Annotated in this window: 41 protein-coding genes and 7 tRNA genes (1 of these 48 running past the window's edge); 14 read left to right on the forward strand and 34 right to left on the reverse strand. The window is 70.5% G+C overall.

The window, feature by feature from the left end:
• The 11 genes from VNE60_07025 to efp form a co-directional block, all read right to left on the reverse strand.
• A partial coding sequence (locus VNE60_07025) for an HlyD family efflux transporter periplasmic adaptor subunit (GenBank protein ID HVB31264.1) occupies positions 1–772 on the reverse strand: 772 nt, incomplete at its 3' end.
• A 3-nt stretch (positions 773–775) separates the two neighbouring features.
• Positions 776–3,139, reverse strand: coding sequence for an ABC transporter permease (locus tag VNE60_07030; GenBank protein ID HVB31265.1), 2,364 nt, complete (start codon positions 3,137–3,139; stop codon positions 776–778).
• A 3-nt stretch (positions 3,140–3,142) separates the two neighbouring features.
• Positions 3,143–3,850, reverse strand: coding sequence for an ABC transporter ATP-binding protein (locus VNE60_07035; protein HVB31266.1), 708 nt, complete (start codon positions 3,848–3,850; stop codon positions 3,143–3,145).
• 422 nt (positions 3,851–4,272) lie between these two features.
• Positions 4,273–4,344 (reverse strand) — tRNA-Thr (locus VNE60_07040).
• 27 nt (positions 4,345–4,371) lie between these two features.
• Positions 4,372–4,453: transfer RNA gene (locus VNE60_07045), tRNA-Leu, on the reverse strand.
• A 9-nt stretch (positions 4,454–4,462) separates the two neighbouring features.
• Positions 4,463–4,537, reverse strand: a tRNA-Asp gene (locus VNE60_07050).
• Between the two features lie 95 nt (positions 4,538–4,632).
• Positions 4,633–4,704: transfer RNA gene (locus tag VNE60_07055), tRNA-Glu, on the reverse strand.
• Positions 4,705–4,716: 12 nt separating this feature from the next.
• Positions 4,717–4,789, reverse strand: a tRNA-Glu gene (locus tag VNE60_07060).
• A gap of 66 nt (positions 4,790–4,855) precedes the next feature.
• Positions 4,856–4,928, reverse strand: a tRNA-Trp gene (locus tag VNE60_07065).
• Between the two features lie 94 nt (positions 4,929–5,022).
• Positions 5,023–5,096, reverse strand: a tRNA-His gene (locus VNE60_07070).
• A 112-nt stretch (positions 5,097–5,208) separates the two neighbouring features.
• The gene (gene efp, locus VNE60_07075) at positions 5,209–5,772 is read right to left on the reverse strand and encodes an elongation factor P (protein HVB31267.1); all 564 of its coding nucleotides are present in this window, start codon (positions 5,770–5,772) and stop codon (positions 5,209–5,211) included.
• A 191-nt stretch (positions 5,773–5,963) separates the two neighbouring features.
• On the opposite strand from efp, the gene VNE60_07080 reads away from it, so the two are divergent.
• Entirely contained in the window at positions 5,964–8,159 is a 2,196-nt protein-coding gene (locus tag VNE60_07080; protein HVB31268.1) for a carboxypeptidase regulatory-like domain-containing protein, read from the forward strand.
• A gap of 32 nt (positions 8,160–8,191) precedes the next feature.
• Here VNE60_07080 and VNE60_07085 read toward each other — a convergent pair whose 3' ends face one another.
• Positions 8,192–8,902 (reverse strand): arylesterase, encoded by a 711-nt coding sequence (locus VNE60_07085; GenBank protein ID HVB31269.1) that lies wholly within the window; start codon positions 8,900–8,902, stop codon positions 8,192–8,194.
• Between VNE60_07085 and VNE60_07090 the strand changes: the two genes are divergently transcribed.
• Together VNE60_07090 and VNE60_07095 are read left to right on the forward strand one after the other, a co-directional pair.
• Positions 8,901–9,590 (forward strand): ABC transporter ATP-binding protein, encoded by a 690-nt coding sequence (locus VNE60_07090; GenBank protein HVB31270.1) that lies wholly within the window; start codon positions 8,901–8,903, stop codon positions 9,588–9,590. The two genes, VNE60_07085 and VNE60_07090, sit on opposite strands and share 2 nt — an antisense overlap.
• Complete coding sequence (locus VNE60_07095; protein ID HVB31271.1) at positions 9,587–12,202, forward strand: FtsX-like permease family protein; 2,616 nt, start codon at positions 9,587–9,589, stop codon at positions 12,200–12,202. The genes VNE60_07090 and VNE60_07095 overlap by 4 nt, the downstream gene beginning before the upstream one ends.
• On the opposite strand, the gene VNE60_07100 is transcribed toward VNE60_07095, so the two are convergent.
• The 6 genes from VNE60_07100 to VNE60_07125 form a co-directional block, all read right to left on the reverse strand.
• Positions 12,199–12,570 (reverse strand): response regulator, encoded by a 372-nt coding sequence (locus VNE60_07100; GenBank protein HVB31272.1) that lies wholly within the window; start codon positions 12,568–12,570, stop codon positions 12,199–12,201. The two genes, VNE60_07095 and VNE60_07100, sit on opposite strands and share 4 nt — an antisense overlap.
• On the reverse strand, positions 12,570–12,932 hold the full coding sequence (locus tag VNE60_07105; GenBank protein ID HVB31273.1) for an Hpt domain-containing protein: 363 nt from the start codon (positions 12,930–12,932) through the stop codon (positions 12,570–12,572). Before VNE60_07105 ends, VNE60_07100 begins: the two co-directional genes overlap by 1 nt.
• A gap of 39 nt (positions 12,933–12,971) precedes the next feature.
• Positions 12,972–15,035: an ATPase, T2SS/T4P/T4SS family gene (locus tag VNE60_07110; protein ID HVB31274.1), complete on the reverse strand. Its 2,064-nt coding sequence runs from the start codon at positions 15,033–15,035 to the stop codon at positions 12,972–12,974.
• A gap of 161 nt (positions 15,036–15,196) precedes the next feature.
• Entirely contained in the window at positions 15,197–16,435 is a 1,239-nt protein-coding gene (locus VNE60_07115) for a hypothetical protein (GenBank protein HVB31275.1), read from the reverse strand.
• The gene (locus tag VNE60_07120) at positions 16,428–18,650 is read right to left on the reverse strand and encodes a response regulator (GenBank protein HVB31276.1); all 2,223 of its coding nucleotides are present in this window, start codon (positions 18,648–18,650) and stop codon (positions 16,428–16,430) included. The genes VNE60_07115 and VNE60_07120 overlap by 8 nt, the downstream gene beginning before the upstream one ends.
• 138 nt (positions 18,651–18,788) lie before the next feature.
• Complete coding sequence (locus VNE60_07125) at positions 18,789–20,621, reverse strand: protein kinase (GenBank protein ID HVB31277.1); 1,833 nt, start codon at positions 20,619–20,621, stop codon at positions 18,789–18,791.
• 230 nt (positions 20,622–20,851) lie between these two features.
• Between VNE60_07125 and VNE60_07130 the strand changes: the two genes are divergently transcribed.
• Together VNE60_07130 and VNE60_07135 are read left to right on the forward strand one after the other, a co-directional pair.
• Positions 20,852–21,748, forward strand: a complete 897-nt coding sequence (locus VNE60_07130; protein HVB31278.1) for a hypothetical protein — start codon at positions 20,852–20,854, stop codon at positions 21,746–21,748.
• Positions 21,745–23,667 (forward strand): hypothetical protein, encoded by a 1,923-nt coding sequence (locus VNE60_07135; protein HVB31279.1) that lies wholly within the window; start codon positions 21,745–21,747, stop codon positions 23,665–23,667. The genes VNE60_07130 and VNE60_07135 overlap by 4 nt, the downstream gene beginning before the upstream one ends.
• 6 nt (positions 23,668–23,673) lie before the next feature.
• Here the strand turns inward: VNE60_07135 and VNE60_07140 are convergent, their stop codons facing one another.
• Complete coding sequence (locus VNE60_07140) at positions 23,674–25,980, reverse strand: PAS domain S-box protein (GenBank protein ID HVB31280.1); 2,307 nt, start codon at positions 25,978–25,980, stop codon at positions 23,674–23,676.
• Between the two features lie 390 nt (positions 25,981–26,370).
• Here VNE60_07140 and VNE60_07145 point away from each other — a divergent pair, with 390 nt between their 5' ends.
• Entirely contained in the window at positions 26,371–26,862 is a 492-nt protein-coding gene (locus VNE60_07145; GenBank protein ID HVB31281.1) for a MarR family winged helix-turn-helix transcriptional regulator, read from the forward strand.
• 15 nt (positions 26,863–26,877) lie between these two features.
• Here the strand turns inward: VNE60_07145 and VNE60_07150 are convergent, their stop codons facing one another.
• Positions 26,878–28,245 (reverse strand): ATP-binding protein, encoded by a 1,368-nt coding sequence (locus VNE60_07150; GenBank protein HVB31282.1) that lies wholly within the window; start codon positions 28,243–28,245, stop codon positions 26,878–26,880.
• A 34-nt stretch (positions 28,246–28,279) separates the two neighbouring features.
• A complete protein-coding gene (locus VNE60_07155; protein HVB31283.1) occupies positions 28,280–29,014 on the reverse strand; it encodes a response regulator transcription factor in 735 nt (244 codons plus the stop codon).
• A gap of 242 nt (positions 29,015–29,256) precedes the next feature.
• Between VNE60_07155 and VNE60_07160 the strand changes: the two genes are divergently transcribed.
• The gene (locus VNE60_07160; GenBank protein HVB31284.1) at positions 29,257–32,349 is read left to right on the forward strand and encodes a hypothetical protein; all 3,093 of its coding nucleotides are present in this window, start codon (positions 29,257–29,259) and stop codon (positions 32,347–32,349) included.
• A gap of 49 nt (positions 32,350–32,398) precedes the next feature.
• Here the strand turns inward: VNE60_07160 and VNE60_07165 are convergent, their stop codons facing one another.
• Positions 32,399–32,782, reverse strand: a complete 384-nt coding sequence (locus VNE60_07165) for a hypothetical protein (GenBank protein ID HVB31285.1) — start codon at positions 32,780–32,782, stop codon at positions 32,399–32,401.
• A gap of 29 nt (positions 32,783–32,811) precedes the next feature.
• Positions 32,812–36,000: a protein kinase gene (locus VNE60_07170; protein HVB31286.1), complete on the reverse strand. Its 3,189-nt coding sequence runs from the start codon at positions 35,998–36,000 to the stop codon at positions 32,812–32,814.
• Between the two features lie 251 nt (positions 36,001–36,251).
• Between VNE60_07170 and VNE60_07175 the strand changes: the two genes are divergently transcribed.
• Positions 36,252–36,665 (forward strand): DUF302 domain-containing protein, encoded by a 414-nt coding sequence (locus VNE60_07175; protein HVB31287.1) that lies wholly within the window; start codon positions 36,252–36,254, stop codon positions 36,663–36,665.
• A 71-nt stretch (positions 36,666–36,736) separates the two neighbouring features.
• Here VNE60_07175 and VNE60_07180 read toward each other — a convergent pair whose 3' ends face one another.
• Both VNE60_07180 and VNE60_07185 read right to left on the reverse strand, forming a co-directional pair.
• Positions 36,737–36,976 carry a DUF2892 domain-containing protein gene (locus VNE60_07180; protein ID HVB31288.1) on the reverse strand — a complete coding sequence of 80 codons (240 nt, stop codon included), beginning with the start codon at positions 36,974–36,976 and terminating at the stop codon, positions 36,737–36,739.
• Between the two features lie 42 nt (positions 36,977–37,018).
• The gene (locus VNE60_07185; protein HVB31289.1) at positions 37,019–38,161 is read right to left on the reverse strand and encodes a hypothetical protein; all 1,143 of its coding nucleotides are present in this window, start codon (positions 38,159–38,161) and stop codon (positions 37,019–37,021) included.
• Positions 38,162–38,368: 207 nt separating this feature from the next.
• Between VNE60_07185 and VNE60_07190 the strand changes: the two genes are divergently transcribed.
• From VNE60_07190 to VNE60_07200, 3 genes are all read left to right on the forward strand, one after another.
• Positions 38,369–40,465 (forward strand): S9 family peptidase, encoded by a 2,097-nt coding sequence (locus tag VNE60_07190; protein HVB31290.1) that lies wholly within the window; start codon positions 38,369–38,371, stop codon positions 40,463–40,465.
• 157 nt (positions 40,466–40,622) lie between these two features.
• Positions 40,623–42,536, forward strand: a complete 1,914-nt coding sequence (gene ftsH, locus VNE60_07195) for an ATP-dependent zinc metalloprotease FtsH (GenBank protein HVB31291.1) — start codon at positions 40,623–40,625, stop codon at positions 42,534–42,536.
• Positions 42,533–43,408, forward strand: coding sequence for a helix-hairpin-helix domain-containing protein (locus VNE60_07200; protein HVB31292.1), 876 nt, complete (start codon positions 42,533–42,535; stop codon positions 43,406–43,408). Before ftsH ends, VNE60_07200 begins: the two co-directional genes overlap by 4 nt.
• Positions 43,409–43,429: 21 nt before the next feature.
• Here the strand turns inward: VNE60_07200 and VNE60_07205 are convergent, their stop codons facing one another.
• A complete protein-coding gene (locus tag VNE60_07205) occupies positions 43,430–43,984 on the reverse strand; it encodes a TlpA disulfide reductase family protein (protein ID HVB31293.1) in 555 nt (184 codons plus the stop codon).
• Positions 43,985–44,157: 173 nt separating this feature from the next.
• On the opposite strand from VNE60_07205, the gene VNE60_07210 reads away from it, so the two are divergent.
• The 3 genes from VNE60_07210 (at position 44,158) to msrA (ending at position 46,827) form a co-directional block, all read left to right on the forward strand.
• Positions 44,158–44,565, forward strand: coding sequence for a hypothetical protein (locus tag VNE60_07210; protein ID HVB31294.1), 408 nt, complete (start codon positions 44,158–44,160; stop codon positions 44,563–44,565).
• Positions 44,566–44,613: 48 nt separating this feature from the next.
• Positions 44,614–46,050, forward strand: a complete 1,437-nt coding sequence (locus VNE60_07215; GenBank protein ID HVB31295.1) for a peptidase dimerization domain-containing protein — start codon at positions 44,614–44,616, stop codon at positions 46,048–46,050.
• Positions 46,051–46,137: 87 nt separating this feature from the next.
• Entirely contained in the window at positions 46,138–46,827 is a 690-nt protein-coding gene (gene msrA / locus VNE60_07220; GenBank protein HVB31296.1) for a peptide-methionine (S)-S-oxide reductase MsrA, read from the forward strand.
• Positions 46,828–46,912: 85 nt separating this feature from the next.
• Here the strand turns inward: msrA and VNE60_07225 are convergent, their stop codons facing one another.
• The 8 genes from VNE60_07225 to VNE60_07260 all read right to left on the reverse strand — a co-directional run.
• Positions 46,913–48,292, reverse strand: coding sequence for an MFS transporter (locus tag VNE60_07225; protein ID HVB31297.1), 1,380 nt, complete (start codon positions 48,290–48,292; stop codon positions 46,913–46,915).
• Positions 48,289–49,482, reverse strand: coding sequence for an NAD-dependent epimerase/dehydratase family protein (locus tag VNE60_07230; protein HVB31298.1), 1,194 nt, complete (start codon positions 49,480–49,482; stop codon positions 48,289–48,291). Before VNE60_07230 ends, VNE60_07225 begins: the two co-directional genes overlap by 4 nt.
• A gap of 129 nt (positions 49,483–49,611) precedes the next feature.
• Complete coding sequence (locus VNE60_07235; GenBank protein ID HVB31299.1) at positions 49,612–50,538, reverse strand: DUF4340 domain-containing protein; 927 nt, start codon at positions 50,536–50,538, stop codon at positions 49,612–49,614.
• Positions 50,535–52,775, reverse strand: coding sequence for a Gldg family protein (locus tag VNE60_07240; protein ID HVB31300.1), 2,241 nt, complete (start codon positions 52,773–52,775; stop codon positions 50,535–50,537). Before VNE60_07240 ends, VNE60_07235 begins: the two co-directional genes overlap by 4 nt.
• Positions 52,772–53,746: an ATP-binding cassette domain-containing protein gene (locus tag VNE60_07245; protein ID HVB31301.1), complete on the reverse strand. Its 975-nt coding sequence runs from the start codon at positions 53,744–53,746 to the stop codon at positions 52,772–52,774. Before VNE60_07245 ends, VNE60_07240 begins: the two co-directional genes overlap by 4 nt.
• 122 nt (positions 53,747–53,868) lie before the next feature.
• Complete coding sequence (locus VNE60_07250) at positions 53,869–55,131, reverse strand: hypothetical protein (GenBank protein ID HVB31302.1); 1,263 nt, start codon at positions 55,129–55,131, stop codon at positions 53,869–53,871.
• Positions 55,132–55,237: 106 nt separating this feature from the next.
• Positions 55,238–55,717, reverse strand: coding sequence for a hypothetical protein (locus VNE60_07255; protein ID HVB31303.1), 480 nt, complete (start codon positions 55,715–55,717; stop codon positions 55,238–55,240).
• Positions 55,717–57,671, reverse strand: the 3' portion of a protein-coding gene (locus tag VNE60_07260) for an Ig-like domain-containing protein (GenBank protein HVB31304.1). 619 nt of this gene lie beyond the right edge of the window; only the last 1,955 of its 2,574 coding nucleotides appear in the window; the start codon falls outside the window, past its right edge; the stop codon is at positions 55,717–55,719. The genes VNE60_07255 and VNE60_07260 overlap by 1 nt, the downstream gene beginning before the upstream one ends.

Below are 57,671 nucleotides of genomic sequence, written 5' to 3' on the forward strand. Positions count from 1 at the left end.
CGAACATCGGCGCCCCCACCCGCACGCCCTGCGCATCGGACGAGAGCACGTCCACCACCACTTCCAGATTGCGCGGATCGCCCACATCCATCAATGCGGTGCCCGCCGGCACCAGCCGGTCGTGCTCCTCGAACACGCGCAGCACCCGCCCCGCCACCGGCGAACGCACCACCACCCGCGAGCCCTCCGGCGCCGACGCCGAGCTCGCGCCCTCGACGCCCGCCCGCGCGCTCGCGCGCTGCGCTTGTGCCGCGGTCACCTGGTCGCGCGCCATCTCCAGCCCTCGCGCCCGCGTGTCGCGCAACCGCTCCGCGCTCTCGAGATCGCGGTCCGCCACGGCGCCCGTCCGGTGCAGCTCCTGCGCCCGCGCGAGCGCCCGCTGCGCCTCGTCCATCGCGAGCTGCGCCACCGCCAGCCCCGACCGCGCCTGCGATATGCCGGCGTCGGCCGCCCGCAACGCCGCCTCGGCCTGGTCGCGCGACCGCGGATCGAGCGGCGCCGCCACCATCGTGAGCAGCGGGTCGCCCCGCGCCACCGAGTCACCCGCCTCGAGCCGCATGGCCAGCAGCCGGCCCGACACGGGCGCCGACACGGTCACGTGGCGCAACACGCGCGTCTCGCCGTCCTCGTCGAGCGTCACGCGCAGCAGCCCGCGCGTGACTACCGCCAGATCGGCCGTCACCGCCGCCGGCCGCGCGAGCCACAGGCCCACGAGCGCCACCGCGGCCACCGCCACCGCGCCGATCACGATCCTCCGCGTCTTCCTGGTCATGACTCACTCACCCGTCTTGAGACATTCCACGATATCGAGCGCGCGAATGCGCTGCCGCATGGCCAACCCCGACGCGCCGAACGCGCCCACGATCACCGCCGCCGCAAACCCGTACGACGCCCAACTGACCACGAGCGGGATCCGGAACAGCTCCGTGTTCCCCACGGACGATACGAACGCGCACAGGCCATAGCCCACCCCCACGCCCACCGCCATCCCGGCCACGGTGAGCAGGATCTGCTCCCCGAACACCATCATCGTCACCTCGCGCTTGGAGAAGCCGAGCACGCGCAGGCTGGCCAGCTCGCGCGACCGCTCCGACAGCGACACGCGGGCCCCGTTGTAGACGACCCCGAACGCGATGATCACGGCAAAGATCACCGCGATGCTGAGCATCAGCTGGAACGAATCGGCCACCGTGCGCTCGAATCCCGCCAGCGCGGCCGACCGGATGCCGATGCCCACCAGCGCCGGCTGGTCCTTGAGGGTGAGATACAACTCGCCCTCGCGGCGCGGATCCACCGCGAGCAGCGCCCCCGAGATCGCCCGCCGCTCGCCGGTGAGCCGGGCCGCGAACTCCAGATCCGCGTAGGCGGTGGTGCCGAGCATCTCGTTGGCCACCGCGGACACCGCCACGCGCGCGGTGCGGCGCGTGCCCTCGCGCAGCTCCACGGTCAGCGAATCGCCGGGCGCCACGTGCAGCACCTCGGCCAGCTTGGTGGTGAGCAGCACGCCGGACGCCGGCACGCGGTGCACGCGCAGATCCTGATCCACGATCTGCCGCAACTCCGCGCCCGCCGGCAACGCGATCAGCGCCGTGCGCCGCTCCACCGTGCCATGGCGCAGCGCCACGGGCACTATCCGGAGCGGCTCCACGGCCAGCACGCCCGGCAGCCTCCGCAGGGCATCGATGGCCGTGCGCGGCGCCGCCTCGCGGAAGGTGACGCTGATGTCCTCGCGCTGCACGTACTGGAACTGCACGTTCTTGATCCGGTCGATGGCGCTGAACGAGAACCGCGAGACCACGAGCATCGCGAACGCGAGCGCGATGCCGGTGACGGCCGCCACCGCCCGCAGCGGCCGGCGCGCCGTGTTGCGCACGACGATCCGCGCCGACGGCGCGAGCCACCGCTGCACGCCCAGCTTCTCGAGCAGCCCGGCCTCGAACCACGCCGGCGCGGGCGGCCGCATCCCTTCGGCGGGCGGGAGTCGCACCGCCGCGCGCACGGCGATCGCCGCCCCCGCCACGGCGGCGCCGGCCGCGATCAGGCACGCCGCGAGCGCCACCTCCCAGTCGGGGCGGACCGTGGCCACCGGGAAGCGATAGTACCGCGCGTAGATCCCCGCCGTGGCCTCCGCCAGCCGGAACCCGAGCGGCACGCCCACCACGGCGCCGGCCGCCACGGGCGTGAGCGCGAGCAACAGGTAGTGCGTGCCGATCTCGCGGTTGGTGTACCCGAACGCCTTGAGCAGCGCGATCTGCCCGCGCTGCGTGGCCACGAGCCGCGACAGCACCACGTTGAGCAGAAACGCCGTGACGCCGAGCAGGATGGCCGGCATGATCACCGCGCCCACGTTGTTCTGCTCGATCTCGTCGGTGAGGAACTTGTGCGACACATGCTCCGACCGTCCGTAGGCGCCCAGCGCGCCGTAGGGCTCCAGCACCCGGTCCAAGGCGTCGATCACGTCCGGCTCCGAAGCGTCGGGCGCGAGCTGCAGCGCCATGGCGTTGAACCCGGTCTCGAGGCCCGTGGCCGAGGCGAGCAACGCCCGCGGCGTCCAGATCACCCCGAACAGCCGGTTGTCGGGAAAGAGTTCCCCGCCCTGCATCTCGTAGATGTACTCCGGCGAGATCGCCACGCCCACCACGTGCACGCGCTCCCACCGGCCGTTGAGCACGGCCCCCAGCGAATCGCCGGGCACGAGCTTGTTGGCCTGCGCGAACGCCTCGCTGATCAGCACCTCGCGCGGCGCGCCCGGCGCCGGCATGCGCCCCACGCGCACGTGTGGCACGTTGAGCAGCGGCTCGCCCGACGCCGGAATCGACACGAACCGCCCCACGGCCGGCTCGGCCAGCCCCGGCACGTCGAGCACCGCCTCGAACACGATCCTCGGCTCCACCACGCGAACGCCGGGGATCGCTGCGATGCGCCGCGCCACCGACGCCGGCGCGCGCTTGACCAGCACGAACACATCGGCAAAGTGATAATCGCGATAGTAGTTGGCCTGCGAATCGGACAGGAACCCACGCATGCTGCGCAGCGTCACGAACAGCGCGATCCCCGATACCGCGACCATCGCCACGGCGAGCAGCGGACCGGCCAGCCCCATCACGTCGCGCGCCAGCTTCCGGTTGAGCATCCGCATGGCTCACCACTCCAGCTCGGCGGGGTCGCGCCGCGTCGGGTTCGCCTCGATGGACGCGATGCGCCCGCTGCGCATGCGCAGCACGCGGTCGGCCATCTGGGCGATGGTCGCATTGTGCGTGATGATCACGAGCGTGGTGCCCAGCTCGCGGTTGGCGCGCGCCAGCGCCTGGAGCACGACGATGCCCGTCTCGGCGTCGAGCGCGCCGGTGGGCTCGTCGCACAGCAGCACGTCGGGCCGCTTGGCGATGGCCCGCGCGATCGCCACCCGCTGCTGCTCGCCCCCCGACATCTGCGACGGGAAGTGGTCCAGCCGCTCGGCCAGCCCCACCAGATGGAGCGCCTCGACCGCCGGCATGGGACGCTCCGCGATCTCGGTGACCAGCTCCACGTTCTCGCGCGCCGTGAGACTGGGCAGGAGAGTATAGAACTGGAATACGAACCCCACGTGCTCGCGGCGGTATCGCGTGAGCGCGGCATCGCCGGCGCCCACCAGCTGGTGGTCGCGGAAGTTCACCTCGCCGCCGGAGGGCGCGTCCAGCCCGCCGAGGATGTTGAGCAGCGTGGACTTGCCGCTGCCCGAAGGACCGAGGATCACCACGACCTCGCCTTCCACCAGGTCGAGGTCAACGCCCTGCAGCGCATGGACGTCGACGTCGCCCATGTGATAGGTCTTGGTGAGACCGCGCGCGTGGAAGAGAACGGCGTTCACATGCTCACCGTAGGGCAGCCACTCGCCGCAGTCTGTCGGGCAATGATCGCCGCGGTGTCGGGGGGAATGGGTCCTGTAGGCCGGAGACTCCATGGGCACCGACACAACCCGGCGCCCGCTGTCCATAGACGGAGGACCCGAACGTCGATAGCTATACGGTATGAATAAGGTCCCTACCCAGTCAGTCCGGCCTGCCCCGATCGCGCGTGCATCCGATGCATCCGCCGCGCCGGGGTACGCCAAGCCGCGCCTGATCGTCTACGGAACCCTGATCGCGATCACGGCCAAGGTTGGCTCCAAGGGTAAGTGGGACCGGTCCGGGAGTCGCCGCACCGGCTTCTGACGGGCCTGCCGATCGGAGGGCCACGCACGCAAAACGCCCCGCTCTCGCATGAGAACGGGGCGTTGGAATATCTAACAAGAGCCAGCGCTCGGGATTGAACCGAGGACCGCCCGATTACGAATCGGGTGCTCTACCACTGAGCTACGCTGGCGAAGCGACCGCCATGCGATCGCCCGAATGCCCTGGCGCGGACTCGAACCGCGACGCCTTTCGGCACCACCCCCTCAAGATGGCGTGTCTACCAATTTCACCACCAGGGCAAACAGCTACGGGGCCGACGGGGCTCGAACCCGCGACCTCTCGAGTGACAGTCGAGTGCTCTAACCAAACTGAGCTACGGCCCCTGAACTACGCGTACCGATCACTCCCAGCCCAGAGCCGTGAGCTGACAGCTAACCGTCCTACTGTCCCACCCTCCTACCGTCCTACCGTGATTCGATAGCCCGTAGGGGAGTCGAACCCCTCTCTGCACCGTGAAAGGGTGCCGTCCTAACCGATAGACGAACGGGCCTCTCGTCCCAAGTAGCGGTAACGGGATTCGAACCCGTGTTTGAGCCTTGAGAGGGCTCCGTCCTAGTCCCCTAGACGATACCGCCAACGGCACCGCCGTCGGCGGCAGCCGGTGGCGGTCATCTCATCCCTTCGTCATCTCAATCATCGAACAGGCCGGGAGGGACTTGAACCCCCAACCGCTGGTTTTGGAGACCAGTGCTCTACCAGTTGAGCTACCGACCTACACTCGAACTCCAGGTCAACAGTCCGCAGCGCGCAGCCCGCAGTTCCGAACGACCCACTGCCAACCGCCCACTGCCAACCGTCTCTTGTTGAGGGTGACTGACGGGAATTGAACCCGCAACCCCCGGAGCCACAGTCCGGTGCTCTAACCAATTGAGCTACAGCCACCATGGTGGACGCTCGCGCGTCCCATCGCGCTACGGCAGACGTTCATTTTAACCGCCGCACGACACCGTATCAACTGCAGCCTGCACACTCGTCCGCTTCACCGCGCTCCCGACTACTTCGCGCGCTCCTGATATTCGCCCGTCGCCGGGTTCACCTTCACCTTGTCGCCGGTGCCCACGAACTCCGGCACGTTGATCGTCACGCCGTTCTCGAGCTTGGCCGGCTTGGCGGACGACGTCTTGGTGGCCGTCTTCATGACCGGCGACGTCTCCACCACCTCGAGGACGAGCGAGTTCGGCAGCTTGATGCCCACCGGCCGGCCATCGTAGTACTCGGCCACGATCTTCATGCCCGGCTGCATCCACGGCGCCGCATCGCCCAACGCCTCGTCGTCCATCTCGAGCTGGTCGTAGTTCTCGGTGTTCATGAAGTGGTAGCGGTCGCCGCCCTGGTACATGAACTCCAGTTCGTGCGTCTCCATCGAAGCCGGCTCGATCGAGTCGGCGGCGCGAAACCTATGCTCGAAGCCCGCGCCGGTGCGCAGGTTCTTGAGCTTGGCCTGGACCATGGCGCGGAGGTTGCCCGGCGTGTGGTGCCGGAACTCCACCACGCGGTAGGGCTCGCCTTCGAATACGATGACCATGCCGCGGCGAATCTGGGTCGCGGGGATCGCCATGAGCAACGTCCTTGAAATCGGGTGATAAAGTAAGACAGCCTATCAATTTACGCCCCCCGTACACCCCGGGTCAACTGATGGCCCCGCCCAACCCCCGCCGGCGGTGTTAATCCAGGCTTAATCCGCCGTTAATCGACATTCGCGCCACGGGTGCGATCATCCATGACCAGTCCCCGGAGCGTGAGGCCGCGATGCCCCTGAATAGATGGCGGGTCGCCCCCCTGCTGCCCCTGCTGCCCCTGCTCCTCCTCGCGGCCCCGCCCCTCGCCGCCCAGCAGCTGCGGGGCGTGGTGCGCGACAGCATCAGCGGCGTGGGCGTGGCCGGCGCCGTGGTCTCGGTGATCGACTCCACGGGATCCACCGCCGGCCGGACCATTGCCGGCGAGGACGGCCGCTTCCGCCTCGCCGCCTCGCCCGCCGCCGCCTCCCTCCGCGTGCTCCGCATCGGGTTCTCGCCGCGCGACGTGCCACTCCCGGCCGACCGCCAGCAGCCGGTCACCATCGCCATGGCGCGCCTCCCCGCGCTCCTCGCCAGCGTGCACGTGTCCGATCGGGCGGTGTGCGGCGGCTCCACCGACCGCGGATCGGCGCTCTCGCTCTGGGAACAGGCCCGCGCCGGCCTGCTCGCCGCCGTCGTGGCGCGCGAGACCAAGCCCGGCCGGATGAACGTGCTGCTCTTCACCACGGACCAGGCGCCCGACTCCCGGCTCGTGCGCCGGCAGACCCTCCACCTCCAGTCGGGCACCACGGGCCGCCCCTTCGTGGCGGCGGCCAGGGCCACGGATTTCGCCGCCCACGGCTACATGCAGGAGGATGAGTCGGGACGCACCTTCCACGCCCCAGACGCCGACATCCTGCTGGACGAGAGCTTCGCGGCCACCCACTGCTTCACGGTGGCCGAGGACGCCGATCACCCGGGACAGGTGGGCCTCGCCTTCCGGCCGGCGCGCGATCGCGACGGAATCGTGGACGTGCGGGGCACCCTCTGGATCCGGCGCGACGTGCCGGCGCTCGAAACGCTGGAGTTCCGGTTCACCGGCCTCGAGCCGGCGTTCGAGAACGCGCGCGCCGGCGGCAGCCTCACCTTCCGCACCATGCCCAACGGACTGGTCTACATCGAACGGTGGACCATGCGGCTGCCCGAGGTGGAAGCCACGAACTCGTTCGGTCCCGACATGCCGTCCGCCCTCTCGCGCATCGGTGCTCCCATGGGCCGCGACCGGCGCGAGCTGAAGGTGGCGGGGATCCGGTACGTTGGCGGCGAAGTGACGGCCGCGGCTTGGCCCGACGGCTCGCACGCCGAGTCGGCGCTGGGCGCCGTGACCGGCCGCGTGCTGGCGCCGGGCACGGGACAGCCGCTGGACCAGGTGCAGGTGCTGCTCGCCGGCACGGCGGATACGGTGCGCACCGACTCCACGGGCCGCTTTGCCCTGCTGGGCGTGCTTCCGGGCCGGTACACGCTCCAGGCGGTGGACGCCACGCTCGAGCCGTACGTGGATGCGCAGACCGTATCGCGCACGGTGGACGTGGCGCGCGACACGGTGCGCGGCGTGACGCTGCACCTGTCGTCGCGCGCCGCCTATTTCGCGCGCCTGTGCCCGGACGACTCGCTGCTCGCCACCACCGCCGTGCTACTGGGCCGCGTGACGGACGCGCAGGGCGCGCCGATCTCGCGCCTCGAAGTGCACGGCACCTGGCTCCAGAATTTTCAGGTGCGCCCCGAGGGCGGCCCCGTCTCGGTGACCCACGCCGTCCGCTCGCTGGCGCCCGATCGCGACGGCCGCTTCCAGCTCTGCGTGCCGCGCGACCGTCTGCTCACGTTCGGCGCGTGGCGCGGGTCGATGCGGCTGGCCCCGGATACGTCGCTCACGATCGCCGACGCCGACGCGCAGGCGTTCGACTGGCGGGTGCGCGCGCCTCCGCCCGACACCACGGCGACCTTGGACGGCATCGTGACGGCCGACTCCTCGGCCGCGCCACCGGCCGGCGCCGACGTGACGCTGCTGCCGCTCGGGCAACGCGTGGCGCGGAACTACCGCCTGGGCACGCTGCTCCGCGCCAGGATTCCCGGCGCGCTGCTCGTGCCGTATGCGGGCAGCCTGTTCCTGGCCTCCGAGCGCGGGTCGTCGGCCACGCTGCGTCCGCTCCCGCACGCCCTCCCCAATCAGAGCAACAGCCCCACCGGCTGCTGGGCATCGATCTATCTGGACGGCGTGCGCATCTACGATGTGGGCCAGGGCAAACCGGCGCCCGACTTCAACGCGCTCAACGTGGACCAGTACGCGGGCGTGGAATTCTACGCCGGCGCCGCGACCACGCCGCTGCAGTTCAGTTCGTCGAGCGGGTTCGACTGCGGCGCGCTGGTGCTCTGGACGCGCGAGCGGTAGCTCCCGTCCTGCCGTCCTACCCTCCTACCGTCCTACCGTCCTACCGTCCTCAGCACCGGCTCCAGCCCCTTCCATACGTTCCGCGCCACCATCTTCTCGCCCACGTCGTTGGGGTGCATGCCGTCGGCCTGATTGAGCGACGGATGGCCGGCCACGCCGTCGAGCAGGAATGGCAGCAGCGTGACGCCGTTGCGAGCGGCGAGCAGCGGATACGTCTCGTGAAACGCGCGCGTGTATCGCTGGCCCATGTTGGGCGGGGCTTCCATCTGCACCAGCAGGATGCGCACATCGGGGCGCGCCGCGCGCACGGAGTCGATGATCGCCTGGATGTTCCGGCGCGTCTCGCTGGCCGGCGTTCCGCGCAACCCGTCATTGGCGCCGGTCTCGAGCACCATGACCCGGAACGGCTCGCGCAGCAGCCACTCCATGCGCTGCAACGCGCCGGCCGACGTCTCGCCGCTCACGCCGGCGTTCACCACGTGAAAGGGGAGCCCCGCGGCGTCGATCTTGCGCTGGATGAGGGCCGGATAGGCGCTGTCGGGGTCGAGCCCCAGCCCGGCCGTGAGGCTGGTGCCCACGAACAGGACGGTCTGCGGCTGCGCCCGGGGCACGGCCGCCGGGGCGGCGGCCCGCGCCGCCCCCGTGGTGCCCGTGCTATCCTTCGATTGCGCGGGGCGCGTTCGCTCGGCCGTCCCGCACGCCGAGAGCATCACCAGACCCCACGCCAACACTCGCCATCGCATGCTCGTTGCCCGCCAGCTCACCAAGGAATACCGCATCGGCGAGCGTTCGCTCGCCGTACTGCGCGACGTGTCGTTCTCCATTCCGCAGGGCGCCTTCGTGGCCATCGTCGGCCCGTCGGGCAGCGGCAAGACGACGCTGCTCGGCCTGCTCGCCGGCCTCGACACGCCCACCCGCGGCACCGTCCTGCTGGACGACGCCGACCTCGGCGCCATGGACGAGGACCGGCGTGCCCGCCTGCGCGGTGAGAAAGTTGGCTTCGTGTTCCAGAGCTTTCAATTGATCCCGACGCTCACCGCCATCGAGAATGTACAGGTACCCCTCGAATTGCGGGGAGATTCCGGGGCGGCCGAGCGGGCCGGCGAACTGCTCACCCGCGTGGGGCTGGGCGACCGGCTGCACCATTTTCCCACCGAGCTGTCCGGGGGCGAGCAGCAGCGGGTGGCGATCGCGCGCGCGTTCTCCAACCAGCCGCGGATCCTGTTCGCCGACGAACCCACCGGCAACCTGGACAGCGACACCGGCCAGCGCATCGTGGAGCTGCTGGAGCAGTTGAACCGCGAGTCCGGGGCGACCATCGTGCTGGTGACGCACGATGCGGCGTTGGCGGCGCGGGCCAGCCGGATCATTCGCCTGAGCGACGGCGTGGTGGTGCAGGATACGGCGCCGGTGGGCGCGGGCGTCGAGTGAGCGCGTCGTTCACGCGGCTGGCGGCGGTGGCGTGGCGCGAGAGCCGCACGGCGCGCCGCCGGCTGTTGTTGTACATGTCGTCGATCACGCTGGGCGTGGCGGCGCTGGTGGCCATCGACTCGTTCGCCGACAACGTCACGCGGTCGGTGCACGAGCAATCGCGGGCCCTGCTGGGCGGCGACCTGTCGCTCACCAGCGGCGCCAAATTCACGGCGCCGGTGGAAGCGCTGTTCGACTCGCTGGCCCGCCACGGCACGGGGATCGCGCGCCAGACGAGCTTTGCCTCGATGGCGTTGGTGCCGCGCACGGGCGGCACGCGGCTGGCGCAGGTGCGCGCCGTGACCCCCGACTATCCGTTCTACGGTCAGATCCAGACCGACCCCGAGGCGGCCTGGTCGGAGCTGCAGGCCGGCCCCCACGCGATCGTGGATCCGTCGCTGCTGGTGGCGCTCAATGCCAAGGTGGGCGACACGCTGTCGCTGGGGACCAGCAGGTTCCTGATCACCGGCACGCTGACCAGCGTGCCCGGCGAGATCGCCGTCACGGCGGCGATCGGCCCGCGGATCTACATCCCGGCCCGGTTCCTGGCCGCCACGGGGCTGTTGGTGTTCGGCAGCCGCGCGGATTACGAAGCGCTGGTCAAGCTGCCGCTGAACATGACCACCGAGCAGTTCCAGGGACGCACGGCGCTGGTGCTGTCGCGCAACAAGGTGCGCGTGCACACCGTGGCGCAGAACGAGTACAACCTCACGTACGACATCCAGCAGCTGCGCAACTTCCTGAGCGTGGTGGGGTTGGTGGCGCTGCTGCTGGGCGGGATCGGCGTGGCGAGCGGCGTGAACGCGTTCGTGATGCGCAAGATCGACACGGTGGCGATTCTGCGCTGCCTGGGCGCGACGAGCGCGCAGGTGCTGGTGATCTACGTGCTGCAGGCGGCGGCGATGGGGCTGGTGGGGGCCGCGGCGGGCACGGCGCTCGGCGTGGGCCTGCAGTTCGCCATGCCCAACGTGGTGAAGGATTTCCTGCCCGTGGACGTGACGATGCGCCTGGCTCCGCAGGCGTTGCTGCTCGGGCTCGGGATCGGCGTGTGGGTGGCGCTGGTGTTTGCGCTGCGTCCGCTGCTGGCGCTCCGCGGCGTGTCGCCGCTGCAGGCGCTGCGGCGCGATTCCGATCAGACGGTCATGCGCCAGTCGCGCCGCGACAGCGCCACGTACGTGGTATCGTTCGCGATCGCGGCCAGCGTGTTCGCCCTGGCGCTGATGCGCGCCGACCGGCTGCGCGACGGCATCGGGTTCAGCGTGGCGATCCTGCTCGCCGTGGGCGTGTTGTGGGTGGTGGCGGCGCTGCTCGCGGCGGTGACGCGGCGCGTGGTGCGGCCGTCGTGGCCGTTCGTGCTCCGGCACGGCATGGCCAGCCTGTACCGCCCGGGCAATCAGACGCGGTCGGTGATTCTGTCGTTGGGCTTCGGCGTGTTCCTGGTGAGCACGCTGTATCAGGCGCAGAAGAATCTCCTGGGCCAGCTCGACCTGCGGCTCGACCAGGTGCGGGCCAACGTCGTGTTCTTCGACGTCCAGGGCGACGAAGCGGCGGGCGTGGATTCGATCATCCGCGCCGGCCACCACGAGGTGGTGCAGCGGATGCCGATCGTCCAGATGCGCATCGCGGCGATCAACGGCCGCACGCCCGATCAACTGCTGGCCGGAAACAACCTGGCGGCGCCGCCGGCGGCAGGACGCGGCGCGGGGCGCGGGGCCGGGGCCGGGCGCGGCGGGGCCGACCAGACGCGCCGCCCGCGGTGGGCGCTGACCCGCGAATACCGCTCCACGTATCGCGACTCGCTGGACGCGAGCGAGAAACTCCTCGCCGGCGCCTGGTGGGGCGCGTCCAAGGACACGATGTCGCAGGTCTCGCTCGATGCCGGCCTGGCCACCGAGTTGGGCGTGCTGCTGGGCGACACCATCACCTGGGACGTGCAGGGCGTGAAGGTCGCCACGCGGGTCACCAGCCTGCGCGAGGTGTCGTGGGCGCGCTTCCAGCCCAACTTCTTCGTCGTCTTCCAGCCCAAGGCGCTGGCGCACGCGCCCACGCAGTTCGTATTCCTGGCCTACGGCGCCACGTCGCGCGACGTGGCCCTCATGCAGCGCGACGTGGTGCAGAAGTTCCCGAACGTATCGAGTCTCGACCTGTCGCTGGTGCAGCGCACGCTGAGCGACGTGATCAACCGCGTGACGTCGGCCATCCGGTTCATGGCGCTGGTGAGCCTGCTGCTCGGCGTGCCGGTGCTGTTCAGCGCCGTCGCGGCCACGCGGCGGGAGCGGCTGCGCGAGGGCGTGCTGTTCAAGACGCTGGGCGCCACGCGCCGGCAGATCGGCCGCATCATGCTGGCCGAGTACGCGCTGCTGGGCGCGCTGGGCAGCCTGGCCGGCGTGCTCCTCTCGGTGGGAGGCGCGTGGGCGCTCATGCACTTCATCTTCCAGGCGCCGTTCAAGCCGGCCGTCGTGCCGGCGCTCGTCGTGAGCCTGGGGATGACCGTGCTGGCGATGGCGATCGGGTTGCTCACCAGCCGCGAGGTGTTCGCGTCCACGCCGATGGCGGCGCTCCGCGAGAACTAGGACGCGGACTTCAGTTGGTTCGCGATCGCCCGCAGCAGCACCGTCTCGTCCACGATGGGCTTGGTGACGTAGTCGTCGAACCCGGCCACGAGGTACTTCTCGCGGTCGCCCGCCATGGCATGCGCGGTGAGCGCGATCACCGGCAGGCTGGCCAGCCGCGGGTCGGTGCGGATGCGCGACAGGATCTCGATCCCATCCATGCCCGGCAGCGAGATGTCGAGCAGCACGACATCCGGGCGCGCGCGGGCGAACGCGGCCAGCGCGTCGGCGCCGTTGTCATACTCGGCGATCTCGAACCGGCCGCCCAGAATGGCCTGGAGCAGCAGCCGGTTGTCCGGATTGTCTTCCACCACCGCGAGCCGCGTCATCACTCGTCTCCCTGTCTGATGCCGGCCAGCCACTCGCGCACCGCGTGGTGCTCGGCATCGAGCTCCGGCAGCAGCGCGCTCACGCCGGCCAGGTCGCCGCGGGCGGCCAGCAGCTCGCCCTGCTCGCACAGCGCCTGCAGGTGGCCGGCGCCGAGCTGACCGGCGCTGGACTTGAGCGCGTGGAACGCCGAGCGCGCAGGTTCGGCGTCGCCGCTCGCCAACGCGTCACGCACCACATCCAGCCGCTTGGGCGCGGCGGCCGTGAGCAGATCGATCATCTGGAAGAGCAGCGGGTCGCCGCCAAAGCGGCGCAGTCGCGTGATGGCGTCGGGGTCGAACCGTGGGGTGAGACCGTCGGACATCACGGAAGGTACGGCGCCGCCGCGCGCGCCGTGAGCCGGTCAGTGAACGGTGCGGCGCACCGCGTTCTGCACGGCGCCGGCAAACCGCGTCCAGTCCACCGCGCCACCGGGCGACGCCGGCGCGTCGGAGTGTCCATTGGTGGGGCCGCCCAACGGCGCGTCGGCCACCGCGTCGATGGGCGGGTCGCCCGCGCCGCTGCCGGCCGTGAGCAGATCCTGCCGCACCGGCGAGGCGAGCATGGGGAGCGAGGCCTCGGTGACCACGAACGAGAACTGCAGCCCGTCGTGCATGAACTGCGCCGCAGTCTCGGCGTCCATCGCTTCGGTCACGCGGAAGCCGCCCCCCTCGAGCAGGGCCCGCGCCATGCGGCGCCATGCGGGATCGGGATTGACGATCAGGATGCCCGGCGGGCCGGTGCGGTCCGGGGTGTCTTCGAGCTGATCGCCCAGCACGCGCTCGATCTCCTGCAGCGTGGTCTCGCCGCGCCGGACGCGCGCCACGGCCACGTCGCGGAGCGGCGCCATGCCGGCGGCGATCGCGGCGTGCTGCAACTGCGCCGCCGTGGCGCCGGTGGCGATCAGGTCGGCGATGCTCGGCGTGACGATGGCCACTTCGATCAGCGGGAGCCGCCCGCGATAGCCGGTGTTGCCGCAGCGCTTGCACCCGGCGGCGCGCGACAGCGGGAGCACGCCGAACTGCGCCGACAACCGCTCCTCCTCCTCGGTGAGCGAGCCGAGCAGCGGCTGCGCGCAGTCGGGGCAGACGCGGCGCACGAGGCGCTGCGCCAGACAGCCGCGCAGACAGGTGGCGATGGTCTGCCGGTCGAGGCCGAGATCGGCGAGGCGGGTGACGGCGCTCATCGCGTCGTTGGTGTGCAGCGTGGCCAGCACGAGATGGCCCGTGAGCGCCGCCTGCGCCGCCACTTCGGCGGTTTCCAGATCGCGGATCTCGCCCACGAAGATGACGTCCGGATCCTGGCGCAGGATGGCCCGCAGCGAACTGGCGAAGGTCACGCCGCGCTTGGTCTCCACCTGGATCTGCGTGATGCCCGGCAGCTCGTACTCGATCGGATCCTCGACCGTCATGATGTTCACATGACCGGTGGCGATCTCCTTGATCGCCGAGTAGAGCGTGGTGGTCTTGCCCGACCCCGTTGGGCCGGTGACAATCACGATGCCGTCGCGGCAGGCGAGCAGCTGGCGCATGCGGGCCAACTCGCGCGGCGTGATCCCCACCTCTTCCAGGCGACGCGCGTTCTCCGGGCGCAGCACGCGGATCACCGCCTTCTCGGCGTCGCGCGTGGGCACTGTGGAGATGCGCAGATCGTAGTTGCGGCCTTCGATCGCCACCTTGGCGCGTCCGTCCTGCGCCACGATGCGGTTGGCGATGTCCATGCGGCCGAGCACCTTGATGCGCGACACGACGCGGTTGAGCGCCGCCATCGGCAGGTGCATGTGCTGCCGCATCACGCCGTCGATGCGGAACCGCACCGTGCCGCCCTTGGGCCCGGGCTCGATGTGCACGTCGCTCACGCCGTGCATCACGGCGTCGCGCAGGATCAGGTTGGTGAGTTTGACGACCGGCCCGGTCTCGACCTCGGTGAGATCCACCGCTTCCGGCTCCAGGTCGTCCACCACCCGCACCGCGTCGGCGATCTGCGAGTCCACGGTGGTGAGCAGGTTCTCCACCATGCGATCGGCGGAGTAGCCGGAGAGCAGCGCATCCTCGATGATGTTGGGCGGCGCCAACTCGAACACGGGACGGCGTCCCGACGCGAAGCCGATGGCGTGCTCGACTTCGATGTCGGTGGGGTCGGCCGTGGCCACGTAGATGTGGCGGTCGTCTTCGCGCAGCGGGAAGACATGATAGCGGCGCGCGAGCCGCTCGGGCAGCAGCGCCAGCGCACGAGGGTCGGTGCGCTCGAATTCGGCCACGCGCAACCCGAACTGCGAGGCCACGCGGCCGGCGAGGTCGAGCGGGGCCAAGCCGAGCGTGCGCGATGCGATGTCCCACGCCTCGATGTTGCCGACGTCGCCGGGAATCGAGAGCGAGGACGCTCCTGCCAGACCTGCACGCGCAACCGCGCCTTCGAGCCAATGCATTCGAGATCAATTCTCCGTGCGCGGATCCGGCTTCGGATCCGCCCGAACAGTCAGCCAGCCGGCTCGTGCTTACCGTAGGTCCTCGTGCAATCTGTCAGTCCATGGATGGGTCACGCAACGGGGAAGCTACCGTGACCCACGTCACTGACGGATAACACCATTCAAGGCAACGCGATAGCCACCTTGAGGGCTTGCGACGTGGCGCCGATCCTTTGCCCGTACCCCAGCTGGCCCGATTGGGCCAGCCCCCAACAGTAGATGTTGGTGTCGCGGGTAACGCCGCACACGTGGTTGCCGAGCCCCGTGCTGATGCTCTTGAACGGCCGCCAGCCCGGCACCCGCACGGGCACCAGGCTGCACGGCAGCCGCTGCAGGCCGCATCGCGCCCCGAGCGCGGCCGACGAGACGCCGAGTTGGCCGAAGCTGTCGTTGCCCCAGCAGTACGCGGCGCCGTCCGTCGTGACGCCACACGTCTGGATGATGCCCGCCGACAGCTGCGTGAACTGCAATCCGCCGGCCACCGCAGTGGGCGTGGTGGCGCCGTCGGTGGTGCCGTTGCCCATCTCGCCGAACGGATTCGCTTCCCAGCAGTAGGCGGTGGTCCCCGAAACGCCGCAGGTGGTGAGCGGCCCCACGCTCAAGCCGGTGAGCGAGGGCGCCGCAGGCACGGGTTGGGGCAGCGGCTGCGCGCGCGTGTACTCGAGCCCGCCCTGCCGGTACTCCCAGATGGCCCCCCAGCAGTACACGACGTTGGCCACACTCCGCGCGCAGGTGCGGCCCTGCCCCGTCGAGATCTCGACGAATCGCAGCGCCGTGGCCACCGGCGCCGGCATGGCGCGCGCCACAGTGTCGCCCGTGCCCAACTCGCCGCGCTCGTTGGAGCCCCAGCAGTACGCGGTGCCGTCGGTGGCCACGGCGCAGGTGTGCGAGAACCCCGCGGCGATGGAGGCGAAGCGCAGGCCGCCGCTCACCGGCTCGGGAATCGCCGCGCGCGAGGCCGCCATGCCGAGCGCGCCGGCGGCGTTGCTCCCCCAGCAGTATGCGGTGAAATCGGTGCTCACGGCGCAGGTGTGCTCGCCGCCGGCGCTGATCGAGCGGAAGCGAAGCGTGGTGGCCACCGGCTCCGCGGCCAGCGAACAGGCGCCGGACGCGGTGGTGTCGCACAACGCGGTGGCGGGATGGCCCAACTGCCCGTGGGCGTCGCTCCCCCAGCAGAACGCCACGCCGGCGGTGCTGAGGGCGCAGGTGTGGTCCAGCCCCGCGCTCACCGAGGCGAATCCGGCGGCGCCCTGTTCGTCGAGCGTGGGCACCGTGGGCAGCCCGCTGGTGTCGCTGCTGCCGCACGCCCAGACCGCGGCGAGCAAGGCGACGGCGGCCACGCTCCGGCGCGCGTCAGGCACCGCGCGACCGGATCTGGCGCAGGGCGCCGCGGAGCACACGAGCCAGATCGGCGCCCAGCGCCGCGCCCTTGGCGAGCACCGTGATCGTGTCGCGCTGCAGGGCGCGGTGCTCCTCGTCGGTGAGCGACTTGGCGGTGATCACCACCACCGGCGTGTCGCGGAACTGCTCGGTGCGCCGGATGCGCTTGAGAAACTCCAGCCCATCCATGCCGGGGAGCATGATGTCGAGCAGGATCAGGTCGGCGGGGAAGCTCTGGAGCCGGGCCAGCGCATCCACCGCCGTGGCCACCGATGCCACTTCGAGTCCGGGGAACCCGGCCAGGTGCGCTTCGAGCACGTGCCGGGTGTCTTCGGAATCCTCCACGATGAGCACGCGGGCCGGGCTGAGGTTGAGCGCGCGCTCGATGGCGTCGCCGAGCGCGTCGCGGGCGATCGGCTTGTCGAGTACGTCGGCGGCGCCGGCCAGGCGCCCGAGATATTCCGACGCCACCACGCTGACCACGATCACCGGGGTCCGGGCGATGGACGGGTGCGCCTTGAGGCGTTGCAGCGTCTCGAAACCGTCCATCTCGGGCATGAGCAGATCGAGGACGACGAGATCGGGCCGGCGGTCGAGCGCCGCGGAGATGCCCGCCTCACCGGAGGCGGCGGTGAGGACGCGGCATCCCGATTCCTCGAGGAGCTGCGAGAGCAGGAGGCGCGAATCCTCGCTGTCGTCGATGAGGAGGACGAGCGGCTGGTCGGCGCCCGCGGCCGGCGTGATGCGGCGAGCCGCCGACGGGGTGGGTCGAGCGCCGGCCGGGCCGGGCCCGGGCGGCTCGTAGCGTTCGATGATCGGCGCCCGCGGGTCGATCACGATGCTGAACGTGGCGCCGACGTCTCGCTCGCTGACCACGCGCAGCCCGTAGCCCAACCGCTCGGCCATGGATCTGGCGATGGCGAGGCCGAGCCCGGTGCCGCCGAAGCGGCGCTGGATGGAGCTGTCGCCCTGCTCGAATGCCTGGAAGATCCGCTCCAGCCTGTCGGGCGCGATCCCCACGCCGGTATCGATCACGTCGATGCGCAGCAGGGCGCCGGTGGGCGCGTCGGCCACCACGCGCACCACGACACGTCCGTCGCTCGCGAACTTGGCGGCGTTGGAGATGAGGTTGAGCAGCACCTGGCGCAGCTTGTCGAGGTCGGTGCGCAGCGGCGCCACGGCGGCCGGCGCCTCGATGTCGATGGGCGGCGTCTCGGGCCCGCGCCCGGCGAACTGCGCGACCGTCTCGCGCACCAGCCGCAGCGGGTCGACGTTCTCGAGCACCACGTCCATGCGTCCCGATTCCACCTTGGACAGGTCGAGGATGTCGTTGATGATATCGAGCAGGTGCGTGCCGTTGGCGCGGATGCGCTCGACGTACGACCTCGACTGGCCATCGAGCGCGCCGGCGCCGGGCTTGAGCAGCACGTTCGAGAAGCCGATCACGGAATTGAGGGGCGTACGCAACTCGTGGCTCATGCGCGCCAGGAATTCGCTCTTGGCGCTGCTCGCGGCGTGGGCCTGGTCGAGCGCCGCGACACGTTCGGCGTCCAGCCGCTCGCGTTCGCGCACGTCGCGGCCGATCGTGAGCACGGCGAGCGCGGCGACCACGCAGGCGACCAGGAAGCCGAACAGCACGATCGTCGTCGCCATCTGCTGCTCGGCGCGTTCGTCCTCGAGGCGCTGGTCGAGCAGGGCGCGCTCGGCGCGCGTCATGCGGGCGATCTGCCGGCGGATGGAGCGCGACATGGCTGCGCCCACGCCCGAAGCGACCGTGTCGCGGGCCGCGGACGCGCGGCCGGCATCGTACAACGCCAGCACGTGATCGGTGAACGCCATCTTGTGGCGCACCGAGTCGGCGAGGATGCGCGCGCGGGCCGACTGGGCAGGATCGTCGGGCTCGAGGCGGGCGAGGCTCGACAGATCGCCGTCCACGCGATGGGCGGCGTCCTTGTGCGGGCCGCGGAACTCGCTCCGCCCGGTGAGCAGCAGCCCCCGCACCGCCGACTCGGCGTCGAGCACGTCGGCCTCGACCTGGCCCAGCGTCTGGATGGCGTCGTAGGTCATCCGCACGCGCGCCGAGGCGACGGTGGACGCCCGGAGTCCACGGTACGATTCCGCCCCGATGATGGCGAGGATGAGAAGCGCCGCGCTGAACCCGAGCAGGGCCTTGCGTGGAACGGAGAGCGAGATCACGTGGCCAATATATCTTTCGGGATGCCAGAGCGCCCGAAGCCGTCCGGCCTCAAGCCGTATCTCATCTTTGGGATCGTCGCTGCGACGATCGAGATGGCGGTCGTGCTCTGGCTGCTGTTCCGCTGAGCGGTCGGGCGCTCATCCGCCGCCCGGGGGCGTCTTGCGGCCGCCGCGCCCGCCGCGCCCGCCCCGGGCAAACCGCTGCTCCAGGTTGGCGCACCGCTGGAGCGCGCCGGCCTGCGTGCCGGCCGCCGAGAAGCAGGCGCTGACGGCCCGGCTCGCCGCCATGCGCAGCTCCTGACCCACTGCCGGCGGCATGTTCGCGCCCGGCATCAGATCGCGCAGCATCTTGATCTCGCCCTGCGCGTCGCGCATTTCGTTGCCCGCCTGGCCCGGCTTGTTCGCGGCCACGAACCGTCCGGCGCGCTCGAAGTGCCCGCGAATCTCGTTCACGGCCGCGTTCACTCCCTGGCGGCCGGAAGAGTCCGGCGTGGCCACCGAATCACCGTTGGCGCGGAGCCACGGATGTCGCGTGCGCACGGTAACCGGAGCGGCGGCAGCCGTGGGCGCGGCGGCCGTGTCGGTCAGCGCGGGCGCGGCGGGCGGCTGCGAGGGCGGCGCGGCGTCCTTGTGCGTTGCCGCGCGGAGCGGCACGGGTGCGGGTGACGGCGCGGTGGTATCACGCGCCACGGGCGCGGAGGCGGCGGCCGTCGTGTCGGGAGCGGCCGCGGTCGTGTCGCGCGTGGAATCGCGGTCCGCCGGCACGCTGGACGCCGCGGCGGGCCGGGGATTCCGGTGCACCAGGGCAAAGGCGGCGACGGCGACCAACAGCAGCGCGCCGGCCGCGGCCCACGCGCGTGCCCCGCGCTTGGGCGTGGCAGGAGGCGGAAGCGGGCGGGTGCGGCCGGGACCAGCCGCGGACTTTGGCCGGTTCACCGCGGTGGCGGCGAGGGCCGGCCGGCTGGGGGCGGACACCCGGACGGTGCGATCGGGATCGATCGCGGGCGCCGACGCCGCGGCGTCGATCACTTCGCGCCCGAGGTCGGCCACGCTGGCGTATCGGTGTTCGGGTTCCGGAGCGAGCGCGCGATCGAGCACCGCCTGCAGCGGCGCCGGCCAATCGATGTCGGGGCGCACCTCGGCGAGGCTGGCCGGCCGCGACGTGAGGCGCCGCACCAGCGTTTCCTTGGAGGTGAGCCTGGGATAGGGCAGCGCGCCGGTGAGCATATTGAAGAGCACGAGCCCCAGCGAGTAGATGTCGGTGCGGTGGTCGAGCCTCTCGCCCGCGAGCTGTTCGGGACTCATGTACTCCGGCGTGCCCAGCGAGACGCCGGCCGTGGTGACCGTCTGGCCGCCGGAGGGCCCCTGCGAGCCCATCGACTTGGCGATGCCGAAGTCCACGACCTTCACCCAGTCGCTCCCGTCGAGTTGGCGGGAGAGCATGATGTTGTCGGGCTTGAGGTCGCGGTGGATGATGCCCAGGTGGTGCGCGGCGTGCAGCGCGTCGGCCGCGCCCTTGGTGATGGCCGCCGCGCGGGCCGCCGGCAGCGGACCGCCACGATTGATCAGGGCGTGCAGTGTCTCGCCCTCGACGTATTCCATGGCCAGATACAGCAACCCGTCGGGCGTCTCGCCGAAATCATAGATGGCGGCCACGTTCGGGTGGTTGATGCGGCTGGCGTTGGACGCCTCGCGGTTGAAGCGCGTGATGGCGTCGGCGGTGGTGGCGAGCGCGGGGCTCATCACCTTGAGCGCGCTCTTGCGTCCCATGCGGACGTGCTCGGCCAGATACACGCGGCCCATGCCGCCCTCGCCGATCAGGGCCGTGATGTGATAGCGGTCGGCGATGACCTGGCCGATGAGACGGTCGTCGGTGGATTCCACGCGAAGCGGGCTCCCGTCGTTGGGGCAGAACTTCTGCTCCGACCCGAACTCGGTGCCACACTGGGTGCAGATCTTCTTGGTGCTCATATCCTAAGAGACATGGGGGCGGGGTCCGGCGTCACGACGCGGGCGTGCGGATTGTACCGGACCCCGGGCGCGAGCGCAAACGCGCCAGTCTACCGCGGACCCGGTACCCCGGGTAACATCCGGCGGCCAAGTGTTTTCAGGTCCCGACGCCGGCGCCGCCGCCGCAAGACGGGCGGTGCTGACGGCCGGACCGGCCCGGCGCGACTTGGGCGCCAACATCCGGGGGCACCATGCACCATCGCTGGCTGATCTCTGCCCTGCTGGCGGCGACCGCCGCCGCGGCCGGGGCGCAGGAATATCCGCTCGCCCCGCTCATCGCGCGACTGCCCGGCGGCACGCGCGCGCTGGCCATGGCCAATGCCGACGCGGGCGGGCGCGAGGACGACGTGATCTTCTACAACCCGGCGCAGCTGGCCGTGGCGCGCGGCACGAGCGCGTCGGCCGAGTTCTACACGGGCGCCAATCTGCTGGCCACGCTGTCCACGGCGATGAGCGTGGGCGGCGGCGGGCTGGGCATCGGCGTGCAATCGCTCACCTTCTCCAGCGACGCGGCGCCGTTCGCCAACCCCGACGCGCTGGGCACGTCGTCGCTGCTTCCGGCGTCGGGGCTGCTGCTCACGGCCGGCTACGCCCGGTCGGTGTTCGGCCTGCGCGTGGGAGCGGCGGCCAAGCTGCTGCAACAGGAGATCGGCGCCGCGCGCGACACGCGCGCGGCGCTGGACCTGGGGCTGGCGCGCGACCTGTGGCGCGGCACGGCCGGGCTCAGCGTGCAGAACATCGGGCCGGCGTTCCGCACCGTCACCGGGCGCGTGAGCCAGCCGGAGCGCGCGAATCTGGGATTCTCGTCGGGCCGGTACGAGGCGGGGCCGTTCGACCTCTCGGGCGCGGCCACGGCATCGGTGCTCCGGGGGCGCTCGTTCGTGGCCGGCGCCGGCGGCGAGATGTCGTACAGCTGGCTGGAGGGCTACGCGATCGCCGCGCGCGCGGGCGTACGGCGCGCCGCCGAAGGCGAGGGCCCGTGGACGGCGGGGTTCGGCATCTCCGCCGACCGGTTCTCGCTGGACTACGCGTTCGAGACGCGCGACAACCGGCCCGGCGCGCATCGCATCGGCGTGCGCATTCGATGAGTCGCGCGGCGTGGGTGGGCGCGCTCGCGGCTCTGGGCACGGCCGCGCTGAGCGGATGCACGCAGTCGCTCAAGCTGAGCCCCGACGACTCGCCCACCGTGCTCGCGCACCAGGCGATCACGGCGCCCGATCCGGGGGAACCCGGCCCGTACCGCGTGCGGTATCTGACCTACGGCAGCGGCACCGACAAACGCCGCGCCGCATTCCGCGACTCGGTGGCCTTCCGGACCAAGGCCGTGGACGCGTCGCCGTTCGTGAAGATGTCGCCCGAGCAGGCCCGGGACCGCAAGGACACGTGGGGATTCGACATCAAGCATTCGCCGTTGAACGGCCGCGTGTGGTACCCCGACGGCCCCGGCCCCTTTCCGCTGGTGGTGATCGCGCACGGCAATCACGACCCCACCGACTACTCGGACCCGGGCTACCAGTATCTGGGCGAGCTGCTCGCGTCGCGCGGCTTCATCCTCGTGTCGATCGACGAGAACTACATCAACGGCAGCCTGCGCGGCGAGAACGCCGGGCGCGCCTGGATCATGCTCGAGCACCTCGCGGCGTGGAAGGCATTCACCGACAGCGCGGGCAACCCGTTCTTTCACAAGGTGGACTGGAGCGAGATCGGCATCATGGGCCACTCGCGCGGCGGCGGCGCGGTGAGCCACGCCGTGCAGTTCAACCGGCTGGCGCGCTTCCCGGACGACGCCAACGTGACGTTCGACTTCCATTTCAACATCCGCGCCGTGGTGGCGATCGCGCCGGTGGACGGGCAATACAAGCCCGCGGGGCAGTTCGAGCCCATCGAGAACGTGAACTTCCTGGTGATCCACGGCTCGCACGACGGGGACGTGTCGGAATTCATGGGGCTGCGGCCGTACGAGCGGCTGAGGTTCACCGACGGCCAACCCTGGTTCAAGTCGGCGTGGTACGTGTACCGCGCCAACCATGGCCAGTGGAACACCGTGTGGAACAACCACGACAACGGGCCGCGCAGCGGCAACCGGCTCGACCTGCGGGCGCTGCTCACGCCCGCGGAGCAGCGGCAGTTCGGCAAGGTGGTGATCGGCGGATTCCTGGAGGCCACGCTGCACCACCGTTCCGAGTACCTGCCCATGTTCCGCGATCAGCGCACGATCGGCCACTGGCTGCCCAAGACGATGTACATCACCCGGTTCCAGGAGAGCAGCTTCCACCTGCTCGCCGACTACGACGAGGACGTGGATGTGACCACGGGATCGGTGCCCGGGGTGACGCTCCGCGGCGACAGCCTGGCCACCTGGCACGAAGCGCCGCTTCCCCTGCGATTCAAGAACGACGAGCAGAACACCAACGCGGTGTGGCTGGGATGGAACAACCGCATCGCCGGCGCGGACACCGCGGCCCGCGGCAAACCGGCGTCGTACACGCTCGCGCTGTCCGACTCGCTCGTCGCGGCGCTCCACGTGGGCGACACGTCGTCGGTGATGCTCTCCCTGGCGCCGACGCGCGCGATGCCCAAGCCGCGCACGCCGGCGCGCGACTCCAGCGCGGTGGGCGCCGGCCGCGCCCGCAAGGCCGATCGGGCCAAGCCCCCCGCCGTGCACGACGACTCGGTGCCGATGGACCTCACCGTGGAACTGGTGGACGCCGACGGCCACGTGGCGCGGCTGCCGCTGTCCACGTTCGGGCCCGTGCGGCGTCCGCTCGAGACCCACGTGCTGCGCCGCGCCGACCGCGAGGCGGAGGCGTTCCGCGAGCCGTACGAGCTCGTGCTGCAGACCTATCCGATGCCGATGACCGCATTCATGAAGGCGGCACCGGGCTTCGAACCGGCGCGGCTGCGCGCCATCCGGCTGGTGTTCGACCGCACGCCGTCGGGCACGGTGGTGATGGACGACGTGGGGCTGGCGAACATGAATCCGGCCTTCCTGCCGCCCACGCCCTGAGCGCCGTCAGGCCGCGGGCTCGCGGTGCAGGATCTCGCCCACGCGCTCGACCAGCGCGGCGGCGCTGAACGGCTTCTGCAGGATGGGCGTGTTGGCGTTGTCGAGCGTGCGGCGCAGCGCGTCCTCGTCCATGTAGCCCGACATGATCGCGATCACGGCGGCGGGGCGCTCGGCGGCGAACGCGCGGGCCAACTCGCCGCCGTTCATGCGCGGCATCATGACATCGGTGAGCAGCAGGTCAATCTCCCCCTCGTGGCGCCGCGACACCTCGAGCGCCTCAACACCGTCGCGCGCCGTGAGCACCACGTAGCCCTCGTTGCGCAGGATGCGTTCGGCGAGCACGAGCACTCCCTCGCTGTCCTCGGCGATGAGAATCGTCCCACCGCCGCGCGGCACGACGCGCGAGCGGGGCGCCGACGGCCGCTCGGCCTCCACCTGGGCGTCCACCGTCGGCAGGTGGATGGCAAACGTCGCGCCCTTGCCCGGCGCGCTGTCCACGACGATGAACCCACCGCTCTGGGTCACGATGCCGTAGACCATCGACAGCCCCAGGCCCGTGCCCTTGCCGCGCTCCTTGGTGGTGAAGAACGGTTCGAATAGCCGTTCGCGCACCTCGGGCGTCATGCCGCACCCGGTGTCGACCACGCGCAGCACCGCGTAGCGCCCCGGGGCGTGGCGCGCATCGGGCCCCGGCGCGACGTCCACGTTGGCCGTCTCGATGGCGAGCGATCCGCCGGCCTCGCCCATCGCGTCGCGCGCGTTGAGCGCCAGGTTCAGCAACACCTGCTCCATCTGGCCCGGATCGGCGCGCACCGTGGCCAGGTCGGGCGCGAGTCGCGTGGACACCGTCACCCCGTCGCCGAGCAGGCGCTGAAGAATGCGCGCGAGATCGGTGACGATCGTGTTGAGACTGAGCGATTCGGGACGCATCAACTGCCGGCGGCTGAAGGCGAGCAGCTGGCGAGTGAGGGTCGCGGCGCGGTCGGTGGCTTTGCAGATCTCGAGCACGTCGCCACGGCGCGGATCGTCGGCGCGGATGCTCTGGAAGAGCACGTCGCTGAATCCGCGAATGGCGGTGAGCAGATTGTTGAAGTCGTGCGCCACGCCGCCGGCGAGCTGTCCCACGGCTTCCATCTTCTGCACGTGGCGCAGCTCCTCCTCGAACCGCCGGCGTTCCGTCACGTCGCGCGACACCGTGAGGAATCCGGTGACCTCGCCGGTGGCCTCGTCCACGATCGTCTGGCGGGTGGTCTCGAACCACACCTCCCGCCCGTCGGACCGCCGCATGCGGCAGGTGGTGAGGTCCACGCCGTGATCCTGCAGCAGGCGCTCGTGCGCGGCGCGCACCGCCCGGACGTCGGCCGGATCGCACAACTCCTCGAACAACCGACCCACGAGCTGTTCTGGCTCGTACCCGAGGAGCGCGCGGCACACCGGCGACACGTACACGAACCGCCCGGCACGCGTGAGACGGGCCAGCATGTCCATCGAGTGGTCGGCCAGGAACCGGTGCCGCTCCTCGCTCTCGCGCAGGGCTTCCTCGGCGGCGCGCTGCGCCGTGATGTCGCGCGCCACCGCGAACAGCGCCACCACGCGGTCGTCCTTCACCTCGACCTGCACGTTCTGGCCCACCCACACGTCGCGGCCGTCGGCGCGAAGCGCCGGGAACTCCCAGTAGGTGACCGGGACGCGGTTCCGGATCTGCCCCGTGTACAGATCGATCCCTTCCATGCGATAGTCGGGACGCACGAAATCGAGGTACGAGCGCCCCACGATGCTCCCCTCGCCCATGCCGAGCACGCGCGACGCGACCGGATTGGCGTAGGTGAAGATGCCGCGCGGATCGATGCGATAGATGCCGTCGGTCGCGCTCTCCACGAGCAGCCGGAACCGCTCCTCGCTGGCCCGCAGTGATTCCTCCACGTGCTGGCGGTCGGAGATGTCCCGCGACGTGATGACGATGCCGTCGTCCACGCGCACCACCTGATGGCGCACCCATTCCGCGCGGATGGCGGGCTCCTGCACGCGCACTTCCTCGGCGTACGATTCCCCGGAGGCCACCACCTGCGCGCACCGGTCGATGAATCCGGCGGCGCGCGCCGTGGGCAGGATGTCCGACAGCAGCCGGCCGACCACCGCCTCGCGAGGTCTGCCCAGGAACTCCTCGCCCCGGCGGTTCAACTCCACCAGCCGGAAGTCCACCACCGACCCACCGGCGTCACGCACGGACTCGAGCAGGAAGAAGGCGTCGAGGCTCGCGGCGATCGCGCCGCGGAAGCGGCTCTCGTCGGCGTGAGCGGAGGATGGCGGCACAGGGCGAGGGCGGAAGGCGGGAATCGCGAGGGAACAGGCCGAGCGCGCGTCGGGTGCGCGCTGCGCGAGGCCAGAATTATAGCCTAACCGGCGCGCAGGCAACGGGCCGTTCCGCCGGCTGCGCCGGCCGACCGCCGGACGTTAACCGCATGATTCTGCTGGTTAACAGCGCGGAATTGCGTCCAGGCCGCGCGGTTCCGTGGTGCCCGCGACAGTCTGCCAGGCGATCCGCCCCCAGACGCGGGCCAGCATGGGCCCCAACATAACAACAGGGGCACATGGGACCGCGTATAGTAGACAACGTTTGGCGCCCGAAGGCTGGCGACGCGCCCCCCCGGCGCGTACGCTGACGGCCCAGGGCTTTGCGATCACCCTTCTGCCACTCCCCCCGTGACCACAGAAGAAATCGAACACACCACCACGGCGATGAACGCCATCCGCTCGATCGTGCGAGCGCTGCGCGTGTCATCCCGCATGATCGAAACCAAGATGGGCATCAGCGGCGCGCAGCTGTTCGTGCTGCAGCAGCTGAGCGAGCGGTCGGCCGACTCGCTCAACGACCTGGCCGATCGGACCGCCACGCACCAGAGCTCGGTATCCGTGGTGGTGCGGCGGCTGGTGGACCACGGCTACGTGGCGCGGCACACCGCGTCGGCGGACCGGCGCCGCGTGGAACTGGCGCTCACCGAGAAGGGGCGCGAGTTGCTGGCGGACGCGCCGACCACGGTGCAGGTGAAGCTCCTGCGCGGCGCGCGCGCGTTCACGGCCGCGCAGAAGAAGGAGCTCGCCGCCCTGCTGGGGTCGTGGGTCCGCGCCTCGGGTCTGGAGGACGGGAGTCCGCCGATGATGCTGGAGGATACGACGGGCGGGAACGACGTCTGAGAACCAGACCCCGGTTCAGTCGGGGTCGTACGCGGGCAGCACCAGCGAGAACACGCTGCCACCACCCAGGCGCGGGGCGAACTGCACGGCCCCGCCTTGGGAGTGCGCGAGCCGCTGGGCGATGGAGAGTCCGAGACCGGCGCCGCCGTCGTTGGCCGCCGTGGGCGGCCGATAGAACGGCTCGAAGATCTGGTGCACCTCGCTCGCGGGAACGCCGGGGCCGCGATCCGAGACCGAGAATCTGAGCGTGTCGCCCTCGCGGGTGACGGTCAGGTCGACCGTCGAATCGCTGGGCGCGTAGCGTAGCGCATTCTCCACGAGATTGCCCAGGATGCGCAGCGTGTGCACGAAGTCGAACATGCCGAACAGCGCCGGCTGGGTGAGGTCCACCGTGGTCACGAGCTTGCGCCCGCGGGCCGCCCCGGCGAACTGGCGCGCCACCGCGCCGATCACGTCCTCGGCGGAATTCAGCTCGGGCGTGGTGCGGAACGTGCCGCCCTTGATGCGCGACAGATCGAGCAGATCATTCACGAGGCCCGACAGCCGGTCGGCCTGCTCCTCGATCACCACCGCGTTCTCGTCGCCGCGGAGGGCCGCATCCTGGGCCAGGGCCTTGATCGTGGTGAGGGGCGTTCGCAGATCGTGGCTCACCGTGGCGAGTAGGATGTCCTTCAGGCGGTTCGCTTCGCGGAGGCCTTCGGCGTGGGCCGCCTCGCCTTCCAGACGCATGCGCTCGATGCCCAGCGCCGCGTAGTACGTGAGCGCCTCGAGAAACTGGATCTGCGAGGCGTTGAGCTGGATGTCGGTGGGATGGTGCAGCCGCAGCATCCCCACCGCTTCGCCGTGCGCGGTGAGCGGCAGCGTGAGCGACCGCGCCGATTCGCGCACCGGCCAAGCGCCCGCGTGCGCGACCTCCACTTCGCTGTCGCCCATCACGCGATCGATGGCACACGAATCGACGCGCAACTCGTCGCGGATCACGCGGGCGATGGCCGCCAGCGCCTGCTCGGCGGTGCCGGCGTTGAGGGTTTCCGAGCCCAGGTGCGACAGGCGCGTGACCTCGTCGGCGCGCTGCTCGGCCTCGGCCGCCTGCGTCTGCGCGTACGACAGGAGTTGGGTGGCCGTCATGGACGTGGCGAGGAAGGCGAACAGCTCCACCAACTCCAGCGGCTTGTGGACGGCGACGGTGTCGAACGGTTCCTGGAAGTAGTAGTTGATGAGCACGAAGCTCGCGATCGCCAGGAGAAATCCGAACCGCCGGCCGCCCGCCAGACTCCCCCCGAGCACGACCAGGAGGTACGTGAGCACCACGTGCGCCTGGTCGATGTCGGGACGGAACCGGCTCATCGCGATCGTGACGAGCGCGAGGAGCACCGTCCACATGACCCACCCGCGTGCGGGTGAGCCGCGGAGCGCGCTAGATGTTCGACTCGAAGCGGTACCCGACACCCGGCTCCGTGATGATCAACTGGGGACGCGAGGGATCGATCTCGATCTTTCGCCGCAGATTGGTGATGTGCACGCGCAGGTACTGCTGCGGATTGCCGAACGCCCGTCCCCAGACGGCGTCGAAGATCTGCTGGTGGGTGAGCGTGCGGCCCGACGCGGTGGCCAGCGTGCGCAGGATCTCCCACTCGATGGGCGTGAGGTGGATGGCCCCGGCGCCGGCGCCGCGCGACACGCGGCGGCGCACGAGATCGATGCTCAGGCCGTCCACGGTGATCGTGGCGGTGTGCGACGGCACGGACAGCGACTGGAACCGCCGCAACTGGGCCCGCACGCGCGCCGAGAATTCGAGCGTGCTGAACGGCTTGGTCACGTAGTCGTCGGCGCCGAGGTTGAGCAGGTTCACCTTCTCCTCCTCGCCGTGCCGGGCCGACAGCACGACGATCGGCATCGTGCCCCAGCGGCGGACTTCGCGACACACGTCGGCGCCGGCCATGTCGGGCAGGCCGAGGTCGAGCACGATCAGGTCGGGCATGGATGCCGCCGCCTGGTCGATGCCCTCGCGTCCAGTGGCCACCTCCACCACCTGGTCGGTGAGGTCGCGGAGCGCATTGCGCACGGCGCGGCGGATCTGCACTTCGTCGTCGATGACGAGCAGCTTGGGCTTGTCCGGCGTGTCGGCGGGTGGAACAGTTGGGGTCGTCACAGTCGCGTCCTCGAGTCAGGTACCGTTGGGGAGTCTCTACCCCACAAAGACTCCGGGTTCCGACGCTGCGCCACGCGGGCGCGCGAAGTCGCTGTTTCAAGGTACTGCCAACAGGCCCCTCCGCGGGAGAGTGCGGCCAAATTGGCGGGATTCGGCGGTTGCCGCGTTGCGCGGTTGCGGGGCTGCCGCTCCGGCGTTCAGTTCATGGGCCACCCCCGCACCGCCCACCGGAGAGATTGGACATGATCAGAGCCGCGTCCGCCGCCTCACTGCTGCTGGCCCTTGGATCGCCGCCGCGCGGCCCGCGGCAACATGCGCACGTGCCCACGCCGGTGGTTCCGGCAACCGCCTATCAGGCGTTGCGATGGCGGTTCGTGGGGCCGTTCCGCGCCGGCTGGGCCACCGTGGCCGAGGGGATTCCGAGCCAGCCGAACACGTTCTACTTCGGCGCGGCGGGCGGCGGGGTGTGGAAGACCACCGACGCGGGCCGCACGTGGCACGGCCTGCTGCAGCACGAGGGCGCGTCGAGCGTGGGCGCGCTGGCCATCGCACCGTCCGACGCGAAGATCATCTACGCGGGCACCGGTGAGGTGGCGGCGCGCTACGACGCGGCCGCCGGCAACGGCATGTACCGCTCGGACGACGGCGGCGCCACGTGGAGGCACCTGGGACTCGACGCCACGCACCATATCGGCCGGATCCTCGTGGATCCGCGCAACCCAGATCGTGTGCTCGTGGGGGCGCTGGGACATATGTTTGGCCCCAACCCCGAACGTGGTGTGTATCTCACCACCGACGGCGGCAGGAGTTGGCAGCAGGTGCTGCACGTGGATGACGCCACCGGCGCCGTGGACCTGGCGTGGGATCCGGAGCACCCCGCCGTGGTGTACGCGGCCATGTGGCAGATGCGCATGCATCCGTGGATGGACTACTTCATGCCGCAGTCCGGCCCGGGTTCCGGCATCTACAAGAGCGTGGACGGCGGCGTGCACTGGGCACGCCTCACCAACGGGCTGCCGTCGGCGAACGTGGGCCGCATCGGGCTGGCGGTGGCCCGCGGCAGCGATGGATCCATCGTCTACGCCTCGGTCGCCGTGGATGGGCCGGCGACCGCCGCGCCGGGTGCGGACGCGAGCGGGCTGTATCGCAGCGACGACGCCGGCGAAAGCTGGCGTCTGGTGAACGGCAGCGGCGCGCTGGCCAGCAGCTATTTCGGACGGGTCACCGTGGCGCCGAACGACCACAACACCGTATACGTGATGGGGCAGTCCATTCGCCGGTCCACCGACGGGGGCAAGACGTTCGGCTTCTTCAAGGGCGCGCCCGGCGGCGACGACTACCACTTCCTGTGGATCGATCCCAGTGATCCGTCGCACATGATCTCGGGGGCGGACCAGGGCGCGGCGGTCACGGTGAACGGCGGCGCGAGCTGGTCGAGCTGGTACAATCAGCCCACGGGGCAGTTCTATCATGTGGCCGCGGACGACCGCTTCCCATATCGCGTCTACAGCGGGCAGCAGGACAACGGCTCGGCGGAACTGTGGAGCCGCGGTCCCTACGGCGTGGTGGACGAGCGCGACTGGCACCCCGTGGGCGGCGACGAGCGCGACTACATGGTACCCAAGCCCGGCGCCCCGGACACGGTGTTCGGCACCGGCCTCGGCGGCCACGTGTCGCGGTTCGACGAGGTCACGCGGCAGTCGGCGGAGGTCTCGCCGTGGCCGGTGTCCACGTACGGCGCGTATGCGCCCGACGTGAAGTACCGGTATACCTGGATCACGCCGCTGGCGTTCTCTCCCCTGCCCCCGCACACGATGTATCTGGGGGCGCAGGTGCTGTTCGCGTCCACCGACGACGGCGACCACTGGCGGGTGGTGAGTCCGGACCTGAGCGCCAAGCGCGCGGGCGCCACGGGGTGCCGCACGCCCGACTTCGCCCAGGCCAGCGCATGCGGCTTCGGCGTGATCTACTCCATCGCCCCGTCGCCGGTCGCGCAGGGGCTGATCTGGGTGGGCACCGACGACGGGCTCATCCACGTGACGCGCGACGGCGGCGCGCACTGGCGCGATGTGACGCCGGCCGCGGTGCCCGCGTGGGCGCGCATCGACAACGTGGAGCCGTCGCCGTTCGACGCGCGCACGGCCTACGCGTCGGTGGACATGCACCGCATGGATCGCGACACGCCGATGATCCTCGAGACCACGGACGGCGGCACCAGTTGGCGCGCGATCACCAGCGGCATTCCGTCCGACGAATTCGTGATGGTGGTGCGCGCCGACCCGGTGAAGCGGGGGCTGCTGTACGCGGGCACCAACCGCGGCGTGTACGTGTCGTTCGACGACGGCGCCGAGTGGCAGCCGCTGTCGCTCAACCTGCCCACCACCTGGTACCGCGACCTGCTGGTGCACGACGGCGACCTGATCGCGGCCACGCAGGGGCGCGGCCTCTGGATTCTGGACGACGTGGAACCGCTGCGCGAAGCGGCGGCCGCCGCGGCCGCGCCAGCGCATCTGTTCGCGCCGCTCGTGGCCACGCGGCTCCGCAACGATGAGAATCGCGACACCCCCTGGCCGCCCGGGACGCCCGTGGCGCAGAATCCGCCCACCGGCGCGGTGCTGGACTACTGGCTCGCCTCGGCGGCCGGCGGGCCGGTGACGCTCACCGTGCGCGACGCCGCCGGCCGCGTGGTGCGCGAGTTCTCGAGCGCCGACCGGCCCGAGCAGTTGCCGTCCTCGCAGTACTTCGAGAATGGATGGCTGCGCCCCGAACCCACGATGTCCGCCGGAGCGGGCATGCACCGGTTCGTGTGGGACCTGCGGTATCCGAGGCCCGAGGCGCTGTCGTATGACTACTCGATTGCCGGCGTGTGGCACGAAGGCACGCCGCTCGAACCGCGCGGACCGTTGGCGCTGCCCGGGCGATATACGGTCACACTTTCCGCCAACGGCACGACGTACACGCAGCCGCTCACGGTGCGCATGGATCCGCGCGTGCACGTGAGCCAGGCGGCGTTGGAGCACCAGTTGGCGCTCGCCCAGTCGGTGGATTCCACGCTCGCGCGCGCGGTGGAAGCACATCGCGCCGTGACGCGGATGCTCCAGGAGCGGAAGGCGGCCCTCACGCCGGCGCAGGTGGACTCGCTCACGGCGCTCGCCGATGCGGGAACGCCCAGCTTCTCGTCGGTGGCCGGGGTGCTCACCAGTCTCGCCACCGCGGTGGTGGCGGCCGACGCGCCGCCCACGCAGGGCGAGGAGGGCGTGCTCCGCGAGTACGCGCGCGAGCTCGACGGACTGCTGGCGCGGTGGACGCGGCTTCGAGAACGGATCAGGCCGTAGCGGCGTCCGATCCCGAGCGAGCGGATGCTCAGGATCGGACGGATGCTGCTCAGCGCGTTCGGGCGCGGATGTCGGCCAGCGGGAGCCGCAGATCGGGGTTCGCCTTGAGGATATCGGCCAGGAGATCGGCCGCCGGCGGATCGTCGAAGACGGTCGGCTCGGCGCCGAAGCGCTTGTTCATGCCCATGTGACGGTCGGGGTCGATGCGCACCTCATGCGGCAGAATGAGATCGGCCTTGCTGTCCATGACGCGCACCACGAAGAACTTCTTGCCCTCCTTCTCCATGTAGCCGAACCGGACGCCGTCCACCTCCTTGGGCCACGGCGGGAGGCTGTGCGACTGGCCGTCGGTGCCGAGGAACGCCGTGGCGCCGGGCTTGAGCAGCGGGAAGTTCGTGTCGAAGGCACCGTGATACATGAGGGCGTGTTTCATTCCGGGTCTCGAGTTGGAGTGGACACTGATTACGGATGCTTCTCGGTATCGCGCAGGTGAGTGAGCCGTTGCTTCACGTCCGCCACCTGCGGCTGGAGGTCGGGATCGGCGTGCTGCCAGAGGTTCACGAACTTCGAATAGTAATTGGCGGCTTCGCCGGGGTTGCCCTGGGCCTCATATAGCTCGCCCAGGCTCTTGTACACGAAGGCGAGGTCGTCGCCGTCGGGGGCCGTAGCGAACTCGTACGGGGTGTCCAGATAGCGGTGAAATTCTGCGATCGCCGAATCGGGCATGTTGGCCTGGTCGAACGCCATGCCGAGCGTGACGGCCACGCACTTCGCGCAGTCGCTGGCCGGCCCGTCGGGAAGCGAATCGGCGGCGCGGAACTCGCGGACGGCGTCGAGCGGGTGCTTCTCGGCCAGCGCGATGTAGCCGAGCGCGGAATGGCGCGCAGGTTGGCTGGCGCGGAGGATGCTCGTGTCCCGTATCTCGGATTGCATCTGCGCGAGTAGCGCCCGCGCCCGGTCGGGGCGGCCGGCCATGGAGTAGATCTGGGACAGCTGGGCGTACGCGGTCGACCGGATTTCTTCGGGAATGGACCGCAGGGGTGTGGCGGCGATCGCCGCATCGAGCGTGCGCACCGCGCGCGCCGGCTGCCCGCGGAACCAGGCGTCGAACATCGCCGACTGCGCCGAATCCAGGAGCACCGGGGCGAACGCGCCGTTGGCGCGGAGCACGGCCACCGACGCTCCGTACTCGCGCATGTATGCGGCGAGCTGTCCGCCGCGCTCGTCGAGGCTGGCGAGATTGGCGAGAATCGTGGCGTGATCGACCGGGCTGGCCCCCGACACCGCCCGCTCGAGGATCGCCCGGGCCGAGTCGGCGTGGCCCTCGTTGTAGAGCACCGAGGCCCGCTCGAATTCCATCTCGGCCTGCGGTCCGAATTGCTTCTCGTAGGCGCGCATGACGGAATCGGCCGCCGTGTACTTACCCTCGTTGACGAGGGCGCCGGCCAGGTTCGTGTAGTTGGACACCCCGTTCGACGGCGCTTTCGCGACGCCCACGGCCAGTACCGACTCCGCGGCCGCGAACTGGCGCCGCGAATTGAACAGGATTCCCAGGTTGTTGGGGGAAATCGCATAATCGCCCAGCGCCATGGCCTGCTGGTATGCCTGGACGGCTTTGCCGCGATCGCGCCCCGGCCCCATCTCGTAATAGCTGGCCACCGTGCTGTACCGCTCGCGGTCGGTGAGGCGATCCCGGAATCGATAGGCCTTGGCCAGCGCCGAATCCACGAGCACCGGCGACATGTTGGCGTCCTTGTACGCCACAGCCAGCCGCCGCCATGCCATGGCGAACGTCGAATCGAGGGCCACCGCCTGTTTGAGCCACTCGCTCGCCTTGGCGTAATCGAGTCGACTGAACGCGAGGTCGCCTTCCGTATACGCCTTGAGCGCCTCGAGCGAACTCGTGGTCACCGCTTCGAGCGGCGGCGAATTCTGCACGGCCTTGAGCGACTCGCCGATCTTGCCGCGCAGGTCGCGGCTGATCTGGCCCACGGTGGGAATCAACTCCGACGGACTGTTGGCGGTGCCCTGGAACGAGGCCAGTTCATTGCCCGACTGCGCCGCGACGATGCGCGCCGTGACGATGAAGCCGGTGCCGAGCGGCGTGATGTCGCCCGTGATCACGGCCTTGGCGCCGTCGCGCTGGGCGATCTGGCGCGCCAGGTTGGCGTCGATGCGGCTGTCGAGCGGCAGCTGCATGCGCTGCAACGCGTCGCGGATCATGCTGGCCGGCATGACGGTGATGGCGCTGGACTGCGCGAGATCCGTGCGCACGGCCTCGGCCACCACGCCGCCCAGGGCGCTGTCGGCCCCGCCCTTGGCACTGAACTCCGCCACGAGCAGCGGCTGGTTGGCGTCGAGCTTGCCGGCGGCGAGCAGCGAGCCCGCCGGCCCGATACCGAACGCGCGCAGCAGCATGAACACGCCGATCAGCAGCACGAAGCCCCCGAGGGCGTACGCGCCCCCGATCGTCGTACGCCGCCAGCTCATGTGGGGGCTGGCCTTCATGGCGATCGTGGCCATCGTGCCCTGCGGCGCGGCGGTGCCACCGGGCGTGTACGTGGGCGTCATCGTGATCAGCCGGCGCGTGGCATGATGCACGTAGCCGGTGAACAGGATCACCGGCAGTCCCAACGACATGACGGCCACCGCCCCGGGGAATACCCAGTCGGGCAGCCCGATCACGATGATGGCCGACTTGGCCACGAGCGCCACGACCACGAACGACACGGCGTAGATGGCGAGGGCGCGCCAGAGCGCGAACCGGCCACCCAGCAGGATGGGCGGCAGGGCAGCGTGCCCGCCGCCGCTCGTGACGGTGTCGAGCACGCGCACCAGCTCGGCGGCGCTCTGCGGGCGGTGGTCGGCGTCCTTGGCCAGGCAGCGCATGACCATGTCGGCCAGTTCGACCGGCGCGTCGGCCCGCAATTCGGCCACCGGTTGCGGCGTCTCGCCCATCTGCGCGGCGAGCAGCTTCTGCGGCGACTTGCCCACGAACGGCGGGCGGCCGGCCAGCAGTTCGTAGGCCATGCATCCGAACGCGTAGAGATCGGCCCGGTGGTCGGTGGCCGGATCGGCCGCGGCCTGTTCCGGCGCCATGTAGGCCGGCGTGCCCAGCGAAGTGCCCACCTGCGTGAGGGTGGCGTTGGGCGCCACGGTGCGCGACGCGCTGATGGCCTTGGCGATACCGAAATCCGTAACCACCGCCGAGCCGCCGGAGAGGAGCACGTTCTCGGGTTTGATGTCGCGGTGGACGATGCCCCGCTCATGCGCGTAGGCCAGCGCCTTGGCCACGTCCCGCAGGATGCCGATGGCGTCGGTCATCGGCAGCGCGCCGCGGGCGAGTTTCACGCGCAGCGACTGTCCCTCGACGAACGGCATCGTGTAATACGGGAGGCCGTTGGTCTCGCCCGCGGCCAGCACGGGCACGATGTGCGGGTGCTGCAGCTTGGCGGCGAGCAGGATCTCGCGCTTGAACCGGTCCACGTTCACGCCCGCGGTGAGTTCCGGGGGCAGCACCTTGACCACCACCTGGCGCTCGAGCGAATTCTCCTGGGCCACGAACACGCGCGACATGCCGCCGCCGCCCAGCTCGCGCTCCAGGGTGTATGCCGTGCCGAGCGTTGTCTGCAACTGATCGCGCAGATCCATGGTGGCGGCGGAGGAGTGCGAGAGAAGGGCGGTCGGGCCGGCGATGGCGCGCGGGGGCACCGCGAGTGGGGCAAAGGTACGGCGCGGGGAGGTCCCGGGCTAGACCAGTCGCCGACGCTCGCGGCCGCCCCGTAGGACATCGCGCGACCAAGTCTCAGGCCTCCCCCGACCCCGGTCGCGGCGGCCCATCGGCTACGTTGTGTGAGTGCGGCGCGCCGAGCGCGCCCGACCCATTCACGAACGGAGCGACCATGGCTCAACAGACCACACCATACGGATTGTCGATCACCGTCCCCCTGGGCTACGACGCGGCGGTGGAACGCGCGCGGGCCGAGCTCGCCAAAGAAGGATTCGGCGTGCTCACGGAGATCGACGTGAAGAAGACGTTGAAGCAGAAGCTCGACGCCGAGTTCCGCCCCTACGTCATCCTGGGGGCATGCAATCCCCCGCTCGCGCAACAGGCGCTCACGGCCGAGCTGGACATCGGGCTGCTGTTGCCGTGCAACGTGGTGGTATATGCAGCAGACACGCCCGGCCACTCCGTGGTCTCGGTCATGGATCCGGTGGCGGCGCTCAGCCTGACGGGCAACAAGGACATCGGGCCCCTTGCCAGCCAGGTGCGCCAGCGGCTGGAGCGCATGCTCGACGCGATGGCCCGCGGGTAGCGTCGCAAGACGACCAACGGCCGCACCCCCGGAATCGCCCGGGAGTGCGGCCGTCGTCTATCCCTGAGCGCTCAGCCGCGCGCCTTGTCCTGCGGCACCGCGCACGTGGACCACCCGAAGATGCTGTACAGCGGGCAGAACGACATGCCGGCCGTGGCCAGGGGCACCAGCCCGATCAATCCCCACATGGTCTTGGGACCCACGAACACCAGCGACAGCAGCCCCAATCCCAACAGCACGCGAACCACGCGATCAATCCCACCGACGTTGTGCGACATGTACACCGCCTCCGCCAGAGATGTGAATTCCACTTGGTGAACCTTCGGCCCACTGCCGTACAAGCACAAGCCAGGTCAGGATGGTTCCCCGTGCGGCGCGAGTTCCGCCTTCACCTTCGCGCCGCGGCTGGCGAACCGCAGCGTGGCGCCCACGCCGCCGGCCTCGCCGTCCAAGCGCAGGGCCGCATGCCCCTCCACCTCCTGGACGCGGGCCCCATGGGCGAGCGCTTCGAGGGCGATGGACTCGGCGTCGGCCGCGTGCTGCTCGAAGAATCCCTCCGAGATCAGGATCTCGCGGGCGGCGCCGGTGCGCAGGGCGTCGAGGGACTTCTCGGGGCCGAGCACGCCGCGCCGCCGGCTCACCGAGCGATCGATCAGCTCGGTCACCGCTTCCATCTGATGGGCGGCCAGCAATCGGGCCCGGCCGTCGACGGCGGCGCGGCTGATATCCACCTCGGAGGCATCGGTGCTGACGCCGGCCAGGTACAGCGTCCGCTTGGCCGCCGTCTTGCCGAGGTGCTTGAGGACGTCGCTCGTGACCGTGCGTATGCCCGCGATCACGATCCATCCGTCGGGCTTGACCAGCGCTTCGAGGCGGTTGACCAGATCATGCACCATCCGGGTGCGGCCCACGTCCAGGGCGCGCTGCGCCGCATCGGTGAGCGCGGTACCGCGAGTGCCCGAGTGGAAACCCTGTTGGGGCGTATCGCCCATGTGCGCGGCGCGGCTCAGGTGGGCATGGGAGCGCAGGCGGTCCACGCGCTCCAACTCGCCGGCGCTCCACCGGTACACGTCGGCCGAGCGTGCGTCCACCAACGCCACGATCACGTCGCCGTCTTCGCGATCCAGGCGCAGATACGGCGCCGCGGCGATGCCCGTTCGCCACTCCACCAGGGGCGGGGGCGGCGACTTGACCGGGCCCGCATGGAGCACGCGATCCGGCGCCACGAACGCCACCCATCCGGCGGCGCCCTCCATGTCATCGGCCAACTGTTTGACGCGATCGTCCAGCAGTTCGGCGGCCCGCTCGAAGGCGTTGCGTTCGGCGTGCGGAGCATCGGCGAGCGATTTGCGGGTGGCCACGATCGCGTTGGCCAGCGTTCGCCGCCACGACCGGCGGGACACGGCATCCAACTCGCCGGCATTGACGTACACGTTGAGCACCTGCGCATCGTGCGCCGTCTGCTCCAACTCGGCCAGTTGCGAATAGGTGAGCATCCCCGCTTCCTCCGGATCGAGATTCGGTCCGCGCCTGGACCGGCGCGGGCGTCTGGTTCCCAACTGCAGGGTATCTCGCCGGAGCGGGTGGGTCAGTCGGCGCTACGCTCACGCGCGGTCAGGGAATACCGCCCACGCGCCGCGCCTCTAGCGCGACGGCACCGCGCGTCGCAGGATTGTGGACCCCCGCCTACGACAGGAGCGTTCATGCACGTCCCTCCCGCCCCCCGCGCCGTTTCTCGCCGCCTCGTGCCGCATCGCCGCCACCTCGCGGCGCTGGCGTTTGCGCTCGCGGCCCTCGCCCCGGCGCTCGCCGCGCAGCAGGCGCCGGCCAACCGCATCCAACTCGATCAGTACCTCGACTGGCAGGACGTGCAGAGCCCGCGGCTCTCACCCGACGGCACGCAGATCATCTACGGGCGCCGCTGGGTGGACAAGATGAACGACCGGTGGCGCACGTCGCTCTGGATCATGAATGCCGACGGCACGCGGGATCGGTTTCTGGCCGACGGCTCCGACGCCCAGTGGTCGCCGGACGGCCAGCGCATCGCGTACGTGGCGGCCGGCGAGCCGTCGGGCCCGCAGATCTTCGTGCGCTGGGTGGACGTGGCCGGACCGGGCTCGCAGATCTCGCACCTCACCGCGGCCCCGTCCGATCTCACCTGGTCGCCGGACAGCAAGACGCTGGCGTTCAACATGAACGTGCCAGACAAGGAAGGCTGGCACATCGACATGCCGGCGCCACCCAAGGGCGCCAAGTGGATCGAACCGCCGAAGATCGTGACGCGGCTCAACTACCGGTCGGATCGCATCGGATTCACCGACGACTACTACCGTCAGATCTTCGTGATCGCGGCCGACGGCGGTGAGGCGCGCCAGGTGACCACCGGCGACTGGAACGCGTCGGCGCCGGCGTTCTCCGGCGACGGCGAGTGGATCGCCTTCTCGTCGCTGCGCACGCCCGACGCCGAGTATGCGTTCCGCCACTCCGACATCTACGAAGCCAACGTGCGCACGGGCGCGGTTCGCCAGCTCACGCACTCCTCGGGCGGCAACAGCGCGCCGGTGTTCTCGCCGGACGGGCGGTGGGTGGCGTATCTCCACGCCGACTCCGTGTACCATGCGGCGTGGTCGCCGGCCCGGGTGTGGATCATGAATGCCGACGGCTCGTCGCCGCGACTGCTCTCGGGTTCGCTCGACCGGCCGGTGTCGGACCTGCTCTGGGCCCGGGACGGCAGCGGCGTCTACGCCAACGTCGAGAGCGAGGGCTCGAAGAACCTGTATTTCGTGTCCACGGCGGCGCAGGTGCGCCCGGTGACCACGGGGGAGCAGGTGCTCACGGTGACCGACCTGAGCCGCACCGGGCTGGCGGTGGGCATCCGCACGACGCCGGTCAAGCCCAACGACGTGGTGACGTTCTCGATTCCCACGTCGGGCACGACGTCGACGTTCGCGCAGCGCACCGACGTGAACGCGTCGATCCTGGCGGGCAAGGAGTTGGCGCAGACGCACGAATTCTGGTACAGGTCGGTGGGCGGGTTGCGGATCCAGGGGTGGGTGGTGACGCCGCCGGGCTTCGACCCGAGCAGGAAGTACCCGCTGATCCTCGAAATCCACGGCGGCCCGCAGGCGATGTACAACGTGGCGTTCAACTTCGCGCGGCAGGACCACGCCGCCCACGGCTACGTGCAGCTGTTCACCAATCCGCGCGGCAGCACCGGCTACGGCGAGCAGTTCACCAACCTCATCGACAACGATTATCCCGACAAGGACTTCGACGACCTGATGGCGGGCGTGGACACCGTGGTCAACCGCGGCTACATCGACACGAAGAACGAATTCGTGTACGGGTGCTCGGGCGGCGGCGTCCTCACGGCGTGGACGGTGGGCCACACGCACCGATTCGCCGCCGCCGTGTCGCAGTGCCCGGTGATCGACTGGATCAGCTTCGTGGGCGAGACCGACGGCGCCGGCTGGTATCAGAACTTCGCCAAGCCGTTCTGGGAGGACCCGTCGGAATACCTGCGCCGCTCGCCGATCATGTACACCGGCAACATCACCACCCCCACGCTCCTCATGACCGGCGTGCTCGACCTGCGGACGCCGATCCCGCAGATCGAGGAATTCTACCGAGCGCTCAAGATGCAGCACGTGCCCACGGCGATGATCCGCATGAACAACGAATACCACGGCACGTCGAGCACGCCGTCCAACTTCCTGCGCACGCAGTTGTATCTGCGCAGCTGGTTCGATCGGTACGCCACACCGTCCAGCGAGCACGCCGCCGCCGGCGCCATGCGGTAGCGCCGCGGGAGGACGTCTGCCGGTTACGCGCCGCCGCTCCGGGTTCGGGGGCGGCGGCGCTGCCGTGTCGGCCGTTGCCTGACACCGCGTACCCCGGCCCCTGATTCCCCGCTCCGCGCGATCGGGCCACGTTGCGCATGGGGCACGAGGAGCGGCCATGAGTGCAGCGCAGCACGAGAGCGGCGCGGGGGACCACCAGCAGCCGGGCGGAAAGCGCGCCGGCCCGAAGGCGTGGCTGGTGTGGGTGACGATCATCGCGCTGCTCCTGCTGCCGCAGATCTTCGGACCCGCGTTCGGGCTCAAGCAGATCCCGTACAGCGTGTTCTCGCAGAAGCTGGATTCGGGACTCGTCCAGAGCGTGCAGGTGGGCGACACGTACATCACCGGCACCCTCAAGCCGCCGGGCGTGGATGGGGAAACGCAGTTCGTCACCACGCGCGTGGAACCGGCCATCGCCGACCGTCTGGCGTCCAAGGGCGTGCCGTTCTCGGGCGCGCCGCGCAGCACGATGATCGAAGGGCTGCTGCTGTGGGTGCTCCCGGCGCTCCTGTTCGTGGGCGTATGGTGGTTCTTCGCGCGGCGCGCGCTGGGGCAGCAGGCAACGGGCGTGTTCGGCGTGGGGAAGAGCCGGGCCCGCGTCTATGCGGAGAAGGACACCAAGGTCACGTTCGACGACGTGGCGGGCGTGGACGAGGCCAAGGCGGAACTGCTCGAGGTGGTGGCATTCCTGCGCGATCCCACCGGCTTCAGCCGATTGGGCGCGCACCTGCCCAAGGGCGTGCTGCTCGTGGGGCCGCCGGGCACCGGCAAGACGCTGCTCGCGCGCGCCGTGGCGGGCGAGGCGGGCGTGCCCTTCTTCTCGATCAACGGGTCGGAGTTCGTGGAGCTGTTCGTGGGCGTGGGCGCCGCCCGCGTGCGCGATCTGTTCGCGCAGGCCCGCCAGACAGCGCCGTGCATCATCTTCATCGACGAGGTGGACGCGCTGGGCCGGGCCCGCGGCGCCACGGTGATCAGCGGCGCCAACGACGAGAAGGAGCAGACGCTCAACCAGCTCCTGGCCGAGATGGACGGGTTCGATCCCAAGAGCGGCGTGGTGCTGCTGGCGGCCACCAACCGTCCCGAGACCCTCGATCCAGCGCTCCTCCGCGCCGGACGCTTCGACCGCCAGGTGCTGGTGGACCGGCCGGACCGCGTGGGGCGCGTGCAGATCCTCCGCGTGCACGTGCGCAAGGTGCCCATGGCGCCCGACCTCGACCTGGACCACGTGGCGGCGCTGACGCCGGGATTCACCGGCGCCGACCTGGCCAATCTCGTGAACGAAGCGGCGCTCGCCGCCACGCGCCGCGGCGCCGACCTCGTGTCCTTCGACGATTTCTCCACGGCCGTGGAGCGCATCGTCGCCGGTCTGGCCAAACGCAGCCGCGTCCTGAGCCCCCGCGAGCGCGAGATCACGGCGTACCACGAGATGGGCCACGCGCTGGTGGCGCTCGCCACGCCAGGCGCAGACCCGGTGCAGAAGGTCTCGATCATTCCGCACGGACTCGGCGCCCTGGGATTCACCCTCCAGCGCCCGTCGGAAGAGCGTTACATCGCCACGCAGGACGAGTTGGAAGGCAAGCTCACGGTGATGCTCGGCGGGCGTGCCGCCGAACTCACCGTGTTCGGCGAGTTGTCCACCGGCGCCGCCGACGATCTGGTGCGCGCCACCGACCTGGCGCGGGAGATGGTCACCCGGTTCGGCATGGACGAGACCGTGGGGCACGTGGTGTACGGCCAGTCGTCCAGTCCGTTCCTGCCGCAGCCGTCGTACGCGCCCATCGAGCCGCCGCCGTACAGCAATCAGACCGCGCGCGAGATCGAGTTGGGCGTGCGCCGCCTGATGCAGGACGGGCTCGGCCGCGCGCTGGCCGTGCTGGCCGCCAACCGCAAGCCATTGGACGAGGGCGCGCACCTGCTGCTGGAGCACGAGACGCTCACGCGCGATCAACTGCCGGCGCTCGTCACCCCGCCCGCCGCGCCCGTGCCGGCGCCGGCATCGCGCGACGCCCGTGAACCGGCGGGCGCCGCATGACCACGTTCGCCCCTGCCGCGCCGGTGGCCGCGCTGTCCAACGCCGGGATCGCGGACCGCTTCGAGGAGGTGGCGTCGCTGCTCGAAGCACAGAACGCCAGCCAGTACCGGGTGCAGGCGTGGCGCGGCGGCGCGGCGACCATTCGCCACACCCCGCAACCGGTGGCCGAGATCCTGGAGGCCGAGGGACTGGACGGGCTGGAGCAGCTTCCCGGCATAGGCCCGGCGTTGGCGCGGGCGGCGCGCGAGTTGGCGGAGACGGGCACGCTCACCACGCTCCAGCGGCTACGCGGAGAGAGCGATCCGCTGGCGCTGCTCGCGTCGGTGCCCGGCGTGGGCCCCAACCTCGCGCAGCGCCTGCACGACGAACTGGACCTCGATACGCTCGAAGGGCTCGAGATCGCGGCGCACGATGGGCGCCTGGCGCAGGTGAAGGGCTTCGGCCCCAAGCGCGTGGCCGGCATCCGCGACGCGTTGGGCACGCGACTGCGGTCGCGCCGGCGCGCGGCCGAGCCCGAGCAGTCGGTGCCCACGGTGGACGAACTGCTCGACGTGGATCGCGAATACCGGGAATCGGCGCGGGCCGGCACGTTACCGCGCATCGCGCCTCGGCGGTACAATCCCACCGGGGAGCGGTGGCTGCCCGTGCTGCACACCACCCGCGGCGACCGGCACTACACGGCGCTGTTCTCCAACACCGCGCTGGCGCACCAGCTCGCGCGCACGCACGACTGGCTGGTGCTGTACTACGACGGCCGGGACGGCGAGCACCAGTGCACGATCGTCACCGCCCCCAAGGGGCCGCTCAGGGGCCGCCGCGTGGTGCGGGGCCGCGAGCGCGAGTGCATGGCGCACTATCACGTGTCGGCATAGCGGCCGCCACGCGGACCCCGGTCAGCGCGCCGGGGAGAAGAGCAGCGAGTCCACCAGAGCGCGGCTCTCCGGCGTGGACCAATCCCGGCCGTACTGCGTGCCCACGATCCTGCCCTGCGCCGAGATGAGGAACGTCTCCGGCACGCCGCGCACCTGATACTGCGCCATGATCCTGGACCGGGCGCCGTGCAGCACGTCGAACGTGAGCCCGTACTGGCGGACGAAGGCGCGGATCGCGTCGTCGGTGCCGGGGTCGTCCACGCTCACGGCCACGATGCGCAACCCGCGCGGTCCGTCGTCGCGGTAGAGCCGCTCGAAGCTCGGCATCTCCTCGCGGCAGGGCTGGCACCACGTGGCCCACAGGTTGAGAAGCAGCGGATGGCCGGCGAAGTCGCGCAGGGCGAGCGTGCGCGGACTGCCGCTCAGCGTCGCCGCCCGGAATTCCGGGGCGGCGGATCCCACCGTCACCGGCAGCGGCGGCGCCGCGAGCATGGGGCGCAGCAGCAGATACAGGCCGGCAGCCACCGCCGCCGCCCCCAGCACCACGAGCCACCCGAGTCCGCGCCGCCCGCTCACGCGCGCAATTCTCCCATGCCCGCAATTAAGCGCGCCGGCGGCGCGATCGGGAGTCGGGGCGACGCGTGTGACGCCCCTCGCGCCGGCGCGGGTTCGTGGTATTGTAGAGACCATGCCGAGCCACGGACCCATCCGTCCCCGCTCGGCGCCCACGCCGCGCCGGGAACCCCCCCATGATCCTTCGCGACCCCATCGCTCGCGCACTGTGCGCGTTCGCCCTCGCTGCGGCGGCGATCGCCGCCTGCTCCAACAGCACCAGCCCCGGGAGCTTTCTGTCGCTCACCGGTTCATATGCCCTGCGCGCGGTGAACGAGTCGCCGCTCCCTTACCCGAACGGCCCCTCGATCATCGTCCGCGGCACGTTGACCATCCAGTCCTCCGCCAACTACTCGTTCACCGAGGTGGACAGCGCGGCCGGCGGCACCACGCAGCTCACGTCGAGCGGCACGTGGAGCATGCAGAACAACGCGATGTCGCTCCGCGACGCCAACGGCGCGCTGTATCTGGCCGCCGTGTCGGGAAGCACCGACACGATCCGCGTGCAGATCTCCACCCACGTGAGCATGTACGTGCGGCAGTAAGGCGTCGTGTCCCCGCCTGTCCCTCTCTCCCCTCCGCCCCCACTCCAGATGTCCCACGCTCGCGCTGTCCTCGCCGCCGCACTGCTGGCGCTCCCCGCCCTGCTCCCCGCCCAGGAAACCCCCACCGAGCGCGATGCCGCGCGCGACGTGGTGCGCACGCTCGACTCGCTGGAGCACTCGCTGGCCATTCCCGCGTTGACGGCCAGGCTCACCGGCCCCGACGCCGCGCGCGACCAGGTGGTGGCGCGCGCCGCGGAGTTGATGAACACGGAACTGCTGGCGATGGGCGACGACATCACCAGCCATCCCGAGATCGGCTTCACCGAGACGCGGTCGGTGAAGATCCTCACCGACTGGCTCACGAGGCACGATTTCGACGTCACGATGGGGGTGGCGGGCCTGCCCACGGCGTTCGTGGCCCGCTACAAGCACAACGCGGGCGCCCCCAATCTGGGCGTGATCGTCGAGTACGATGCCCTGCGCGGCACCAAGGGCGCCTTCCACGGCGACCAGCACAGCACCCAGGGCCCGATCGGACTCGCCGCCGCGGTGGCGATCGCCGAATACCTCACGCGCACGCACACGCCCGGCAGCGTGACCGTGTTCGGGACCCCGGGCGAGGAGATGATGCCGCCGGTGGCGAAGACGGTGATGTACGACGCGGGGGTGTTCACGGGCATGGATGTCATCGTGCGCAGCCATTCGAGCAGCACCACCAGCCGGCCGGCCGCCGGATTCGGCACCTGCTGCATGAACATCAACGGCACCAGGTACACGTTCAGCGGCGCGCCGGCGCACCAGCTCACGGCATGGAACGGCCGCAATGCGCTCACGGCGGTGATCCACTTCTTCGACAACGTGGACGGCATCCGGAGCAACCTGCGCCCGGAGGCCCGCATCCAGGGAGTGATCACCGAAGGCGGCGCGGCGCCCAACGTGGTGCCCGACCGCGCGGCGGCGGACTTCTACATCCGCTACCCCGACGAGGTCTATCTGGCACAGGAGACCGAGATGGTGGACAACGCGGCGCGTGCCGCGGCGCTCGCCACCGGCACCAAGGTCAAGATCGATCACTACGGCAAGCTCCGCGACGGCATCGGCGTGGGCACGCTCGACGAGCTGGCGTTCGCATACATGAAGAAGTACGGCGCCACCAACGTGCAGCCGGAGCCCGGCAAGCCGCAGGGCTTCGAGGAGACGGGCAGCGTCTCGATGGACATTCCCGGCGCGCAGTTCACCTCGCAGACATCGTTGGCGCCCAACCACACCTACGAGATGCTGGCCGACGCCACGGCGCCGATCGGCCACCACGGCTTCACGGTGGACGCGCAGGCGATGAGCGCGCTGCTCTACGACTTTGCCACGCACGCCGAGTACCGGGCCGCGGTGAAGCAGGAGTTCGAGACGATCCGGGGGCTGCACGCCCGGTACCTGCAGGAACTCGAGCAGGTGTACACGGTGCCCAAGGTGCCCGACCCGCGGTGACCGCGGCCACGGGAACCTTCCCGCGTCCGGTGTATTGATAGAACACGGACGCGGGGCCATCTCGCCCCGCCGCATCGGTGAGGCTCCATGACTCGCGTCGTGTCCCGCGGACTTCTCCTCATCGGAGTGGCCATTCCCATGTTCAGCGCCCTGTCGTGCAGCGCGGCCAGCGCCGCCGTCACCATTCCCGATCCGGCGGTGGACGCGCCGCTGGCCCACGCCGAGGGCCAGGAGACCGCCGTGTTCGCGGGCGGTTGCTTCTGGGGCATCCAGGCGGTGTTCGAGCACGTGAACGGCGTGCTCCGCGCCACGTCGGGCTACTCGGGCGGGCACGTGGTGAACCCCGACTACGATCAGGTGAGCAGCGGGACCACCGGCCACGCCGAATCGGTGGAGGTGGTGTTCGATCCGTCGCGGATCACCTACGGTACGCTGCTCAAGGTGTTCTTTGCCGTGGCCCACGACCCCACCGAGCTCGACCGCCAGGGACCGGACGAGGGCACGCAGTACCGGTCGGCGCTCTTCACCACGAGCGCCGAGCAGGACCGGATTGCCCGCGCGTACATCGCGCAACTCGACGCGGCGCACGTGTACGCGCGGCCAATCGTGACGCAGGTGACGCCCTTCTCGGCGTTCTACCCTGCCGAAGCGTACCACCAGGACTTCGCGCGCAAGCATCCGGACAACGCGTACATCGCGATCAACGACGCCCCCAAGGTGGCCAACCTGAAGAAGGAGCTGCCGGCGCTGTACACCAGCGATCCGGCGCGTCCGTAGCGCCGCGCTACTGCGCGGCCGCCGGGGCGGGCGTGAGGAGCGCGAGCGCCGACAGGGCCACGGCGCGGAGCGACATTCGCAGGGGTCAACTCACCTCAGGTTGGGGAAACACCGGCACCGTCGGCGGGACATCGCCTGCCAACTCGGCCTGCTTGCGGCCCAGCCACAAGCCGAGCATCAGCCACACGGCGGCCATCGGCACCGCCGCGAAGGCGATGCCCGTGAGACCCAGGCCCAGCGCCGCCAGCCCGGCATACGTCCACGCCGCGATCTGATCGCCGCCGCGATACACGAACGTCTCGATGAAGCTCTTGGCCTTGTACTTGTCCTCGCGCGGCACCACGGTGAACAGCACTTCCATGGCCGGATTGGTGAGCGCGAAGTTGCTCGCCCGCCGCAGCACGATGAACAGCGCCAGCGCGGTGAACACGGGCATCACGCCCAGCGCGCCGAAGCCGAGCATCGTCAGCACCGGCAGGAACGCGAGCGTGGCCGTAAGCCCGATCCACCGGATCACGCGACCGGTGAAGAACATCTGGATGAGCACGGTGAGCGTCTGCCCCACGAGCTCGATCTGCGCCAGCACCGCCGTGCGGGCCGCGCTCCCGTGGTAGAACCGGCCCACGATGTCGGACTGCTCGAAGTACAGGAACGTGGACCCCACGGTGTAGAGAATCAGGAAGACCGCGATGCCGGCCAGATAGGGCGACTTCATCACGCTGGTGAAGCCGGCCCACACGCTGCCGCCGATCGGCGCGCGGTCGATCTGCTCGGTGCCCACCGCCGTCGCCCCGCCGTCGCGCCGCACGGGAAAGAGGATCACCATCAGCACGGCCAGCTCGAGCAGCGCCGCCGAGACGAGCAGCAGGTTCACCACGCCGATCTGCCGCGCCAGCAGCGCCGTCACCCCCGAGCCGGCGATGGCCCCGAGCGTGCCGCCCACGCCGATGAATCCGAACAGCCGCTTGCCTTGCCCGCTCCGGTAGATGTCGGCCATGAAGCACCAGAACACCGACACCACGAACAGATTGAACACGCTGGTCCAGATGAAGAACGCGCGTCCCGTCCACACGTTGGCTAGCGATCCGTCGGCCGGCGCCAGGCGCATGAGCGCGTAGAACGCCAGCAGGTTGGCAATGAAGAAGTGATACGTGATGGGGATGAACCGGCGCACCGGGAACCGCACCACCAGCGCCGAGAACATCGGCTGGCACACGAGCATCGCGGTGAGCGTGCCGGCAAACAGCCACGGGAGCTGCGACACCCCCGACGCCGCGGCCACCGCGTCGCGGATGGGCCGGAGAATGAAGTACCCGCTGAGGACGAAGAAGAAGTACGCGAACGCCATGAGCATCGGGCGCACCTCGTCCGGGCGCACATCCACCATGTGGGCGAGCCACGCATGGACGCGCCCGCCGATCGGCGCGTCGCCGGCGCCGCCCGCCGCTCCGCGCATCGCGCTCACCGGCCCGCCGCCTGCTTGGCCTTCCAGGCGGCGAGCACCTGGGCTTCACGCGCCGCCGGGATGCCCGCGATCTTCCCGTCGGCCAGCGCCTGCTGCTGCGCCGCGGGGCGCGTGCGGTTCCAGTCGAGCGTGTCCTTGGCCGTCACCGCGAGCGGACGGAAGGTGAGGCCGGCGGCGATGGCCCGGGCGTTGTTGCGCGCCATGAACCCGGCGTCGCGTCCGGGCCACGGCACCCACACCGGCATGTCGCGCCACGCCGAGATCTTCTGCTCGCGCAGGAAGTCGGCCGGCACCCACGTGAACTGCGCGCCCGCCGTGGTCACCGCCTTCATGCCGTACAGCATCTCGGCCATCGTCAGCGGCGCGATCGGCCCCATGCCGTTGTAGATGCCGAGCGTGCGATTCTCAGCCATGCGCACGGTCCATTCGGCGAGGTCGCGGGCGTCGATGAATTGCACCGGCTCCTCGGGCACGCCCGGCGCCAGCACCTCGCCGCCGCGATCGATGCGCGCCGGCCAGTAGGTGAAGCGGTCCGACGGATCGAGCGGTCCCACGATCAGGCCCGGACGGATGATCGTGAACATCCCGGCGTAGTCCTTCTGCACCAGGCCCTCGCAATACGTCTTCAGCGCGCCGTAGTAGTTGCGCGCCTGCGACGCCGGCACGGCGAACGGATCGATGCCGGCCGGTAGCGGCGTGAGGCCGTCGGATTCGTCGGCGCCCGGATGGCTGTTGTCGGGATACACCGAGAGGGTGGAGATGAAGATGTAGTGCTTGGTGTGGCCCATCATGTACCGGGCCACGTTCCGCACCCAGATCGGCGATGTCGTGGGATTGTCGATCACGACATCGAACTCCTTGCCCTCGAGCGCGCGCGTGTCGTCGTTCAGATCGCCGATCAATTCCGTGACGCGGCCCTTGAAGAAGTCGGGGCGCGTCTTGTTGCGGTTGAACAGCGTCACCTGGTGCCCGCGGGCCAGCGCGTAGTTCACCTGCTCGGGACCGGTGAACCCCGTGCCGCCGATGATCAGGATGTTCAGCGGGGTGGCCGCGCGGCCCACGGGCGGCACGGTCGCGCGCGGGGTGGGCGTCGGCGTGGCGGCGAACCCGAGATCGGGGAGGGCGCCCATTCCGATCGCGCCGCCTGCGGCCGCGGTCAGTTTGAGAAAGGTGCGGCGGGATGGGGACATGGCGCGGACCTCGAAGCGGGGAATTCGGCGGGGGGAAGGGCCGCGCAAAGATGTGGCGCAACCCCCGCCGCCGACAGGGGCCGGCGTGCATGACCGCGGCGGCGCGCGCCCGCCGCCAACTGACCGCCGTCAGACCGGCCGCTTCACGCCGGCCACGATCGTCTTCTTCGCCGGCGCCATGTCGCCCAGCAACCAGGCGTCGAAGTCGAACACCCACGGCTTGCCGCCGGCGCGGGCCCAGACGCCGCTCTTCGTGGAATCGACCGTGACGTCGAGCAGCGGCGTCGCGCCCTTGCCGAACAGTTGGACGCGCGCCGTGGGGCGCGCGAAGCTCGCCGAGTCGGCCTGCGCCGCGGTGGCGAAGCCCGATGCCACGAGCGGATCGTACCGGTTGAGCAGCGCCACCACGGCCGACGAATCCGCCGCCGCGCCCCCGGCCACCTTCCACCCCTTGCCGGCGCGCAGCAGCGTGTACGCCTCCCGGCCGCGCGACACCACGATCTTCATCACGCTCGCCGGCGCCACCGACGCGACGGTCTTGTCGCGCCAATCGTCCAGGCCGTGCGACAGCGCCTCGACCAGCGATCCGTGAAGCGCGTACACCCGATCCTTGCCCGACCGGCGCACGTAGAGCGCCGTGCCGTCGGTGGTCCGATGCCCGCTGACCAGATCGAGCAGCGTGCCGCCCTGGCCGGCGACGCGCACGCGCTGCCCGCTGTCGGCGCTCACTCCCATCGCGCCGTGCGACGCGCGGCTCTCGGCGGCGAGTTCGCTCCACGTCGTGGTATCGGCCAGCGCGCCGAGCAACTGCCGCACGTCCGCCGCCACCGCCCGATGGCCGTTCACGCGCCACGTCTTGTCCGCGGCGCGGGCCAGCGTCGCCGTATCGCGCGCCGTGGTGAGGGCGATCGTGTCCACCGCCGCGGTGTCGATCTTGGCCAGCGCGAGCCCCGCCGGCCGGTCGGCGCCATGGTGCCTGGCAAAGGCCAGGACGCCCCACGCGATCACCGCCACCGCCAGCAGCCCTGCCAGGCGCACCAGTTGCTTGTTGGTCATGCCGCTTCTCCCGCCGCCGCGGCCAGCGGCCGATAGGGTTCCCGCGTCTTCCGCCGCCGGCGCTCCATCACCATCAGGCCCGCCACCATGATCAGCACCGGCACGCCGATCACGTTGGCGTACTTCACGCCATTGCGCGTGGCCGCGCTGGTGAATGCCAGCGTGGGCGGGCTGCGGTCCTTGGACCGGATGGAGATCAGCGCGTCGTCCTGCGACAGCCAGTCCACGGCGTTGAGCGCGAACGTGAGGTTCTCCGGCGAGTGCTGCTCGATGCGATCGGAGATGAAGTCGGTGTTGCCCACCACGATCAGCCGGCCGGGCGCCGGCCCCTTGCCCTCGGCCCTGGGCACCACCTGCACGGCGAGCAGCCGCGTGCCCAGGCTGTCCTGCGGGAAGGTGCGCGAGGGATCGATGGACGTCGCGCCGCTCGCGATGCCCGCGTCGCGGCTCGACACGAACAGCGGCGTGATCGTCTCCGCCGCCTGCTTGGCGCCCGTCGTGTCCACGCTGCTCGCCCAGGTGAGCATGATGTCGCTCACGTCCTGCGCCGCCACCGCCCGGCCCACGGGCTGCGCGTGCACGAAGAACGGATACCGCGTGAGCACCTGCCCCACCGACGACGGCACCGGGATGATCTCGTTGGACGCGAGATCGTACACCATGTTGGCGGGAATCGACACGCCGAACGGCGCCAACAGCGCGTTCCACGCCACCGGCTGCGGCATCGCCATCGGCATCTGCGGCGACGGCAGCATGCCGCTGGTCATCACGAGCGCGCTGCCACCGCGGGCCAGGAACGCGGCATACCGCGCGCGCGCCGCAGGGGGCAGCGAGTCGGGGCCGCCGATGAGGATCACCGTCTTCACGTCCGCCGCCGGTTGCGCCGTGTCGGCCAGGGTGAACGGACGCACGTCGTACGACTTGGACAGTTCGTGCTGGAAGTCGTTGAGCGACGCATCCGGGCCGCTCGACGCATTGACCAGCCCCACCACGGGTTTGTTGGCGCGGGTCAGCGAACGGATCGCCGCCGCCAGCCGGTACTCCAGGTCGCTGGTCCGGCTCACGAACGGAATCGTGGCCGTCTTGCCCTGGTACTGGATGGCCAGGCCCAGATAGCCCTGCTTCACCTGCAGCGAGGCGTTGCCCACCACGTTGAACTGCACGGGCGCGATGCCCAGCGCCTGGGCGTCGTTGGCGGCGCTCTTGTTGCGGCTCGGATCCTGCGCCACCACGCGAATCTTGCCGTGCCCCGCCGACCGGATGTCGCTCAGCAGGTCGTCCACGTCGCGCTTGAGCAGCGAGATGCTCGCCGGCAGTGCGTCGGACGCGAATTCCTTGATCGTGACGATGTCGTCCAGGTGGCCCACGATCTGCCGCGTGCCGGACGACAGCGTGTACTCGTGCCCCGGCGTGAGATCCAGGCGGCCGTCGATGTAGCTGCCGAGCAGGTTCACCACGATCACGATCGCCGTCACGAGGCCGACGCCCAGCCGCAGGCGGCGCCGCGTCTCGCCCGCCCGCGCCAGCTTACGGCCCAGCAGCGCCCCGTACGCCAGCGCCAGGAACACGCCGGCCAGCGAGAAGAAGTAGACCGCGTCGCGCAGATCGATCACGCCGCGCCCGATGTTCTGGAAGTGCGACAACACGCCCACCCGCGCCGCGATCGCGCCCAGCGTGGGCGGCAATCCGACGATGAGCGGATCGAGCCCGAACAGCGTGAGCACGAACATCACGGCCACGGCGAGGATGAACGCCGTGATCTGGCTGCGTGTGAGGCTCGACGCCCACACGCCCACGCCGGCCAGCCCCATCGCCAACAGCGCCGCGCCGGCGTACTGGGCCACGATCGGCCCCCACTGCACCCGGGCGCCCAGCATCAGCCCCACCGGAACCGGCAGCGTGAGCGCCAGCCCGATCCACAGGAACAGTACCGCCCCCGCGAACTTGCCCAGCAGCAACTCCAGCTCGGTCACCGGCTGCGCCAGCACCAACTCCAGCACGCCGCTCCGGTTGTCCTCGGCCAACGTGCGCATGGCCACCGCCGGCACGAAGAACAGGAACATCCACGGCAGCAGATCGAACATCGAGCGCAGACTGGCCACGCCCAGCAGATACGCGTTGCGGAAGTACAGGAAGTTGTTGACGGCCACGAACACCACCAGCAGCACGTAGCCCGTGGGGTGGTCGAACAGCGCCTTCACCTCGCGGCGCGCGATCGTCCAGATGCGCGCCATCATGCCGCCGCCTCCGCGCGTTCCGCCGCCGGCGCCGCCGCCCCGTCGCCGTGCGTCAGCTGCCGGAACAGATCCTCGAGGCTGCCCGTCTCCTGGTGCAACTCGTAGAGCGTCCACCCTTCGGCCTTGGCCATCTCGAAGATGTGCGGGCGCAGATCGGTGTCGCCCGACGCCGACACGCTCACCCGCACGCGGCCGCGCGGCGCGTCCTGCACCTCCACGTCGCGCACGCCGGAGAGCCCGCTCACCCGGCGGCCCACGTCGGCGCCCGACGCCTCGATCGTCACCCGCACCCCCGCCGTGGCCCGGCTCACCAACTCGTCCACCGACCCGTCGGCCACCAGCCGCCCCTGATTGATGATCAGCAGCCGCGAGCAGGTGTGCTGCACCTCGGGGAGCACGTGCGTGGACAGCATCACCGTGCGTTCGCGTCCCAGATGCGCGATCAGATGGCGGATCTCCACGCGCTGATTGGGATCCAGCCCCTCGGTGGGCTCGTCCAGGATGAGCAGGTCGGGCCGGTGCAGGATGGCCGCCGCCAGCCCCACGCGCTGCTTGTAGCCCTTGGACAGCTCGCCGATCGGCCGGTGGAACACGGGCTCGATGCCGGTGGACGCCACGGCTTCGTCGATCGCGCGCGATCGCTCCTGGCCCGCCAGTTCGCGCAACCGCGCCACGAAATCCAGATACTCGGTCACGAGCATCTCGCCGTACAGCGGGTTGTTCTCGGGCAGGAATCCGATGCGGCGCTTGGCGTCGCGACCGGCCTGGCTCAGCGGCACGCCGTCGAATCGGATCTCCCCGCCGTCGGGCTCGAAGATCTGCGTGATCATCCGCATGGTGGTGGACTTGCCGGCGCCGTTGGGACCGAGAAATCCCACCACCTGCCCGCGATCGACCGTGAACGACACCCCGTCCACCGCCGTCAGGCCGTCGAAGCGCTTGGACACGCGCTCGAGCGAGAGGAGCGACATGATATCGAATAACTCTGATAAAGGGCCGTGTTGCAATACTTATGGGACCCCATCAGTAAAAAAAGTGTCCGCGGTCATGTCAATCGGCGGCGCCCGCTAGGATTTCATTAGCAACCCGCCGCTCAGTTGCTCTTGCCGGCCTTGGCGCGCGAGTCGAGCCACTGCCGCCAATCGTCGTCGAGCTGGCCCAACGTCCGCGGACCCGCCGCCTGCGCCTCGAGCACGTCGTCCACCGGCTTGCCGCGAAGCTGCGCGTCCACCATCTGCCCGATCAGCGGCGCGCCTTCGCGCGTCATGAGGAACCGGCCCAGCACGGTGGCTTCGGCCGAGTACATCGCGCCGCCGCGCAGCGCCTGCGACTCGCCGGCGTTGTTGGGACGCCCGCCGCCGCCGCGCGGCATCCCGCCGCGGCCCATGCCCCCGCGCCCGTATCCGCCACCGTATCCGCCCCCCATGCCGCGTCCATATCCGCCGCCGCCCATGCCCCCGAACCCGCCGCCGAATCCGCCGCCGTCGCCACCTTCCCCGCCCTCGCCACCGCGCCCCTCGCCACCGCGCCCCTCGCCGCCGCGGCCCTCGGCGCCGCCGCGATCCGCGCCCCCGCTCTCGCCGCCTCGCGCGTACTCCGCCTGCGGACGCGGCATCGTAAAGAACATCCGCAGCGGGAACAGCGCGTCCACGTTGGCCGAGATCCGCATCGAGAGCCCGTCCACGGTCTTCTCGTCGGCCGCCAGCGCCGGCACGAGCGTCTCCACCCAGCTCGGCACCCGCGGATCGTCCACCAGACCGGTGGCCCCCTGCACCGACGGATGCCCCAGCAGCTGCGACGCCCGCGCCGACAGCCAGGCGCGCATCACGCGCTCGGTAGCGTTGGCGCCACCCTGCACCGCGAACCCACCGCCGTAGCCGCGGCCGCCGTTGCCCTCGGGGCGCGACGACGGCTCGATGATCGGGATCTCCACCACCGGTTCCACGGAGCCCGGCGGAAGCGGCGGCGCGGGTTGATACGCCGGCGCCTTGGGACCGAAGCTGATCCGGTGCACGGTGACCGCCACCTCGGGCGGCGCCTGGCCGAACAGCTGCGAGTACACGAGGCTCTGCCGCGCCACGGCCGAGTCCACGTCGGCGATGTCGCGCTTGGTGAACCCCACCAGCTCGTAGCCCGGTCCGCGCGACACCCACGTGGTCTCACCCGAGACCATCCGCGTCTCGGCGTGCACCGCGGCCACGAGCGCCGGATTCTGGTCGGGCAGCCGCGCGCCGCTCGATGCGCACGCCGACACGGTCACCGCGCTCAGGGTCGCGGCGAGCGCGTGACCAAGGTGGCGAACGGGGCGCGGCGGCCTGCGCGACGCGCGATGGCCGATCGTGAGGGGAGCACGCATGGTGGGCATTCCTCCGCCGGAGCGGTGGTCGCGGTTTCAGGGAGTGGTATGACGGTTCCTGATACCGCCCGTTCCGGCGAAAGTTGCACGGCGCCCCGCGATCGGCTTACCGGATCACCCCGTACGACGCCACCGTGCGCGCCGACGTCTCGGTCACCCACACCCGCGCGCCCACGAGACCCGCCAACTCCGCCGGCACGCCGTTGAGCGCGTGCAGCCCACCGTCCGGCAGCCGCAGCGCCACCCCGGCCCCCGCGCGCTCCACGGTGCCGTCCCACGCCGGATCCCCGCCGGCGCCCCGCACCAGGAAGTCCTCCACCCGGAACCGTCCGCCCGCCTCGGCCACGCCGCGCACCCAGAGGTCCAACTGCACGAGACCCCGCATGGCGCCGGGGACGCTGTCCAGTTCCACTCGGCCGTCGGCGGTGCGCAGCACCGCTACCGGCGCCGGGTCGCTGCCCTCGAGCACGAACGTGCCCCGCAGCGTGTCGGCCCCGACGGCGGCCGGCACCGCCGCGCTCCCCGGACCGCGCGCATGACACCCGACCGCCGCGGCCAACGCCAGCCCCACGATCATGCCGCGCATTACTGGATCCTCGCGATGGCAATGCGCAGGCTCGACGCGGCGGGCCCGCTTCCGCCCGTGCCGAGGAGCGCGAGCGTCTGTCCCGCCGTGGCGCTGGCCGTGAGTTGGTACATCGCGAACGCGCCGCCGTGAATGCCGGCGTTGTCCACGGCGAACGTCCCCGCCGGCAGCGGCTGCGCCGACAACGGGAAGCTCACCGGAAAGTTCGTGGGGAAGTCCACCGACATTCCGGAGTACACGTCGCGCGTGTTCCAGGTGGGGAATTGCACGTCGGCGTTGGACGCGAACGCGCTCTGCCCGTCCAGATACAACGACAGCACCCAGTGCCCGAGCATCTGATCCACCGACTGCCCTGTGAGCGCCGCGATGCTCGCCGTGCCGGTGGTGGCGGTGGCCTGCGTGATCCCGCGCAGGAACGCCGCGTCGGACGCGGCATACCGGTCGTCCGCCCAGCGCGAGAACGACCACGCGAGCGAGTAGAAGTTGAAGTCGTTGTCGGCCACGCGGCCGAACAGCGACGACGCGCCCGGCGCCTGCAGCACCGCATACAGCGTCATGTAGTGCTTGTAGATGCCGTACGGCGCGCCGGTACACTGCGGGAAGGTGGGGCGCACGTCGCAGTACATCGTGGCCGCATAGCCGGCGTCGCCCTTCCACGCCACGTGGTAGATGTTGTTGCGCAGCCACACCTCCTCGGCCTCACGCGCCATCCCCTCCTCCAGCCACGACTCCTCGTAGCTGGTGGCGCCATCGGTGAGCCGGGCCCCGAACGACGCGATGTGCTTGACCTCGTGCACCACGGTCGTCCGGATGGTGCGCAGCCACGAATCGGCGGTGTTGCCCGTGAATCCCGTGCCGGCCACGGTCGGCACCACGGCATAGAAGAACTCGCCGAAGTTGCTCGACGGATTGTTCACGGAGTCGCGCGCGAACAGATCGCACGAGATCACGAACCCGGCCAGCCCCGTGGGCACCGCCGGCGTGAACACCATGTCCAGATGCTGGTCGGCATCGGTGTACTGGTCGGTGATCAGCGGATCGCCGAAGTACGCGGAGTCGCTCCGGTACATCGTGGCGTCGAATTCCTGGCCCAGGCGCGTGAAGTAGGAGTCCATCGTCCCCGCCAGCGGCGCCGCCACGTCCTCCCACATGATGCTCTTGGTTCCCACGTACACCACCCGCGCCGTGATCTCCTTGTACGACGCGCAGGTGCTGGTGGAGTTCAGGGTCGTGGTGAATTGGTTCACGCGGAAGACCCGCGTGGCCCCCACCACCGGCACGGTGGCCAACGCCGGCTGCCCCGCCGCGGCCCGCGCCGCGCGCGCCCCCACGCGAGCGTGCCCCCGCAGCATCGCGTACGCGGCCCGGCTGGCCTCGAGTACGCGATAGTGCATCGCCGCGCTCTCGGACGGTCCCGCCGCATCGGCCGGGAGAGCGCGCGCTGCCGCCGGCGCCAGCATGCGCTGCCGGATCATCACCGGCGCCGCACGATCGGCCCCGGCCGCGTTTGCCGCGCCCGCCAGACGGAACGCCGCTGTCGAGGTGGGCGTCTGCAGGTCGTTGAACACACTCACCACGTAGCTGCCGTTGGACGCCGGCAGCTCCAGGCACGCGAGCTCGCTGGCCGCCGTGATCACCAGCGACCCGCCCACGGCCAGTGTCTCGGGCGTCCCCGCGCGCAGCGTCTGCGTTCCCGCTCCGCTCTGTCCGCCCACGGTCACCCGCACGGTCGCGGCGTGCGTGGGCGTGCACGGCAGCGTCGACGGCACCGTCACCGTGAGCTGCACGGTCGAGGCGGCCGTCACCGCCGCGCTCACGCCGTCGATCGTCACCGAATCCGCCGCCGCGGCGGCGCTGAACCCGGTGCCCGCGATCGTGACCGCCGCTCCCGGCGTCATCACGGCGGGCCCGATCGACGCGATGGTCGGCGCCGAGCCGGGCGCCGCGGCGGTGA

The organism is Gemmatimonadaceae bacterium (assembly GCA_035533755.1).
In the GTDB taxonomy this organism is placed as follows: Bacteria; Gemmatimonadota; Gemmatimonadetes; order Gemmatimonadales; family Gemmatimonadaceae; genus JAGWRI01.

Bases quoted from the DNA above. Each gene is read 5' to 3' on its own strand.
- VNE60_07135 (HVB31279.1), top strand. From the start codon at position 21,745: ATGAGTCGCGCGGCGTGGGTGGGCGCGCTCGCGGCTCTGGGCACGGCC.
- VNE60_07185 (HVB31289.1), bottom strand. From the start codon at position 38,161: ATGCTCACCTATTCGCAACTGGCCGAGTTGGAGCAGACGGCGCACGAT.
- VNE60_07160 (HVB31284.1), top strand. From the start codon at position 29,257: ATGATCAGAGCCGCGTCCGCCGCCTCACTGCTGCTGGCCCTTGGATCG.
- VNE60_07085 (HVB31269.1), bottom strand. From the start codon at position 8,902: ATGCGATGGCGAGTGTTGGCGTGGGGTCTGGTGATGCTCTCGGCGTGC.
- VNE60_07250 (HVB31302.1), bottom strand. From the start codon at position 55,131: ATGCGTGCTCCCCTCACGATCGGCCATCGCGCGTCGCGCAGGCCGCCG.
- VNE60_07200 (HVB31292.1), top strand. From the start codon at position 42,533: ATGACCACGTTCGCCCCTGCCGCGCCGGTGGCCGCGCTGTCCAACGCC.
- VNE60_07235 (HVB31299.1), bottom strand. From the start codon at position 50,538: ATGACCAACAAGCAACTGGTGCGCCTGGCAGGGCTGCTGGCGGTGGCG.
- msrA (HVB31296.1), top strand. From the start codon at position 46,138: ATGACTCGCGTCGTGTCCCGCGGACTTCTCCTCATCGGAGTGGCCATT.
- VNE60_07090 (HVB31270.1), top strand. From the start codon at position 8,901: ATGCTCGTTGCCCGCCAGCTCACCAAGGAATACCGCATCGGCGAGCGT.
- ftsH (HVB31291.1), top strand. From the start codon at position 40,623: ATGAGTGCAGCGCAGCACGAGAGCGGCGCGGGGGACCACCAGCAGCCG.
- VNE60_07165 (HVB31285.1), bottom strand. From the start codon at position 32,782: ATGAAACACGCCCTCATGTATCACGGTGCCTTCGACACGAACTTCCCG.
- VNE60_07190 (HVB31290.1), top strand. From the start codon at position 38,369: ATGCACGTCCCTCCCGCCCCCCGCGCCGTTTCTCGCCGCCTCGTGCCG.
- VNE60_07170 (HVB31286.1), bottom strand. From the start codon at position 36,000: ATGGATCTGCGCGATCAGTTGCAGACAACGCTCGGCACGGCATACACC.
- VNE60_07110 (HVB31274.1), bottom strand. From the start codon at position 15,035: ATGCATTGGCTCGAAGGCGCGGTTGCGCGTGCAGGTCTGGCAGGAGCG.
- VNE60_07215 (HVB31295.1), top strand. From the start codon at position 44,614: ATGTCCCACGCTCGCGCTGTCCTCGCCGCCGCACTGCTGGCGCTCCCC.
- VNE60_07130 (HVB31278.1), top strand. From the start codon at position 20,852: ATGCACCATCGCTGGCTGATCTCTGCCCTGCTGGCGGCGACCGCCGCC.
- VNE60_07150 (HVB31282.1), bottom strand. From the start codon at position 28,245: ATGTGGACGGTGCTCCTCGCGCTCGTCACGATCGCGATGAGCCGGTTC.
- VNE60_07245 (HVB31301.1), bottom strand. From the start codon at position 53,746: ATGTCGCTCCTCTCGCTCGAGCGCGTGTCCAAGCGCTTCGACGGCCTG.
- VNE60_07255 (HVB31303.1), bottom strand. From the start codon at position 55,717: ATGCGCGGCATGATCGTGGGGCTGGCGTTGGCCGCGGCGGTCGGGTGT.
- VNE60_07230 (HVB31298.1), bottom strand. From the start codon at position 49,482: ATGTCCCCATCCCGCCGCACCTTTCTCAAACTGACCGCGGCCGCAGGC.
- VNE60_07210 (HVB31294.1), top strand. From the start codon at position 44,158: ATGATCCTTCGCGACCCCATCGCTCGCGCACTGTGCGCGTTCGCCCTC.
- VNE60_07125 (HVB31277.1), bottom strand. From the start codon at position 20,621: ATGAGCACCAAGAAGATCTGCACCCAGTGTGGCACCGAGTTCGGGTCG.
- VNE60_07105 (HVB31273.1), bottom strand. From the start codon at position 12,932: ATGTCCGACGGTCTCACCCCACGGTTCGACCCCGACGCCATCACGCGA.
- VNE60_07030 (HVB31265.1), bottom strand. From the start codon at position 3,139: ATGCGGATGCTCAACCGGAAGCTGGCGCGCGACGTGATGGGGCTGGCC.
- efp (HVB31267.1), bottom strand. From the start codon at position 5,772: ATGGCGATCCCCGCGACCCAGATTCGCCGCGGCATGGTCATCGTATTC.
- VNE60_07100 (HVB31272.1), bottom strand. From the start codon at position 12,570: ATGACGCGGCTCGCGGTGGTGGAAGACAATCCGGACAACCGGCTGCTG.
- VNE60_07175 (HVB31287.1), top strand. From the start codon at position 36,252: ATGGCTCAACAGACCACACCATACGGATTGTCGATCACCGTCCCCCTG.
- VNE60_07080 (HVB31268.1), top strand. From the start codon at position 5,964: ATGCCCCTGAATAGATGGCGGGTCGCCCCCCTGCTGCCCCTGCTGCCC.
- VNE60_07240 (HVB31300.1), bottom strand. From the start codon at position 52,775: ATGATGGCGCGCATCTGGACGATCGCGCGCCGCGAGGTGAAGGCGCTG.